Raw genomic sequence first — 54,405 nt, 5'->3', positions numbered from 1 at the left:
GTTAAGCACTTGAACGCCGAAAGTAGTTGGGGGCTTCCCCCTGTGAGGATAGGACGTTGCCAGGCACTTGACCGATCTGCAGATTGCAGATCGGTCTTTTTGTGTTTTCTAAAAAGTCTTATCAGTTGCATTTCTTTTTTTAGATGATTACTATTAAATCAAACAATAGTCAAAGATGGTCAGAGAGGTGGTGCCAATGCAAAACATCACAGATATCATCGAAGCCTATTTAAAGCAAATTTTACACGACGAAAAGACGATTGAAATCAAACGTCAAGAAATTGCACAACGTTTTGACTGTGTTCCATCACAAATCAACTATGTCATTAATACTCGTTTTACGGTCGAAAAGGGTTATTTCGTTGAAAGTAAACGGGGTGGCGGCGGATACATTCGGATTCAAAAAATCGTTGTGCTCGATAGTCACGATCTATTAGACGAAGTCAGTTCATGGATCGGTGATCATTTGACGGAACAAGCTGCAGAAGATTATTTGATTCGTTTGATGAACGAACAATTACTGACGCGGCGGGAAGCTATTTTGATTCAATCGCTGTTGCAAAAAGAGAGTTTGCCAATGGCGGTCGAAGATCAACACCGGATGCGTGCCCACTTGATGCGGACGCTTCTTCAAACCATGAAGCGACTCTAGTCGTCGGACATTGGAGGAATGCACGATGCGTTGTCAACGATGTGGCGAACGAGAAGCAATCGTCCGTGTCAAACTTCCACAAGAATCGGAAACCGATGAGAAGTTCTTATGCTCGGTTTGTGTGCGGGAGTTAGCACGTGAATATCAAGGGACGGCGTGTCCGTCTTGCGGTATGACTCGTCAACAATTGCTTCATCTTCGTAAAGTCGGTTGCCCGACTTGTTATTCATTTTTTAAAGACGAAGTCGACGGTATGGTTCGTCAGTTCCAACACGGTCATACGCAACATTATGGCTCACGGCCTGATGAGGAATCCGTTGAAAAACGATTGAACCAGCAGCTCAGTCGACTCAAAGAACAGCTCAACCGCAAAATCTTAGCAGAAGATTATGAAGAAGCAGAAGTCATAAAACAACAGATTGAGAGTGTCGAGGAGGATTTGCGTCATGTTTGAAGAGTTGCTCCAACACCCTTTAAGCGAATCGATGAATCAATCTTCTCCTTTTGACGACATCGTCGTTTCGACACGGATCCGATTGGCGCGTAATACGACACGTTACCCGTTCTCAACGATGTTGTCAGAAGCACAAGCCAATGCACTCATTGAAGAGACAGAACGCCAACTAAACGGGATGAAAGGGTTCCGGTTTGGTCGCGTCGATCAAGCAGATGTCCTGACGCGAACCGCTTTAGTAGAAAAGCATCTAATCAGTCCAGCGTTAGCGAGTCATCCGCGGACAGGACTCTTCATTAGTGAGGATGAGCAGATCAGTGTCATGGTAAACGAAGAGGATCATTTCCGAATCCAGACGTTATTACCGGGACTTCAACTTGAAGAAGCGTTTCGGATCGCAAAACAAGTCGATCGCTTGATCAGTGAACGATTTAAAATTGCTTTTGATGACACGCTCGGTTATTTAACGACGTGTCCGAGTAACGTCGGAACAGGTCTTCGTGCTTCCGTGATGTTGCACTTACCGGGACTGGTCCTGACGAATCAGATTCAAGGTTATATCAAACACTTACGACAGCTCGGATTCGCGATTCGTGGGCGTTACGGCGAGGGAAGCGATGCCTCTGGTCGCATGTTCCAACTTTCGAACCAACGGACGCTTGGGGCAAGTGAGGATATGCTGATCACGGACTATCAATTTGCCGTCGAAGCATTAATTGAAGCAGAACAGGCAGCACGAAAAGGATTATTGGAGATGTATCAAGAAGAACTAGAGGACAGACTATATCGTTCCTACGGTATCCTGACATCAGCTCGACTGATTACAGCGCGGGAAGCAACGGAACGACTATCGGATGTTCGCTTAGCAGACAGTCTGGGACTAGAGGTCAATCTTCCTCCAAATCTTTTTCATCAACTGCTCGTTTCATTACAAACAGGTTTTCTACAAAAGCATTTCGGGAAACAATTAACATCTAGAGAACGGGACATCGAACGGGCGAAACGAATCCGGACGATGTTAACCGAACAGACAAACAGGGATCACACACAAGGAGGTTTTGCATAATGATGTTTGGACGATTCACAGAACGTGCACAACGTGTATTGGCACTTGCTCAAGAAGAGGCAGTACGGTTGGGGCACCACAATATCGGAACAGAACACATTTTACTCGGACTTGTACGTGAAGGAGACGGAATCGCTGCGAAAGCCTTAACAGCACTCGGTCTCAGTTCAGATAAAATTCAGATGGAAGTCGAAGCATTAATCGGTCGCGGACAAGATGGTGCAACGACGATTCACTATACACCACGTGCGAAAAAAGTCATCGAGTTATCAATGGATGAGGCACGTAAACTAGGTCACTCTTACGTTGGAACAGAACACCTCTTGCTCGGATTGATTCGAGAAGGAGAGGGCGTTGCTGCTCGTGTCTTGAATAACTTGGGCATCAGTCTTTCAAAAGCCCGTCAGCAAGTACTCCAGTTGCTCGGGAACAGCGAAACGACAGCAAACGCGTCGCAAGCAGGTTCAGGTGTCGCAACACCAACACTTGATGGTCTTGCTCGTGATTTGACACAACAAGCGCGCGAAACACGTCTTGATCCAGTTATCGGTCGTGCGAAAGAAATTCAACGTGTCATCGAAGTCTTGAGCCGCCGGACGAAAAATAACCCGGTCTTGATCGGGGAACCAGGGGTCGGTAAAACGGCTGTCGTCGAAGGTCTCGCTCAACAAATCATCAACAATGAAGTACCGGAGACGTTACGCAATAAACGTGTTATGGTACTCGACATGGGGACACTTGTCGCTGGTACGAAATACCGTGGTGAATTCGAAGATCGTTTGAAAAAGGTCATGGATGAGATTCGTCAAGCGGGGAACATCATTCTCTTCATTGATGAGTTGCATACATTGATCGGAGCGGGTGGAGCAGAAGGTGCGATCGATGCATCGAACATCCTTAAACCATCGCTCGCACGAGGCGAGCTCCAGTGTATCGGAGCAACGACTCTTGATGAGTACCGGAAATACATCGAGAAAGACGCGGCACTCGAACGTCGTTTCCAACCGATCCAAGTCGCAGAGCCAACAACGGATGAAGCAACACAAATCCTATTTGGTCTTCGCGATCGTTATGAAGCACACCACCGTGTGACGATCACAGACGAAGCGATTCAAGAAGCCGTCACATTGTCAGATCGATACATTTCGGATCGTTTCCTTCCGGATAAAGCGATCGATTTGATCGACGAAGCGGCATCGAAAGTTCGGTTGCGTTCATACACAGCACCACCGAACTTAAAAGAAGTCGAAGCGAAACTTGAAGGCATCCGCAAGGACAAGGACGAAGCGGTCCAAAGCCAAGAGTTCGAAAAAGCAGCAAGCCTCCGTGATACGGAACAAAAATTACGCGATGAGCTTGAGCGTTTGAAAGAGGAATGGCAGAATAAACAAGGCAACGAAAAACTTGAAGTCACAAAAGATGACATCGCACAAGTTGTTGCCAACTGGACAGGTGTACCGGTCACGAAGATCGCGGAAGAAGAGACGGATCGTCTCCTTCGCCTCGAAGAAATCCTTCACGATCGTGTCATCGGACAAAATGAAGCCGTTAAATCAATTTCAAAAGCCATCCGTCGCGCACGTGCTGGACTGAAAGATCCAAAACGTCCGATCGGTTCGTTCATCTTCCTCGGTCCTACTGGGGTTGGTAAAACAGAACTCGCCCGTGCGGTTGCCGAAGCGATGTTCGGAGATGAGGATGCGATCATCCGGATCGACATGTCAGAGTACATGGAGAAACATGCAACGAGCCGTCTCGTCGGTTCACCTCCAGGATATGTCGGTTACGAAGAAGGCGGTCAATTGACTGAAAAAGTTCGCCGGAAACCATACTCGGTCATCTTACTTGATGAAATCGAGAAGGCGCACCCGGAAGTCTTCAACATTCTCTTGCAAGTACTTGATGATGGACGCTTAACAGACTCGAAAGGTCGGACGGTTGATTTCCGTAACACGATCATCGTCATGACATCGAACGTCGGTGCAAGTGCCCTTAAACGTAATAAATATGTCGGATTCGCTGTTTCTGAAGATACGGATCGCGAATACAAAGACATGAAAGATAAAGTCATGGAAGAACTCAAACGGGCGTTCCGTCCAGAGTTCTTGAACCGGATTGATGAAACGATCGTCTTCCACTCACTCGAGAAACAACACATCGAAGAGATCGTGAAGTTGATGGCGAAAACCCTTGAAAAACGTTTGGCTGAACAGGAAATTCATTTCGAATTGACACCAGCTGCCCTCTCGAAGATTGCCGATATCGGATACGATCCAGAGTACGGCGCACGTCCAATCCGTCGTGCCCTTCAACGGGAAGCGGAAGACCGGTTGTCAGAAGCATTGCTCGCAGGCGATATCCAAAAAGGAGAACGTGTTGCGCTTGATGTCGAAGAGAACGAATTCATCGTTCGCCGGAATCACGTGAGTTCTGCCGCAACGGAATAAGCACTGAGCACAGGGCCAGCTTTCGCACTTTCTGAGCGAAGCTGGTTCTTTTTTTGAAATAGAAAGGATGAATCGATTGGCTAAGTTAAAAACAAAATTCGTTTGTCAAAGCTGTGGGAGCGAATCCCCGAAATGGATGGGACGTTGTTCAGGATGCGGGGAATGGAACACGATGGTCGAAGAAGTCGTCGAAGAAAAAAAAGGACGGCGCGGTGCCGCTTTCGTTCATACGACGACAAAACAATTGAAGCCAGAGCGCCTCGCGAACATCGTCTCGCAAGAAGAGAGTCGCGTCTTTACCGGAAGTGGTGAATTCGACCGTGTCCTCGGAGGCGGTATCGTTCCAGGTTCGATGGTGCTTGTTGGAGGAGATCCGGGGATCGGGAAGTCGACGATCTTACTGCAGACGAGCGCACGGCTTGCACAACGTGGCGAAAAAGTGCTCTACATCTCAGGAGAAGAATCGCTCAAACAAACGAAATTACGCGCGGAACGGCTTGGCTTACCGACACAGGATTTGTTCGTCCTGAGTGAGACGGATATGAACATGATTGAACGTGTCGTCGATGAAGAACAGCCACGTTTTTTAATCATCGACTCGATTCAAACCGTCTACATCGATGAAATCCAGTCCGCACCCGGGAGCGTGACACAGGTACGTGAATGTACGGCGATGCTGATGAAAATTGCGAAGAGTCGCGGTATTGCGATCTTCATCGTCGGTCACGTCACGAAACAAGGTTCGATTGCTGGACCACGTTTACTGGAGCACATGGTGGATGCTGTCTTGTATTTCGAAGGCGAACGTCACCATACGTTCCGGATTCTGCGTGCCGTCAAAAACCGATTTGGTTCAACGAATGAGATCGGAATTTTTGAGATGCGGGAGTCTGGTCTTGAAGAGGTCTTGAATCCGTCAGAAATTTTCCTCGAGGAGCGGACGTCCGGTGTATCCGGTTCAACGATTGTTGCTTCGATGGAAGGGACACGGACGGTCCTCGTCGAACTGCAAGCACTGATTTCACCGACGTCATTCGGGAATCCTAGACGGATGGCGACCGGAATCGATCAGAACAAGGTTGCCTTATTGATGGCGGTCCTTGAGAAACGATCGGGTCTTCTCCTTCAGACACAAGATGCGTACCTTAAGGCAGCCGGGGGTGTGAAGCTGGATGAACCCGCGATTGACTTGGCGGTTTGCGTTGCGATTGCTTCCAGTTTCCGTGACAAGCCGACGCGTCCGACGGATGTCGTGATTGGTGAAGTCGGATTGACAGGTGAGGTTCGTCGTGTATCGCGGATTGAACAACGTGTAGCAGAAGCAGCCAAACTCGGTTTCACACGGGCAATCATTCCGAAAAACAACTTAGGGGGTTGGACGTATCCGGACGGGATTACGGTCGTCGGTGTCGAGAGTGTGGACGAAGCATTACGTGAAACCATTCCGTTTTAAGCTGGAATGACGCAAAAAATGGGGGAACTGTAATGGATATGTAAACAGTTTCCCCTCCTTCCGGCGTAGGTAGTTCAAATCAGTACATGTTACAATGAACTTAAAATAAGCAAAGGAGGTGAGAAGATTGAAAATCGTCATTCGGGTATTTTTTGCATTACTCGGACTTGCCCTCGGGATTTTGTTGCTTCCTCAGTTCTTCCAATTAATTGAGACGGCAACGAATACGACATTCCCTGCATGGTTGATGAGCGAATACGTAACTGGAACGATTGGTGCACTCATATTCTTATTAATTGGATTATTCATTACGGATTCGGTAATTCGACTTCTCCGATTTTTAGAAGAACGACTCGTCAAAGCCCCAGTAGCAGATCTCTTTTTTGGAACATTTGGTTTGTTGATTGGGTTGGTACTGGCCTTCCTCGTCAGTACATTGATTGATTTGGTAGGTATTCCTGTCCTCAGTAACGTCTTAACGATCTTCGTGACCGCGTTGTTCGGATATCTTGGCTTTACGGTCGGGTATCGTAAACGTCATGAATTGACGAAAATCTTCTTACGTAGTAACCAAAGTGAGAAAAAGGCGACGCCAGAAGTCGTCGTCCCAGTTAAATCAAACAGCAAGGTACTCGATACGAGCGTCATCATCGACGGACGAATTACGGATATCACGAAGACCGGTTTCGTCGAAGGAAAACTGATCGTCCCGCAATTCGTCATCGGTGAGTTGCAGTACATCGCCGATTCTTCCGATACGTTGAAACGAAACCGTGGACGTCGTGGACTCGATGTCTTAAAAGAGTTACAAGAGATTCCTGGAGTCGAAGTCGAAATTTATGATGGCGATTTCGAGGATGTACCGGAAGTCGATATTAAGCTGATCAAACTCGCGGAACTCGTCAAAGGGATCGTCGTCACGAACGACTATAACTTGAATAAAGTCTGTGAAGTCCGACATGTTCCTGTTCTTAACATCAATGACCTGGCGAATGCCGTCAAACAAGTCGTCATTCCAGGAGAAGAGATGACCGTTCTTGTCATCAAGGAAGGAAAAGAACAAAAACAGGGCATTGCCTATCTCGAAGATGGGACGATGGTCGTCGTTGAAGGAGGCAAACACCTCATTTCGAAAACGATTGGCGTTGTCGTCACAAGTGTCTTGCAGACATCAGCTGGACGAATGATTTTTGCGAAACCACAAGAAAAATGAGACACTATGCCTAGAGAGACATCGAGAGGCATTCGGATAGACCCCGTAACGGATTCGATTTCATGATCGAGTCCGTTTTCGGTGTGATGGAATGGACCACGATGATCAGTGAGAGAGAAAAGAGGGAATGGGATGTCTACAGCCACATATCGCGTCGTCATCCCCGCTGCCGGTGCCGGTAAGCGGATGGGCGCAGATCGTAATAAATTGATGCTTGAACTAAGAGACCGTCCAATCATCGCTTGGACACTGGATGTCTTCGAGGCAGATCCGGCATGTACGGAAATTGTCCTTGCGATCAATCCACTAGAACAAGAATGGTTTACAAGTATTATCGCGTCTTATAAGACATCGATTAGACTTGTCGCGGGTGGTGCCGAACGTCAGGAAAGTGTTCTCCGTGGTCTTGAGGCGTTAGAAGGCGAAGGGATCGTTCTGATCCATGATGGTGCCCGACCGTTCATTTCACAAGCAGCGATTCATGCGGTCGTCCAAGCGGCAGTCCTAGACAAAGCGGCGATTCTTGCCGTGCCGATTAAAGACACGGTCAAACGGATTGAAGCGAACCACATCAGCGAGACCGTCCCGCGGGAACACCTGATGGCAGCCCAGACACCACAAGCGTTTGATCTTGCGACGATTCGTACGGTTCACGAAAAAGCGGCAACGAAATACCTAGGAACCGATGATGCAAGTTTGATAGAATGGGACGGAGGAAAAGTAACGATCGTCCACGGTCACTACGAAAATATCAAGATGACGACACCGGACGATCTGTGGTTCGGTGAAGCGATTCTAATGAAACGAGGGAAATGACGATGATTCGAATTGGACAAGGTTTTGATGTACATGCCTTTGCAGAGGATCGGAAATTGATTTTAGGCGGCATCGAGATTCCGCACACGAAAGGATTGCTCGGTCACTCGGATGCAGACGTCTTGTTACATACGATTGCCGACGCGGCACTTGGTGCAATCGCAGCAGGAGATATCGGAAAACATTTTCCGGATACGGATCCGGAATTCAAGGATGCCGATTCAGCAAAATTGCTGCAGCATGTCTACGCGCTCGTTAAACAACAAGGGTATGAGCTTGGCAACCTAGATGCGACAGTCATCGCACAGGCACCAAAGCTCCGTCCGTACATCGACACGATGCGTGCGCGGATCGCGGAATTGCTCGAAGCGGACATTGAACAGATCAATGTCAAGGCAACGACGACGGAATGGTTAGGTTTTACGGGACGAGAAGAGGGAATCGCTTGTCAAGCAGTGATTCTACTGAAACGAATCGAAGAATAAGGTATACTAGATAAGCGAATTTTAGTCGAAGGAGTGATTGGCAATGGCAGAAGTACGAGTACGTTATGCCCCAAGTCCAACAGGACACTTGCATATCGGGAATGCCCGGACTGCATTATTTAACTATCTGTTTGCGCGCCACTTAGGCGGTAAGATGGTATTACGAATCGAGGATACGGACCAAAAGCGGAACATCGCAGGCGGTGTCGAGAGTCAAATGAAGAACCTCGAGTGGCTCGGTGTCGATTGGGACGAAGGTCCAGGTCGCGGTGGTGAGTACGGTCCTTATTCACAAATGGAGCGTCTCGATATCTACCAAAAGTACACGGACGAGTTACTTGAAAAAGGACTTGCTTACCGTTGCTACATGACATCGGAAGAGCTCGAAGCAGAACGCGAAGCACAAATCGCACGCGGAGAAGCACCACGTTATTCAGGAGCGCACCGTAACCTGACAGCAGAACAAGAAGAAGCGTTCCGCGCAGAAGGTCGCACGCCATCGATTCGGATTCGTGTACCGGAAGATGTCACGTATACATGGAATGATATCGTTAAAGACGACGTCTCATTCGAATCAAAAGACTTCGGTGACTGGGTCATCGTCAAAAAAGATGGCATTCCGACGTACAACTTTGCCGTCGTCATCGATGATCATTTAATGGCGATCAGCCATGTTCTTCGTGGGGATGATCATATTTCGAACACACCGAAACAGATGATGATCTATGATGCGTTCGGTTGGGAATACCCGACGTTCGGTCACATGACATTGATCGTCAACGAATCACACAAGAAACTTTCGAAGCGTGATCACTCGATCATTCAGTATATCGAGCAGTATAAAGAGCTCGGTTATCTCCCGGAAGCATTGCTCAACTTCATCACGCTTCTCGGTTGGTCACCAGTCGGTGAACAAGAAATCTTCACGAAAGAAGAGTTCATCGAAATCTTTGACGCGGATCGTCTGTCGAAGAGTCCAGCTGTCTTTGACCAAAACAAATTGGCTTGGATCAACAGCCAGTACATGAAACATCAATCGTTCGAAGAAGTATTCGAAGCCAGTCTTCCGTTCTTACAAGAAGCAGGTCGCGTCGAAGCGTCACCTTCAGAAGAAGAGCTCGCTTGGGCACGTGATCTCGTTGCGTTATACCGCGAACAGATGACGCATGGCGCGGAAATCGTCAAGCTTTCAGAGATGTTCTTTGAGGACGAAGTGGTGTATGATGAAGAGGCAAACACTGTCTTGAGTGGCGAGACGGTTCCGACTGTACTTGCAGAATTCGCGAACCAGTTACGCGCTCTCGAAGAGTGGACACCAGAAGCAATTAAAGCATCGATCAAAGCGACGCAAAAAGCGACTGGTCAAAAAGGAAAGAATTTATTCATGCCAATTCGTGTCGCGACGACAGGACAGACGCATGGTCCAGAACTCCCGAACACGATTCAATTACTAGGAAAAGACCGTGTGCTTGCACGGCTTGAAGCAGAATAACGAAAGCGTAGACGAGGAAAGTAACGATGCGTCTTCTTCTCCAGAGACAAGCTCGAATGGTGCGAGGGCTTGAAGAAGCGAATCATGAAATGCCCCTCTGAGTGCTGCCCGAAATCCGTGAGAGTAGGCGCAGACGTATCTCCGGCGTTAACGGACGTCGAGAGGGACGAGTCAATCGTCCAAACAGAGTGGGACCGCGCTTCGTTAGCGTCTCTGTGCAGCAATGCATAGAGGCGCTTTTTCTTATGGAGAGGAGAACGTATATGACACGGATACGAGAAGATATCCGCAATGTGTTTGAGCAAGATCCAGCTGCCCGCAGCACGTTAGAAGTCATTTTGACATACCCGGGCTTACATGCGATTTGGATGCATCGCCTGGCCCATCGACTCTGGAACGCAAAGTTTCGCTTACTCGGTCGATTAATTTCGCAGTTCAGTCGCTTTTTGACAGGCATCGAGATTCATCCAGGAGCGACGATTGGACGCCGATTCTTTATTGACCACGGGATGGGTGTCGTCATTGGTGAGACGACGATCATTGGGGATGATGTCACGTTGTTTCAAGGCGTGACACTCGGCGGAACGGGGAAAGAAACAGGAAAGCGTCATCCGACGATTGAAGACGGCGTACTTGTCTCTGCCGGTGCCCGTGTCCTTGGTGATATCACGATTGGGGCATACTCAAAAATCGGTGCCAGTTCCGTCGTCTTAAAACACGTTCCTCCCAATGCGACTGTCGTAGGCATTCCGGGACGTGTCGTCATTCAAGACGGCATGAAGGTCGAAGCACCACTTGATCATCGTTTCCCGGATCCGGTCAGCGAATGCCAAGAGCGGATTGAAATGGAACTAGAAGTATTAAAACAAGAAATTGAACGGATTAAAGGAGGGCGACGTCATGATTCAACTGTACAACAGCATGACCGGAAAAAAGGAACCATTTAAACCATTAGAAGAAGGAAAGGTCAAGATGTATGTCTGTGGCCCGACGGTTTACAACTACATTCATATCGGGAACGCGCGTCCAGCCATCGTTTTCGATACGGTCCGTCGCTACTTCACATACCGCGGATACGAAGTTAAATATGTCTCGAACTTCACGGACGTCGATGATAAGATCATCCGGACAGCGAACGAACTCGGAGAAGACTATCATGCGTTGACGAAACGTTTCATCGAGGCGTATCACGCGGATACGGGCGCCTTGAATGTCCAAAAAGCGGATATCCATCCACTCGTCACGGAAACGATGGACGATATCATCGCCTTCATCGAAGTCCTCGTCGAAAAAGGCAATGCCTACGCATCAAGCGGGGATGTCTACTTCCGGACGCGTAGTTTCAAGGATTATGGTCAATTGAGCCAACAGTCGATCGATGAATTGCGCGCAGGCGCACGAATCGAAGTCGGAGAGAAAAAAGAAGATCCGCTTGATTTCGTGCTCTGGAAAGCAGCAAAACCAGGAGAGCCGGCATGGACAAGTCCATGGGGCGAAGGGCGACCAGGCTGGCACATCGAGTGCTCGGCAATGGCGAAGAAATATCTCGGGGAGACGATCGACATTCATGCTGGTGGACAAGACTTGAAATTCCCGCATCATGAGAATGAGATCGCCCAGTCTGAAGCATGCAACTCACAGAAATTCGCGAACTACTGGATGCATAACGGGTTCTTGAACATCGAAAACGAGAAGATGTCGAAGTCGCTCGGTAACTTCTTGACGGTCCATGAAGCGATCCAAGCGGTTGATCCGATGGTGTTACGTTTCTTCATGTTATCGGTTCAGTATCGTCACCCGATCAACTACAGTCGTGAACTGATCGATCAAGCAGCGAATGGTCTCGCACGGATTCGGGAATCGGTCGCAAACATCGAACACCGCCTTGACATGACGGCTGATCTCGGAACAGGTGACGAGAAGTGGTTGAATCGTCTAGCGGCGATCAAGGAACATTTCATCACATCGATGGATGATGATTTTAATACAGCGAACGCTGTGACGGATTTATTCGATCTCTCGAAAGAAGCCAACTTGTACCTTGGAGAAGCACATGTGTCGAAACAGGTGCTCGAACAGTTCCTCGCACTCTTCTCGGAATTATCAGATGTCCTCGGTGTCACGTTGACAGTCGACAAAGGCTTACTCGATGAAGAAGTCGAACAGTTGATCGAAGAGCGGAACACAGCCCGTCAAAATCGTGACTTCGCACGAGCGGACGCAATCCGCGATCAGCTGCGTGATCAAGGCATCTTGCTGGAAGACACAGCGCAAGGGATGCGGTGGAAGCGCGGATGAAGAACTACAAACAACTGAATGCACTCGCGTTAGCGTACATGGGCGATGTCGTCTATGAGATTCGTGTGCGGGAGCGATTGCTCGAACAAGGTTATGTGAAGCCGGGCGAGTTGCATAAAGCAGCTGTCCGGTACGTTCGGGCTCAAGCACAAGCGACGGTCGTGACGCACTGGTTGAACACGGATGCGCTGACGGAAGAAGAAGCAGCGGTCGTTCGGCGCGGAAAGAACGCGAAATCCGGTTCTGTCCCGAAGAGCACGGACGTCCACACGTATCGCTACGCGACAGCATTTGAAGCATTGCTCGGTTATATTTATCTTTCAGAAGGAGGGGATCGCCTTGAAGAACTCATCGGACAAGCGTTCGAACTACTCGAAGCCGAAAAAACAGACGAATCCTAAGGCTACCGGTGCGAAGCCGAAAACGAAGGCACAGCGCCCAGTACAAGAGAAACGAAAAGCCGCTCCAGTCAAGGAACAGCCCGTCGTGATCGAACCACTCGAAGAAGGACAAGATTTCTTGTCAGGTCGTAATCCGGTCCTAGAGGCATTGCGGAGTGGACGAGAGATGAACAAGCTGTTCTTGCAGGAAGGACAACAAAAAGGACCGCTTGCCGTCATCCATGCGATGGCGCAGGAAGCGGGCATTCAAATCCAGCTCGTCCCGCGTTCGCGGTTAACCGGTTTAGCTGGAACGGAAAATCACCAAGGTGTCGTCGCAGCGGTTGCTGCGTATGAGTACGCCGAGATGGAAGACATCTTCGAGCTTGCACGTCAAAAGGATGAAACACCACTCTTGATCATGCTTGATGAGCTCGAAGATCCACATAACCTCGGATCAATCTTGCGGACAGCAGATGCTGTCGGAGCACACGGAATCATCATTCCGAAGCGTCGCTCAGTCGGGTTGACGCAAGTCGTTGCGAAAGCATCAACAGGCGCGATTGAACATATCCCGGTCGTTCGCGTGACGAACCTCGCTCGGACGATGGAGGATCTAAAGAAACAAGGCATCTGGTTCGTGGGAACGGATGCACGTGAAAGTGACGACTACCGGACACTCGATGGGACGATGCCGCTCGGAATCGTCATTGGAAGTGAAGGAAAAGGAATGAGCCGGCTCGTCCGTGAGAAATGTGACTTCCTCGTCCACCTCCCGATGGCAGGACATGTCACGTCGCTCAACGCATCGGTGGCGGCTTCGCTATTATTATATGAAGTCTACCGGACTAGAAAGCCGTATGCGCGATGAAATATGATCGTCTCATCGTAGATGGCTACAATATCATTGGCGCATGGCCAGAATTTAGGACGTTGCGGGAGCAAGACTTTGAATTAGCACGGGAACGGTTGATTCATGCGATGGCGGAGTACCAAGCCGTCACAGGGATCAGCGTTACGATCGTCTTTGATGCCTATCTGCAACCGGGTCGTGAGTCTCGGATGCAAAAAAGTGGAATCGAGATCGTCTATACACGGGAGAACGAAACGGCAGATGAATGGATTGAAAAGACAGCTGCTGATTGGTTACAGGATATTCGGGTCAAGCTAACAGTAGCGACGAATGATTACACGGAGCAGTGGGTCATCTTCACGCTTGGCGCACTCCGTATATCGGCGCAGGAACTCCGGCGTGAATGGAAAGCGGCAGTTGCCGTCATCAAACAACAGACGACGTCCGCGAAGACAGCGGCTCAACCGCGCTCGAAGATTGATTTACCGGAAGACGTCCTCGCACGTCTCGAAGCGATTCGTCGCCGAAAGAATTCAGATACATGATATGAACCATTCGCATGAGCGATCCACCGTTCTCCTTTATTCGGAAGAACGGTGGTTTTTTATAGAAAAGATACATTTTGGATACAACAAAAGAGGTCATGCCAATTTTCATTGTCGTGCGACAGGTAATTATTGTATAATTAAAAACAATTGAACTATTCGTCAATGATGCTTGGAGGGATACAGGATGAGTTTGGTTTCGTTCGACCAGTTTGAGTGCATGACCGATGAAGCGCTTGTAGAACAAGCGAAAGAGTTCGATAACAGCGATGCGCTCGAATTTTTGATCGAGCGGTATCGAAATTTCGTACGCGCCAAAGCCCGTTCTTATTTTTTGATTGGGGCAGACCGAGAAGATATCATTCAAGAAGGAATGATTGGTCTCTATAAAGCGGTACGAGATTACCGAACGGATAAGCTCGCCTCGTTTAAAGGATTTGCCGAATTATGCATCACGCGACAGATGATCACTGCGATTAAGACAGCAACACGTCAGAAACATATCCCATTAAACTCGTACATCTCGCTCGATAAACCGATCTATGACGATGAATCAGAGCGGACGTTACTGGATATCATCACGTCGACAGCACCTTCTGATCCACAAATCTTGATCGTCAACCGGGAAGAATACGCAGACATCGAATCAAAGATGGAGGAGATTCTGAGTGATCTCGAACGAAAAGTCCTCGCGCTCTATCTTGACGGACGGACGTATCAGGAAATCTCCGACGACCTCGATCGTCATGTCAAATCGATCGATAATGCCTTGCAACGCGTCAAGCGGAAGCTTGAACGTTACCTCGAAGCACGAAAGATGACGGTCTAACAGAGAGGTAGATTGACCGTAATCCCTTCCTATGCTACTGTATAACTAGCGCCTTACTAGCGAGACGCCGCTCATAGGCGTTTTTTTTTACGCTCTTTTTTGGGAAGGAAAGTAACACAACAGAAGAGAAGAGTGGCAAAGAAGGAGGGCTTTGAGATGGCGAAGAAAGTAGGCCTTGCTTGTGATAATTGCGGTGCCCGCGACTATACGACGATGAAAAAAGAGGACGTTACTGTCCGCTTGGAATTGAAGAAATTCTGCCGTCGTTGTAACGCGCATACGATTCATAAAGAAGCGAAATAAGGCTTCATCTGTCCCGATTTATTACATCCTGGAGGGAAAGTACGATGAAATTTTTGCGTGACGTATGGAATGAATTGAAAAAGACGAGCTGGCCAAAACGGAAAGAGCTGACGAAATACACATTGACGGTCATCGGTATGGTGATCTTCATGGGTGTCTTCATCTTCGGCGTCGATTCAGGGCTTAGCGCATTGATGAGCTGGTTGATTAAGTAAAAAGAAGAGGTGGCCTACCATGGAGAAACAATGGTTTGTCGTCCAAACGTATTCCGGATTCGAAAACAACGTCAAGGCGAACCTTGAACGTCGGATTGAATCCATGAACATGGACGAAAAAATCTTCCGTGTACTCGTTCCGATTGAAACAGTACAAGAAGAAGTAACGAACAAAAAGGGAGAAACGAAAATCAAGGAACGTGAAGTCAAGATCTTCCCGGGGTATGTCCTCGTAGAGATGGTCATGACGGATGATTCTTGGTATGTCGTCCGGAATACTCCGAACGTCACGGGCTTCCTCGGATCAGTCGGCGGCGGTTCAAAACCGACACCACTCCTTCCGGAAGAAGCAGAAAACATCCTTGGATCAATGGGTCTCGTCGATCTGAAGAGCCGTTACGACTTCTCACTCGGACAAATCGTCCGAATCAAAGAAGGAGCTTTCGAAAATCTCGAAGGTACGATCGAGGAGCTTGATACAGACGCTGAGAAAATGAAAGTCTCTGTTGATATGTTCGGTCGCGAAACGAAGGTCGAGCTTGATTTCGCACAGGTCGATAAAATCGATTAAGTTTCCTATTGCGAATGTTTTGTTTTAATGATACAATTTTTCGTGTTTGATGTTGTGCTTATTTCGATAAATAACTCGTCGAATAGAATGAGTGGGAGGACGCGCAACGTCCAATTAAACCACATTAAAGAATTAAGGAGGTGTGTCTCGTGGCGAAGAAGGTTATGAAACTCGTAAAACTTCAAATTCCTGCGGGCAAAGCAAACCCAGCTCCACCAGTTGGACCGGCACTCGGTCAAGCAGGTGTGAACATCATGGGCTTCTGTAAAGAGTTCAACGCTCGTACACAAGACCAAGCCGGCTTGATTATCCCTGTAGTCATCACGGTTTTTGAAGATCGTTCATTCACATTCATCACTAAAACTCCTCCAGCAGCAGTTCTCTTGAAGAAAGCAGCTGGAATTGAGAGTGGTTCAGGTGAACCGAACCGTAAGAAAGTAGCGACTGTCAAACGTGACAAAGTTCGTGAAATCGCTGAAACAAAAATGCCAGACCTTAACGCATCATCTGTTGAAACAGCAATGTTGATGGTTGAAGGTACTGCACGTTCTATGGGTATCGTAATCGAAGACTAATGTCTTTTTGATTACCATGAACAACGATGAGGGTCGCAGGCGGATAGTTTCTTGAAGCCTGCTACCCTTTCATTATGTGGGAGGATTTTCCGCACAACCACAAAGGAGGAACCTAAAATGGGTAAGAAGTACAAAGAAGCTGCTAAGCTTATCGATCGTACGGTTTCATACGAACTCGCAGAAGCTGTAGATTTGACTAAAAAATCTGCAACTGCGAAATTCGATGAGACTATCGAATTGGCTGTTCGTCTCGGAGTAGATCCGAAGAAAGCAGACCAACAAATCCGTGGAGCAGTCGTATTGCCACACGGTACTGGTAAAACACAAAAAGTTCTCGTCTTCGCGAAAGGTGAGAAATTAAAAGAAGCGGAAGCTGCTGGAGCAGATTACGCTGGTGATGCTGAGTACATCAACAAAATCCAACAAGGATGGTTCGACTTCGACGTTATCGTCGCGACACCAGACATGATGGGTGAAGTTGGTAAACTTGGTCGCGTTCTCGGACCAAAAGGCCTCATGCCAAACCCGAAAACAGGTACAGTTACATTTGACGTCACAAAAGCAATCAACGATATCAAAGCTGGTAAAGTTGAGTACCGTGTCGACAAATCAGGTAACATCCACGTTCCTGTCGGTAAAAAATCATTCGATAACGAGAAACTCGTTGAGAACATCAACACAGTTATCGAAACTCTCGTAAAAGTTAAGCCTGCTACTGCTAAAGGTGTATACCTTAAGAACATCGCGATCGCTTCTACAATGGGTCCTGGTGTAAAAGTATCTTCAGCTGACTTCGCGAAATAATTTCGTCTAAAACGAACTTGACAACGTTCTAAGAACGCTGTTACAGTATAAAACGTTGATATATTTCGACATACCGTAGACAGAAGGTGCTCACATGGGCATAAATCCTTCCGAGGTGTTCTTGCTCAGAGAGCCTGTTTGTTCAGGTATCCTTTTTGACGATTACGCCTCCTCTGCTTTGCAGACGGAGGCTTTTTATTTGAAATCGAGCAGCCCCTCGCACCGGTACATTTCATCTACCAGGAGGTGCAACAGAAATGGCAAACGAAAAAGTTATCGCTGTCAAAGCGGATCTCGTATCTGAGATCGCTGAGAAACTCCAAGCGAGCGCAGGAACAGTTGTCGTCGACTACCGTGGTCTCACAGTAGAAGAAGTCACTGAACTTCGTAAACAACTCCGCGAAGCGGGCGTTGAATTCAAAGTTTACAAAAACGGTCTCCTCCGCCGCGCGGCAGTTCAAAGCAACCTCGAAGGTCTTGATGAAGTCTTCACAGGTCCTAGTGCGATCGCCTTCAGCAATGAAGACGTTATCGCGCCAGCTAAGATCTTGAACGACTTCGCTAAAACGCACAAGGCTCTCGAACTTAAAGGTGGTATCATCGAAGGCAAAGTCACTTCAGTAGAAGATGTCAAAGCCCTTGCGGAACTTCCATCACGCGAAGGTCTCCTTTCGATGCTCCTCAGCGTGCTTCAAGCGCCAATCCGTGGACTCGCGGTGGCAACGAACGCAATCGCAGAGCAAAAAGAAGAACAATCTGCTTAATTTCTGCTTAGCGGGATAGGCAACCAACACAATTTTCACACCCCAACGTGGGCTAAATCAAAGGAGGAAAACCATAATGGCTTTCAACAAAGAGCAATTTATCGAAGACCTCAAGGGCATGACTGTTCTTGAACTTAACGAACTCGTAAAAACAATCGAAGAAGAATTCGGCGTATCAGCAGCAGCTCCAGTAGCAGTTGCAGGTGCTGGCGCAGGCGCAGCAGCTGAAGAGCAAACTGAATTCGACGTTATCCTTACTAACGCTGGATCTGGTAAAATCAACGTCATCAAAGCAGTTCGCGAATTGACTGGTCTCGGTCTTAAAGAAGCGAAAGCTCTCGTAGACGGAACTCCAGCACCAGTTAAAGAAGGCGTTTCGAAAGAAGACGCTGAAGCAATGAAAGCTAAGCTTGAAGAAGCTGGCGCTACTGTAGAAGTTAAGTAATTTTCTTCTTCCGTAGAAACAAGAGAAGCTCGCATTGCGAGCTTCTTTTGTTTTCATCTTTTACATGAGAGGGGAAGGAAACATGGCGGATCATTATTATACGAATGACCCTTCATCGAAACGAGATCCGAAGACGTGGGAATATGTCCTACGTGGTCAGACGCTCCGTTTTACATCGGACCATGGTGTCTTTTCGAAGAACGGAATCGATTTTGGTTCCCGTCTGTTGATCGAGGCATTCACGGAACCGGCTGTAGCGGGAGACATCTTGGATGTCGGTTGCGGATACGGACCGATGGGCATCGCGCTTTCGAAGTCGACGGGTCGTCCGGCGCACTTGATCGATGTCAATGAACGGGCGCTCGAACTAGCGGCAGACAATGCGCGCGCGAACGGTGTTTCCGTGACGACCGGTGTGAGTGACGGGTATGATGGGGTAGGCGAATCGACATTCGCAGCGATCGTGACGAATCCACCGATTCGGGCGGGAAAAACGGTCGTTCATCGTATTCTCCGGGAAGCGTATGATCACCTTGTCGTCGGCGGCGAGCTTTGGGTCGTCATTCAAAAGAAACAAGGTGGACCATCAGCGAAGAAATTGATGGAAGACGTATTCGGTATGTGTGAGACAGTTACCCGCGATAAAGGGTACTCGATATTTAAATCAATTCGGTCTTGACAAATCGAAGGATTTGTCGTTGACCGCATGTTGTGTCTATGATAGTATTATAAAATGCCATTGGAGTGATTTTTGGATAAGATGTTTGAAAGCAGCTGGCGTTCTCGACTACAGATGATTGAGTAGACAAGACGTCGCTTTTTTGCGCTTATCAATCAAAAAATGGCTTCAATGTTCGATATTACACCCGTCCTTCTCTATAAGAAGAAGTGGGTCTGAGAGGTGAATCAGTTGACTGGTCAACTTGTTCAGTACGGTCGTCACCGTCAGAGAAGAAGCTATGCACGTATCAGCGAAGTATTGGAACTTCCAAACTTAATCGAGATTCAAACGAATTCGTATGAGTGGTTCCTGCGGGAAGGTCTTCGTGAGATGTTTCATGACATTTCGCCGATTTCCGATTTCACAGGGAATCTCGTATTAGAATTCATCGACTACTCGCTCGGAGAGCCGAAGTATTCGATCGATGAATCGAAAGAGCGCGACGTGACCTATTCGGCACCACTACGCGTTAAAGTCCGTCTTCAAAATAAAGAGACGGGTGAATTGAAAGAACAAGAAGTCTTCATGGGTGACTTCCCGCTTATGACGGAGTCGGGAACATTCATCATCAATGGAGCGGAGCGCGTAATCGTTTCGCAGCTTGTTCGTTCGCCAAGTGTTTATTACAACAATAAGTTAGATAAGAACGGTAAGCGTGGATTCTCCGCGACAGTCATCCCAAACCGTGGTGCATGGCTCGAGCTCGAGACAGACGCGAAAGACATCGTTTATGTTCGCATTGATCGCACGCGTAAGATTCCAGTAACGGTTCTTTTACGTGCTCTTGGTTTCGGTACGGATCAGGAAATCATCGATCTTCTCGGTGATGATGAGTACCTCCGGAATTCACTTGAAAAAGATAATACGGAATCAACGGAAAAAGCCCTCATCGAGATTTATGAGCGTCTACGTCCGGGAGAGCCGCCGACAGTCGAAAACGCAAAAGCGTTGCTCGTGTCGCGCTTCTTTGACCCGAAACGTTATGATTTGGCAAACGTTGGTCGTTATAAAATCAATAAAAAGCTTCATCTTAAGAACCGTCTCTTCGGTCAAAAACTCGCGGAAACGCTTGTTGATCCTGAGACAGGTGAAGTCATCGCGGAAGCAGGAACGGTCCTTGATCGTCGTATGCTCGATAAAGTCCTTCCATTCCTCGAAGGATCCGTTGGTTACATCGAAGCGACGCCTACAGGCGGCGTGACGCAGGGTGAGGCTTTCAACTTACAGTCAATCAAGGTGTTCGCACCGGACGATGCTGAAGGTGAACGCATCATCAATATCATCGGTAACGGTAACATCGATCGTGACATCAAGCACATCACGCCTGCTGACATGATTGCTTCCATCAACTACTTCTTCAACTTGTTGCATGAAGTCGGTACGACAGACGATATCGACCACCTCGGTAACCGTCGTCTTCGTTCAGTCGGTGAGCTGCTCCAGAACCAATTCCGGATCGGTCTCTCACGGATGGAACGTGTCGTTAAGGAACGGATGTCGATTCAGGATCAGAATGCGATCACGCCACAGGCATTGATCAACATTCGTCCAGTTATCGCATCGATTAAAGAGTTCTTCGGTAGCTCGCAGTTGTCTCAGTTCATGGACCAAACGAACCCGCTTGCGGAATTGACGCACAAACGTCGTCTTTCAGCACTCGGACCTGGTGGTTTGACACGTGAGCGCGCTGGTTTCGAAGTTCGTGACGTACACTACTCGCACTATTCCCGTATGTGTCCGATCGAAACGCCAGAGGGACCAAACATCGGTTTGATCAACTCGTTGTCTTCGTACGCGAAGGTCAATGAGTACGGCTTCATCGAAGCGCCATATCGTCGTGTCGATCCGGAAACGGGCGTTGTCACGGATGAAATCCACTACATGACTGCTGACGAAGAGGATCTCTACGTCGTCGCACAGGCAAACATGTTGTTGACGGAAGAGAAGACGTTTAAAGATTCACACGTCCTTTCACGTTTCCGTGGACAAAACTTATCTGTCGAACCAGCACGTGTCGATTACATGGACGTTTCACCGAAGCAGGTTGTATCTGCCGCAACGGCTTGTATCCCGTTCCTTGAGAACGATGACTCGAACCGTGCCCTCATGGGAGCGAACATGCAACGTCAGGCCGTCCCACTTCTGAACCCGGAATCTCCGATTGTCGGTACAGGAATGGAGTACGTGTCTGCGAAAGACTCAGGAGCCGCTGTCGTTGCGAAGCACGCAGGGATCGCTGAGCGTGTCACGGCGCGTGAAATCCTTGTCCGTCGTACGACGGAAGTCGATGGCAACATCGTTGAAGGGGAACTCGACCGTTACAAGATTCAAAAATTCATCCGTTCTAACCAAGGAACGTGTTATAACCAAAAACCAATCATCAAAGCAGGCGACCCAGTCGATAAAGGCGAGATCCTTGCAGATGGTCCATCGATGGACGGTGGGGAACTTGCGCTTGGTCGCAACGTACTCGTCGGTTTCATGACATGGGATGGTTACAACTATGAGGATGCTGTCATCATGAGTGAGCGTCTTGTCAAAGACGACGTCTACACATCGATCCACATCGAAGAATACGAATGTGAGTCGCGTGATACGAAACTCGGACCGGAAGAAATCACACGTGATATTCCGAACGTCGGTGATGATGCCTTGAAAAACCTCGACGATCGCGGAATCATCCGCGTCGGTGCGGAAGTCAAGGACGGCGATATCCTCGTCGGTAAAGTTACGCCGAAGGGTGTAACGGAATTGACAGCGGAAGAACGTCTTCTTCATGCAATCTTCGGTGAAAAAGCACGTGAAGTCCGTGATACATCTCTCCGTGTACCACACGGTGGTGATGGAATCATCCTCGACGTCAAAATCTTCGACCGCGATAATGGGGACGAGCTCTCACCTGGTGTCAACCAGTTGATCCGTGCTTACATCGTTCAGAAGCGTAAGATTCACGAGGGTGACAAAATGGCGGGTCGTCACGGTAACAAAGGTGTTATCTCGCGTATCCTTCCAGAAGAAGACATGCCGTACATGCCAGACGGTACGCCAATTGACATCATGTTGAACCCACTTGGGGTTCCATCACGGATGAACATCGGGCAGTTGCTCGAGCTTCACCTCGGGATGGCAGCACGTCAACTCGGCATCAAAGTCGCATCACCGGTATTCGATGGTGCGCGTGAGGAAGATGTTTGGGCAACGATTGAAGAAGCAGGTATGGATCGCGACGCGAAGACTGTCCTTTATGATGGTCGTTCGGGTGAAGCGTTCGATAACCGCATCTCTGTCGGTGTCATGTATATGATTAAACTTGCTCACATGGTCGATGATAAACTTCACGCACGTTCGACAGGACCATACTCACTCGTCACACAACAACCGCTCGGTGGTAAAGCCCAGTTCGGTGGTCAGCGTTTCGGTGAGATGGAAGTATGGGCACTTGAAGCATACGGCGCAGCCTACACGCTCCAAGAGATCCTTACAATCAAGTCGGATGACACGATCGGTCGTGTTAAAGCGTACGAAGCAATCGTCAAAGGTGAGAATGTACCACAACCGGGCGTACCGGAATCGTTCCGAGTCCTCATTAAAGAGCTTCAATCCCTCGGTATGGACGTCAAGATGATGTCTGCTGATGATGAAGAGATCGAAATGCGCGACGAAGACGAGGACAATATCCCGAACGCGACTCCAGCACTCGAAGAAGTTCAAGCGCCTGTCGCACCAGTTGTTACTGAAGAGGAATAAGCGAAAGGGAGGTCCACCCCTTGGTAGATGTTAATAGATTTGAATATATGCAAATCGGCCTCGCTTCTCCCGAAAAGATCCGTTCATGGTCTTTCGGGGAAGTGAAAAAGCCGGAGACGATCAACTATCGTACACTCAAACCGGAGAAAGACGGTTTGTTCTGTGAACGTATCTTTGGTCCAACAAAAGACTGGGAATGTTACTGTGGTAAATACAAACGGATCCGCTATAAAGGAATCATTTGTGACCGCTGTGGCGTTGAAGTCACGAAGTCGAAAGTCCGTCGTGAGCGCATGGGTCACATCGAGCTCGCAGCACCGGTTTCGCACATCTGGTACTTCAAAGGAATTCCTAGCCGTATGGGACTCGTCCTCGACATGTCACCGCGTGCGTTAGAAGAGATCATCTACTTCGCGTCGTACGTCGTCACAGATCCAGGCGAATCGACACTTGAGAAGAAACAACTCCTTTCAGAGAAAGAATACCGTGCATATCGTGAGAAGTTCGGTCGTTCGTTCACTGCTGAAATGGGTGCGGAAGCAGTTCGTAAATTGCTCCGTGACGTAGAACTCGATAAAGAAGTCGCTGCATTACGTGAAGAGCTTCGTATGATTCAAGGACAACGTCGTACGCGTGCGATCAAACGTCTTGAAGTCCTCGATGCGTTCCGTAACTCAGGCAACAATCCAGAATGGATGGTGCTTGAAGTACTTCCAGTCATCCCACCGGAACTTCGTCCGATGGTTCAACTCGATGGCGGACGTTTCGCGACGTCTGACTTGAACGACTTGTACCGCCGCGTCATCAACCGTAACAACCGTCTCAAGCGTCTTCTTGACCTTGGCGCTCCGAACATCATCGTTCAGAATGAAAAACGGATGCTTCAAGAAGCAGTCGATGCTTTGATCGATAACGGTCGTCGTGGTCGTCCAGTCACTGGACCAGGTAACCGTCCACTTAAATCACTTTCACACATGTTGAAAGGGAAACAAGGACGTTTCCGTCAAAACTTGCTCGGTAAACGTGTCGACTACTCTGGTCGTTCGGTTATCGTCGTTGGTCCAAACCTGAAGATGTATCAATGTGGTCTTCCAAAAGAAATGGCCCTTGAGCTCTTCAAACCGTTCGTCATGAAAGAACTCGTCTCTCGTGGCATCGCACCGAACATCAAGAGTGCGAAACGGAAAATCGAGCGCGTTCAACCTGAAATCTGGGATGTCCTCGAAGAAGTCATCCGTGAGCATCCGGTTCTCTTGAACCGTGCACCGACACTTCACCGTCTCGGTATCCAGGCATTCGAACCAACGCTCGTCGAAGGACGCGCGATTCGCCTTCACCCACTCGTATGTACGGCATACAACGCCGATTTCGACGGTGACCAAATGGCGGTTCACGTACCACTTTCGGCAGAAGCACAAGCAGAAGCACGTCTTCTCATGCTCGCTGCACAAAACATCTTGAACCCGAAAGACGGTAAACCTGTTGTTACACCATCGCAGGATATGGTCCTCGGTAACTACTACCTCACGCTCGAGCGCGAAAACGCGATCGGCGAAGGTAAAATCTTCTCGACAGTGAACGAAGCGCTCATCGCTTACCAAAACGGTTATGCGCACTTCCATACACGTGTTGCGATTCCAGCCGGCGTTCTCAAGAACCCGACATTCACGGAAGAGCAAAACGAGAAATTATTGGTTACGACAGTCGGTAAGTTGATCTTCAATGAGATCCTCCCAACGACGTTCCCTTACTTGAACGAACCAACGATGACGAACCTTCAAGAAGCGACGCCAGACAAGTACTTCCTTGAAAAAGGAACAGATGTCGCGGCAGAACTGAAGAACCGTCCGATCATCGATCCGTTCAAAAAAGGATTCCTTGGAAATGTCATCGCGGAAGTCTTCAAACGGTTTGAGACGACAGAAACAAGCCGCATGCTCGACCGCATGAAAAACCTCGGATTCAAACACTCGACTCGTGCCGGTATCACGGTAGGGATCGCGGACATCATCGTTCTTCCGGATAAACAAGAAATTCTTGTTGAAGCGCAGGACAATGTCGACCGCGTCATGAAATCGTACCGTCGTGGTCTCATCACAGAAGACGAGCGCTATGAGCGCGTCGTTAAATCGTGGAATGATGCGAAGGATGAAATTCAGTCTCGTCTGATGAAATCCCTCAACCGTCTCAACCCGATCTTCATGATGAGTGACTCCGGTGCCCGTGGTAACGCGTCGAACTTCACGCAGCTCGCTGGTATGCGTGGACTCATGGCCGCTCCAAGTGGACGGATCATCGAGCTCCCGATCAAATCATCGTTCCGTGAGGGTCTAACGGTACAGGAATACTTCATCTCAACACACGGTGCGCGTAAAGGTCTTGCCGATACAGCCTTGAAAACGGCTGACTCGGGTTACCTGACTCGTCGTCTCGTTGACGTTGCTCAAGACGTCATCATCCGTGAAGATGATTGTGGAACGGATCGTGGTATCCGCGTCACAGCACTCCGTGAAGGAACGGAAGAAATCGAAAGCCTCTACGACCGCCTCGTCGGCCGTACGGCATTCGAAAACGTCGTTCACCCTGAAACAGGAGAAGTCCTCGTTTCAACGAACGAACTCATCGATGAAGACATCGCGCGTGTCATCACGGACGCTGGTGTCGACAACGTTGAGATCCGTACTGCCTTCACATGTAACACAAGCCATGGTGTCTGTAAGAAATGTTACGGACGCAACTTGGCAACAGGCAACGACGTCGAAGTCGGCGAAGCTGTCGGTATCATCGCGGCACAATCAATCGGTGAGCCAGGAACGCAGCTTACGATGCGTACCTTCCACACAGGTGGGGTTGCCGGAGACGATATCACACAAGGTCTTCCGCGTATCCAAGAGTTGTTCGAAGCGCGTAACCCGAAAGGTCAAGCGGTCATCTCGGAAATCGATGGTCAAGTCATCGACTTCACGGAATCGCGTGACAAACGTGAATTGACGGTCCAAGGACTCAGCGAAACACGCACATACACGATCCCATTCGGTTCGCGTCTACGTGTTCAGCTCGGGGACGAGGTCAAAGCTGGTCAAGTCTTCACGGAAGGTTCGATCGATCCGAAAGAACTCTTGAACGTTAAAGGTGTATCCGGCGTTCAGAACTACTTGCTTCAAGAAGTTCAAAAAGTATACCGGATGCAAGGGGTTGAGATCGGTGACAAACACGTCGAGGTCATGGTTCGCCAAATGATCCGTCGCGTACGTGTCATCGAGTCTGGTGAGACTTCACTCTTGCCAGGTTCGCTCGTCGATATCAGCACGTTCAAGGAAGCTTGTAAAGAAGCGCTCCGTAACGGGAAAGCTCTCGCTTCAGCGAAACCAGTTCTTCTCGGTATCACGAAAGCGTCACTTGAAACAGATTCATTCCTATCGGCTGCGTCGTTCCAAGAAACGACTCGTGTCCTTACGGATGCAGCGATTAAAGGGAAGAGCGACTACCTTCGCGGCTTGAAAGAGAACGTCATCATCGGTAAGTTGGTTCCAGCTGGTACTGGGATGTCACGTTACCGTCAGATCGATCTCGAAGTAGCTGGCGAAGCACCTGTAGAAGCCGATTCTCCGGTAGAATAAAACGCCTTGACACGCCGGTATGGCGGTGCTACTATGATATAGTGTTGCCAACCGGCTGTGTTATTTTGGAGGATATCTTCATGTCTTACAAAAAAGTAGTCGGCGCAGATTTGAAGTTTGTCGGTCAAAAGCAAACGCTCAAAGCATTGCGATCTGGCAAGGCGTCGGAAGTGATCATTGCGGATGACGCAGATGAACACGTAAAACAAGCATTGCTCGATGCGGCGAAACAAGCAAACGTTCCAGTCGTGAATGTTCCTTCTAAGCAAGAGCTTGGAAAAGCTTGTGGAATCGATGTCGCAGCAACCGCTGTTGCCATTAAGAAAGTTTGATAATGCGTTTTGTGTGGCGATGGAATGCCTGAGCCACGCAAAACGTTTCATTATGACTTTCGATGAACCACCCGGCTCGGTGGTTTTGAAATTTGTCATGAATTCAGGAAGGGAGGATCTCAAAGATGCCTACTATCAACCAATTAGTCCGTAAAGGACGTCAATCAAAAGTTGTGAAATCAGATTCGCCAGCGCTGAACAAAGGGTACAACAGCTTCATTAAAGCTCGTACTGACATCAGCTCACCACAAAAACGTGGTGTTTGTACTCGTGTAGGTACAATGACTCCGAAGAAACCGAACTCGGCTCTTCGTAAATACGCACGTGTACGTTTGACGAACACAATGGAAGTAACAGCTTACATCCCAGGTATCGGCCACAACCTTCAAGAGCACAGTGTTGTTCTTATCCGCGGCGGCCGCGTAAAAGACTTACCAGGGGTACGTTACCACATCGTTCGTGGTGCGCTTGATACAGCTGGTGTTGACGGCCGTATGCAAGGTCGTTCGAAATACGGTACTAAACGTCCTAAAGTTAAAAAATAATCTAGATATCTTAAGATATCACCTCACTATATGAAAGGAGGGACTCGGAATGCCACGTAAAGGTCAAGCAGAACGTCGTGATGTAATGGCTGATCCGATCTACAACTCTAAACTCGTTACCCGCCTTATCAACCGTCTTATGTTAGATGGTAAAAAAGGTACTGCTCAACAAATCTTATACAAAGCTTTCGAAACTATCGCTGAACGTTCAGGTCGCGATGCAATGGAAGTCTTTGAAGAAGCGATGAACAACATCATGCCAGTTCTTGAAGTTAAAGCACGCCGTGTAGGTGGAGCTAACTATCAAGTTCCTGTCGAAGTTCGCCCAGAGCGTCGTACGACACTTGCACTTCGTTACCTCGTGAACTACTCACGTCTCCGTAACGAAAAAACTATGGATGCGCGCCTTGCTAACGAAATCATGGACGCTGCAAACAACACTGGTGCTTCTGTTAAGAAGCGCGAAGATATGCACAAAATGGCGGAAGCGAACAAAGCGTTTGCTCACTACCGCTGGTAATTCCGAAAATCACCACCTCATGCATGCCATTTTTAATGGAATTATGAGGTGGCTTTCGGGTATAGTCATGACGTGTGGCAACACACGACCACTAAACTAAAATGCGAAAGGAGAATGTTTAAAGATGGCAAGAGAATTCTCCCTTAAGAACACTCGTAACATCGGGATCATGGCTCACATCGATGCTGGTAAAACAACAACGACTGAGCGTATCCTGTATTACACGGGTCGTATCCACAAGATTGGTGAAACGCACGAAGGTGCTTCACAAATGGACTGGATGGAGCAAGAGCAAGAGCGTGGGATCACGATTACATCGGCAGCAACAACTGCTCAATGGAAAGGTAACCGCGTAAACATCATCGATACACCTGGACACGTAGACTTCACAGTTGAGGTTGAACGTTCACTTCGCGTACTTGATGGTGCGGTAGCAGTACTTGACGCTCAGTCTGGTGTTGAGCCACAAACTGAGACAGTATGGCGCCAAGCTACAACTTACGGCGTACCACGTATCGTTTTCGTTAACAAAATGGATAAAATCGGTGCAGACTTCTTGTACTCGGTCGGAACGCTTCGCGAACGCCTCCAAGCGAACGCACACGCGATCCAACTTCCAATCGGTGCGGAAGATGAATTCAAAGGAATCATCGACCTCGTCGAACAGAAAACATACATGTACGGTAACGATCTCGGAACTGACATCGAAGTGACTGACGGTTTCCCAGCTGATCTTGCTGATCAAGCTGAAGAACTCCGTGGATCATTGATCGAAGCAGTTGCGGATTACGAAGAAGAATTGATGATGAAATACCTCGAGGGTGAAGAAATCACAATCGACGAGTTGAAAGCGGCTATCCGTAAAGCAACTCTGACAGTTGACTTCTATCCTGTACTCGTAGGTTCGGCATTCAAGAACAAAGGTGTTCAGCTTATGCTTGACGCAGTTCTCGATTACCTCCCATCACCAATCGACGTAAAAGCGATCTCAGGTATCGATATGGATACGGATGAAGAAATCGTACGTGAGTCTTCGGACGACGCACCATTCTCTGCACTCGCGTTCAAAGTCATGACTGACCCTTACGTCGGTAAACTTACATTCTTCCGTGTGTACTCTGGTACAGCTTCGGCAGGATCGTACGTTAAAAACTCAACAAAAGGCAAACGTGAGCGTCTTGGACGTATCCTTCAAATGCACGCAAACAGCCGTGAAGAGATCCCGATGGTATACGCGGGTGACATCGCTGCAGCTGTAGGTTTGAAAGATACGACTACTGGAGATACGCTTTGTGCAGAGAAAGACAACGTCGTTCTCGAATCAATGACATTCCCAGAACCAGTTATCTCGGTCGCTATCGAACCAAAAACGAAAGCTGACCAAGATAAAATGGGTCAAGCCCTCGCTAAGCTTGCTGAAGAGGATCCAACGTTCCGCACTGAAACAAACCCGGAGACTGGTCAAACGATCATCTCAGGTATGGGTGAGCTTCACCTCGACATCATCGTTGACCGTATGCGTCGCGAGTTCAAAGTCGAAGCAAACGTTGGTGCTCCACAAGTAGCTTACCGTGAAACGATCCGCCAAGCGGCGAAGATCGATTCGAAGTTCGCTCGTCAATCTGGTGGTCGTGGTCAGTATGGTCACGTCGTCGTAGAATTCGAGCCGAACGAAGAAGGCGCTGGCTTCGAGTTCAACAACAAAATCGTCGGTGGTGTTGTTCCACGTGAATACATCCCAGCGGTTGAGAACGGAATCGAAGAAGCACTTCAAAACGGTATCCTTGCTGGTTACCCGGTCGTTGACGTAAAAGCTTCACTCGTCTTCGGATCGTACCACGATGTCGACTCAAACGAGATGGCATTTAAAGTTGCGGCTTCAATGGCAGTCAAACAACTCAAAGATAAGAGCGGCGCTGTTATCCTTGAGCCAATGATGAAAGTTGAAATCGTCATCCCAGACGAATACATGGGAGACATCATGGGTGATGTTACATCACGTCGTGGTCGCGTAGAAGGTATGGAAGCACGCGGTAACGCTCAAGTTGTCCGTTCAATGATTCCACTTTCTGAAATGTTCGGATACGCTACTGGTCTTCGTTCACGCACACAAGGTCGCGGAACGTACTCGATGCACTTCGATCACTACGAAGAAGTACCGAAATCAGTTGCGGAAGAAATCATCAAAAAAGCGAACGGCTAATCCTTCACAGGTTGTCACGCTTTTATGATTAGTGTAAGCTAAGGAAGGTGTACGTTATCTTACGACTCACCTTCCTAGTTATAAAAAATTATTAGACACATAGAGGAGGAATTCAGAATGGGTAAGGAAAAATTCGACCGTTCTAAACCGCACGTTAACGTTGGTACAATCGGCCACGTCGACCACGGTAAAACAACTTTAACAGCAGCTATCTCAGCTGTACTTGCAAAAGCACAAGGTAAAGCTGCAACTAAGTTTGACCAAATCGATGGTGCTCCAGAAGAGCGCGAGCGCGGTATCACAATCGCAACAGCTCACATCGAGTACGAAACAGAAAAACGCCACTATGCACACGTTGACTGCCCAGGTCACGCTGACTATGTTAAAAACATGATCACTGGTGCTGCACAAATGGACGGCGCGATCCTCGTTGTTTCTGCAACAGATGGTCCAATGCCACAAACACGTGAGCACATCTTGCTTTCACGTCAAGTAGGTGTTCCTTTCATCGTAGTATTCATGAACAAAGTTGACATGGTTGACGACGAAGAGCTTCTTGAGCTCGTCGAAATGGAAATCCGTGAGCTTCTTTCTGAGTACGACTTCCCAGGTGATGACCTCCCAGTTATCCAAGGTTCTGCTCTTGGCGCGCTTAACGGCGAAGCTAAATGGGAAGAAAAAATTCTTGAACTCATGTCAGCTGTCGATGAGTACATCCCAGAACCAACTCGTGACACTGAAAAAGACTTCATGATGCCAGTTGAGGATGTCTTCTCAATCACTGGTCGTGGTACAGTTGCTACTGGCCGCGTTGAGCGTGGAGTTCTTAAAGTCAACGACGAGATCGAAATCGTTGGTCTTCACGAAGAAACTAAAAAATCAGTATGTACTGGTGTAGAGATGTTCCGTAAGCTTCTTGACTATGCTGAAGCTGGTGACAACATCGGTGCTCTTCTCCGTGGTGTATCACGTGACGACATCGAGCGTGGACAAGTTCTCGCGAAACCAAACACAATCACACCACACAAAAAGTTCAAAGCGCAAGTTTACGTTCTTTCTAAAGAAGAGGGTGGCCGTCACACACCATTCTTCGCGAACTACCGCCCGCAGTTCTACTTCCGTACAACTGACGTAACTGGTATGGTTCAACTTCCAGAAGGTACTGAAATGGTTATGCCTGGGGACAACATCGAAATGACTGTTGAACTCATCGCACCAATCGCTCTTGAAAAAGAAACTCGTTTCTCAATCCGTGAAGGTGGCCGTACAGTAGGCGCTGGATCAGTTACAGAAATCGTTGAGTAATTTTTAAGACAAAGGTCTTCCGTCTCCCGTGGCGGAAGACCTTTTTTCATTTCTTTGAAAACAGTCTTGCAACATGGTCTGACATCTTATATACTGAGGAAAGTGTTTGTGCGAGTGGTGAGAGACTTGAATACATATTCTATTTTATTAGTGCTTGCATTCTTGCTGGTGATTCAGTATGATAGAATATGTTGGTCACAAACACAACGCGATGAAGCGGGAGGTTATGACACACCAGGCGGCATTGCCATGGCTAGTGTGGAAATTTCCGCGGAGAATGTCTATTTACGAAATAGGCGAAAAGGAGGGAAATAACATGGCAAATGAAAAAATTCGGATCCGTTTGAAAGCATACGATCACCGCGTGCTTGATCAATCGGCTGAGAAGATTGTCGACACAGCAAAACGTTCAGGTGCTACTGTATCTGGTCCGATCCCACTCCCAACGGAGAAAGCGGTCTACACAGTACTTCGTGCCGTTCACAAGTACAAAGATGCTCGTGAGCAGTTCGAAATGCGTACACACAAACGTTTGATCGACATCGTTAACCCAACACCGAAAACTGTTGATGCGCTTATGCGTCTCGAACTTCCATCGGGCGTTGACATCGAAATCAAACTTTAATTTTTCTTCTATAGATAGTTGATACTAGCCAGAAGATCAAAATCATTCAATATTAGGAGGTGTATCTCATGGCTAAAGGAATCTTAGGAACTAAACTCGGTATGACACAAATCTTCAACGAGTCAGGCGAAGTCGTCCCTGTTACTGTCGTTTCAGTCGAAGGTAACGTTGTTCTTCAATTGAAAACAACGGAAGTTGACGGTTACGAAGCAGTTCAACTCGGCTTTGGTGATATCAAAGAAGGTCGTCAAAACAAACCGCAAAAAGGTCACGCTGCGAAAGCAAACGCGACACCTAAGCGCTTCATTAAAGAAATCCGTACATCAGTAGCAGATTTCGAAATCGGTCAAGAGATTAAAGCAGATACTTTCGCTGCAGGCGAAATGGTTGATGTAACAGGTACGTCGAAAGGTAAAGGTTTCGCTGGTGCAATCAAGCGTCACAACCAATCACGTGGTCCAATGGCTCACGGTTCGCGTTACCACCGTCGCCCAGGTTCAATGGGTCCTGTTGCTCCTAACCGTGTATTCAAAGGGAAATTGCTCCCTGGACGCATGGGTGGAGAGCAAATCACTGTTCAAAACCTTGAAATCGTAAAAGTTGATGCAGAACGCGGCTTACTCCTCGTCAAGGGTGCTATCCCAGGCGCACGTAAGAGCCAAGTTGTCATCAAAACTGCGGTTAAAGGCAACTAATCCGTTTGCAAGGAAAGGAGGAATAACGAATGCCTAAAGTAGCTTTGCTTAACCAAACAGGTACACAAGTTGGAGACATCGAGCTCGCAGATGCCGTTTTCGGAATCGAGCCAAATGAAGCAGTCGTATACGATGCAATCGTCATGCAACAAGCTTCACGTCGCCAAGGTACACATGATACAAAAGGTCGCTCGGAAGTTCGCGGTGGCGGCCGTAAACCATGGAAACAAAAAGGTACTGGTCGTGCACGCCAAGGTTCGATCCGTTCGCCACAATGGGTTGGCGGTGGAACAGTCTTCGGTCCAACACCACGTTCGTACGCTTACAAACTTCCTAAAAAGGTTCGTCGTCTCGCACTTCGTTCAGCACTTTCTTCGAAAGTCGCTAACAACGAGTTCATCGTTCTTGAAGGATTGACAATCGATGCTCCTAAAACTAAGGACATGATCGCAGTATTCGCTGCTCTTTCAATTGAACGTAAAGTTCTCGTCGTTACTGCTGATTACAACGAGTCAGTCGTTCTTTCAACACGCAACATCCCAGGTGTCACAGTCGTTGACGCTGCAGGTGTAAACGTCCTTGATCTTGTCGCTCATGACAAAGTCATCATTACGAAGGACGCTGTTGCGAGAGTAGAGGAGGTGCTTGCATAATGGCACACACACACGACATTATCAAACGTCCTGTCATTACTGAACGTTCAGTAAACCAAATGGCTGAGAAAAAGTACACATTCGAAGTAGACGTGAAGGCATCTAAGACTCAAATCAAAGATGCAGTTGAAGCGATCTTCGGAGTGAAAGTTGACAAAGTCAACACATTGATCTCAAAACCAAAAGCAAAACGCGTAGGTCGTCACGCTGGTTACACAGCACGCCGCAAAAAAGCGGTCGTCACGCTTACTGCAGATAGCAAAGAACTCGATTACCTCGGTTAATCGGAACTCTGTAGAAAAGGAGGGAACTCTCGATGGGAATTAAAAAGTTTAAACCGACCACTAACGGTCGTCGTAATATGACTGCACTCGACTTTGCTGAGATTACGGCTTCACGTCCTGAAAAATCGTTAACTGAAAAGCTTTCGAAAAAGGGCGGACGTAACAACCAAGGTCGCTTGACAGTACGTCACCAAGGTGGCGGACACAAACGTAAATATCGTATCATCGACTTCAAACGGAACAAGGATGGCATCGCTGGTCGTGTCGCTACAATTGAGTACGATCCAAACCGCTCTGCTAACATCGCATTGATCCACTACATCGATGGTGAAAAACGCTACATCCTCGCACCGAAAGGCTTGAAAGTAGACATGCAAGTCATGGCTGGACCAGAAGCTGACATTAAAGTCGGTAATGCTCTTCCACTTTCAAACATCCCAGTCGGTACGTTGATCCACAACATCGAACTTAAGCCAGGTAAAGGTGGTCAGCTCGTTCGCGCAGCTGGTACTTCTGCTCAGCTTCTCGGTAAAGATGGTAAATACGCGATCGTTCGTCTTCAATCAGGCGAAACTCGTATGATCCTTGCTACTTGCCGTGCAACAGTCGGCGCTGTCGGTAATGAAGAGCACGAGCTCGTCAATATCGGTAAAGCTGGTCGTTCACGCTGGCTCGGAAAACGTCCTACAGTTCGTGGTTCTGTCATGAACCCAGTCGATCACCCACACGGTGGTGGTGAAGGACGTGCTCCAATCGGTCGTTCGGGCCCACTTACTCCTTGGGGTAAACCGGCACTCGGATACAAAACTCGTAAGAAAAACAAAGCGAGCGATAAATATATCGTCCGTCGTTCTAAAAAATAATTACATGATTTCTGGACGGTTCGTAGGAACCGTTCCTGAATCATGCCAAAGGGAGGTACAACTATGGGTCGCAGCTTGAAAAAAGGTCCATTCGCAGATCACCATCTGCTCGCTAAGGTTGATAAAGCCAACGAAGCTGGTGACAAACATGTCATCAAAACTTGGTCACGCCGCTCGACAATCTTCCCAGAGTTCATCGGTCACACGATCGCTGTCTACGATGGTCGTAAACACGTACCGGTTTACGTGACAGAAGATATGGTCGGTCACAAACTTGGTGAATTCGCTCCAACACGTTCTTACAAAGGACATGCTGGAAACGATAAGAAAACGAAACGTTAATCTGAGGGGAGGTACTCATTATGCAATCAAAAGCATCGGCTAATATGGTTCGCATTGCTCCTCGTAAGGCACGTCTCGTAGTAGACTTAATCCGCGGGAAGCAAATCGGCGAAGCACTTTCGATTCTTGCTTACACGAACAAGGCAGCAACGCCAATCGTTGAGAAAGTATTGAAATCGGCAATCGCGAACGCTGAGCACAACTTCGACATGAACATCGAAAACCTCGTAGTCACTGAGGCTTACGTAAACGAAGGTCCAACGCTCAAACGTTTCCGCCCACGTGCAATGGGTCGCGCAAGCCGCATCAACAAACGTACGAGCCACGTTCACATCGTGGTATCTGAAAAATAAGGAGGGATTACCGTGGGTCAGAAGATTAACCCAACTGGTCTTCGCGTAGGTATCATCAAAGACTGGGAATCACGTTGGTTCGCAGATAAAGACTATGCTGATCTCCTTCATGAAGACTACGTAGTTCGTGAATATATCGAAAAACGTCTTAAAGACGCTAGTGTCTCTAAAGTAGAAATCGAGCGCGCAGCTAACCGCTTGAACATCTCACTTCACACTGCTAAGCCTGGTATGGTTATCGGTAAAGGCGGTTCTGAAATCGAAACACTTCGTAAAGACATCACTAACCTTGCAAAAGGCAAACGCGTTCACGTTAACGTCGTTGAAGTGAAAAACCCGGATGCAGTTGCTAAGCTCGTCGCTGAGAACATCGCTCGCCAACTTGAAGGTCGCGTATCGTTCCGTCGTGCTATGAAGCAATCAATCCAACGCTCAATGCGTTCTGGTATCAAAGGAATCAAGACTGAAGTTTCTGGTCGTCTTGGTGGCGCTGATATCGCTCGTTCTGAGAAGTATTCGGAAGGAACAGTTCCACTTCATACACTCCGTGCAGACATCGATTACGGTACTGCAGAAGCTGATACAACTTACGGCAAAATTGGCGTAAAAGTATGGCTCCACCACGGTGAAGTGCTTCCTACGAAAAAAGCAGCAGCAAACGAAGAATAATCCACATCCGTCTAGGGAAGGAGGCAACACAACATGTTGTTACCAAAACGTGTAAAATATCGTCGTGTTCACCGCGGCAACATGCGTGGTAAAGCGAAACGTGGTACTACAGTACACTTCGGCGAGTTCGGTATCCAAGCTCAAGAAGCTAGCTGGATCACTAGCCGTCAAATCGAATCAGCGCGTATCGCGATGACTCGTTATATGAAACGTGGTGGTAAAGTGTGGATCAAGATCTTCCCACACAAGCCATACACTAAAAAACCTCTTGAAGTCCGAATGGGTTCAGGTAAAGGTGCTCCGGAGGGCTGGGTAGCAGTCGTCAAACCGGGTAAAGTAATGTTCGAAATCGCAGGAGTATCGGAAGAGATCGCACGCGAAGCTCTCCGTCTTGCATCACACAAACTTCCAGTAAAATGTAAGTTCGTAAAACGTGAAGAAAATGGTGGTGATACGAATGAAAGCAACTGATCTCCGTCAGCAAACAACTGAAGAGCTTAACGGTAAAGTCGGTTCGTGGAAAGAAGAGTTGTTCAACCTTCGTTTCCAACTCGCGACTGGTCAGCTTGAGAACCCTGCTCGTATCCGTGAAGTGCGCAAGTCGATTGCACGCGCGAAAACCGTTCTTCGTGAACGCGAACTCGGCATCAACAACGCATAATTCACTCGGATTCTGAGAGGAGGAACACTCAATGGAACGCACTAACAACCGCAAAGTGTTAACTGGACGCGTCGTTTCTGACAAAATGGACAAAACGATCGTAGTTACAGTTGAAACAAAAGTAAAGCACAAGCTTTACGGCAAACGCGTAAACTACTCTAAAAAGTACAAAGCGCATGATGAAAACAACACAGCTAAAATCGGTGATGTTGTACGCATTCAAGAAACACGTCCATTATCTAAGGACAAACGTTTCCGTCTCGTAGAAGTCATTGAAGAAGCAGTAATCATCTAAACTCTAATTAGTTCGGGTGAATAAACATCCGGAGGGAGGTACAATCGTATGATTCAACAAGAATCTCGCTTAAAAGTAGCAGACAACTCAGGAGCTCGTGAAGTCTTGACGATCAAAGTCCTCGGTGGTTCTGGTCGTAAAACTGCTAACATCGGTGACGTTATTGTTTGTACAGTAAAACAAGCAACACCAGGTGGCGTTGTCAAAAAAGGTGAAGTTGTACGCGCAGTAGTCGTTCGTACTAAACGTGGCGTTCGTCGTAAAGACGGTTCGTACATCCGTTTTGACGAAAACGCAGCAGTCATCATCAAAGATGACAAAAGCCCACGTGGCACACGTATCTTCGGACCAGTCGCACGCGAACTTCGTGAAAAAGACTTCATGAAGATCGTCTCGTTGGCACCGGAAGTACTTTAATTCCAAAGAATTCCTACAAGGAGGTGCTCTAACGATGCATGTCAAAAAAGGTGATAAAGTTCAGGTTATGACTGGTAAAGACAAAGGCAAACAAGGCGTTGTCCTTACAGCTATGCCTAAAAAAGATCGCGTAATCGTCGAAGGCGTTAACATGATCAAAAAACACTCAAAACCTTCTCAACTCAACCCGCAAGGCGGAATTGTCGAGAAAGAAGCACCGATTCACGTATCGAACGTTATGCTCATCGACCCTAAGACAGGTAACCCAACACGCGTTGGTTTCACTGTGGTTGACGGCAAGAAAGTACGTATCGCTAAAAAATCGGGCGAAGCTTTAGATAAATAAGAAGATTTAAAGAAAGGAGGTCCACTTTCTGATGAACCGTTTAAAAGCTAAATACCAAGACGAAATCGTCAAAGTAATGATGGAGAAATTCAATTACAGTTCTGTAATGCAAGCGCCGAAAGTCGATAAAATCGTAATCAACATGGGTGTTGGTGACGCTGTTACGAACTCTAAGGCACTTGACATGGCAGTCGAAGAGCTTCAGCTCCTCACTGGTCAGAAACCACTCATCACGAAAGCTAAGAAATCAATCGCTGGTTTCAAACTTCGTGAAGGTATGCCAATCGGTGCGAAGGTTACACTTCGTGGCGAGCGCATGTACGAATTCCTCGACAAGTTGATCAACGTGTCACTTCCACGTGTACGTGACTTCCGTGGCGTATCGAAAAAATCTTTCGATGGCCGTGGTAACTACACGCTAGGCGTGAAGGAACAATTGATCTTCCCAGAGATCGACTACGATCGCGTATCGAAAGTCCGTGGTATGGACATCGTTATCGTAACTACTGCTAACACGGATGAAGAGTCACGTGAGCTTCTCACTGCACTCGGCATGCCATTCCAAAAATAAGGGAGGTCGACAACATGGCTAAGAAATCAATGATCGCACGTGAAGTAAAACGTCAAGCACTCGTTGAGCGCTACGCTGAAAAACGCGCAGAATTGAAAGCACAAGGCGACTACATCGGCTTGAGCAAACTCCCACGTAACTCTTCAGCGGTTCGTTTACACAACCGTTGTAGTATCACTGGCCGTCCACACGGTTACATTGGTAAATTCGGTATCAGCCGTATTAAGTTCCGTGATCTTGCTCATAAAGGTCAAATCCCTGGTGTTAAAAAAGCAAGCTGGTAATTCATTAAAGTTGTGAAAGGAGGTACATCGCATGGTTATGACAGATCCGATTGCAGATATGCTTACACGCATTCGTAATGCAAACATGGTTCGCCATGAGAAGTTGGAAATGCCAGCTTCTACAATCAAACGTGAAGTCGCTGAAATCCTCAAACGTGAAGGTTTCATCCGCGATGTTGAATATCTCGAGGACAGCAAACAAGGTACGCTCCGCGTATTCCTTAAATACGGCGCAAGCAACGAGCGCGTTATCACTGGACTCAAACGTATCTCGAAACCAGGTCTTCGCGTTTACGCGAAAGCTGATGAAATCCCGAAAGTACTCGGTGGTCTCGGAATTGCTATCGTTTCAACATCTAAAGGTGTAATGACTGACAAAGAAGCTCGCCAACAAAAAGTCGGCGGCGAAGTGATCGCATACATCTGGTAATACACGCATAAAAAGAACGGAGGTGTCTTAAATGTCACGTATTGGTAAAAAGCCAGTCGTCATCCCAGCAGGCGTTACAGTAACAGTTGAAAACAACACGGTTACGGTAAAAGGTCCTAAAGGGGAACTCTCACGCGAGTTCAGCCCAGCTATGGCGATCAACGTAGAAGGTAATGAATTGACTGTCACTCGTCCGAACGACGAGAAAGCAAGCCGTACGATCCACGGAACGACTCGTGCGCTTATCGCGAACATGGTCGAAGGTGTTAGCAACGGTTTCGCTAAGACACTTGATATCCAAGGTGTTGGTTACCGTGCACAAAAGCAAGGTAACAAAATCGTACTCAACCTCGGTTACTCACACCCAATCGAGTACACTCCGGAACAAGGCATCGAAGTCGAAGTTCCTACGAATACGCAACTCATCGTTCGCGGAATCAGCAAAGAACGTGTTGGTCACGTCGCTGCATTGATCCGTTCGTACCGTCAACCTGAGCCGTACAAAGGTAAAGGTATTCGTTACAGTGATGAAGTCGTTCGTCGTAAAGAAGGTAAAACAGGTAAGTAATTCGCGAATGCGAATTGACCGGAAAGGAGTGGCATAAATGATCTCAAAGGCAGATAAAAACGCTACGCGTAAAAAACGTCATGGTCGTGTCCGTCGTACAATCATCGGGACTGCAACACGTCCACGTATGAACGTATTCCGTTCGAACAAGAACATTTACGTACAAGTCATTGACGATGCAACACATGCAACACTCGCATCTGCATCATCACTCGACCTTGAAAAAGGCAACACGACTGACGCTGCGGCAGCAGTTGGTAAGCTCGCAGCTGAGCGGGCTCTTGAAAAAGGTATCGAAACAGTCGTTTTCGACCGTGGAGGATATCTCTATCATGGACGTATCAAAGCTGTAGCTGAAGCAGCTCGTGAAGCTGGTCTCAAATTCTAATAGAAAAGGAGGGAACCTCTACATGCGCCAGTTAGAAATTAACATGGATCAACTCGAAGAACGCGTTGTTACCGTAAACCGCGTCGCGAAAGTAGTAAAAGGTGGCCGTCGCTTCCGTTTTGCTGCCCTCGTCGTCGTTGGTGACAAGAATGGTCACGTAGGTTTCGGTACGGGTAAAGCTCAGGAAGTGCCTGAAGCGATCCGTAAAGCAATCGAAGATGCTAAGAAAAACATGGTTAACGTTCCAATCGTTAACACAACAATTCCACACGAAGTCAACGGTGTATTCGGTGCAGGTCACGTCTTCTTGAAGCCTGCTTCTGAAGGTACTGGAGTCATCGCTGGTGGTCCAGTTCGTGCGGTTCTCGAATTAGCGGGAATCAACGACATTCTTTCAAAATCACTTGGATCAAGCACTCCAATCAACATGGTTCGTGCGACTGTCGAAGGTCTCACATCACTCAAACGTGCTGAAGAAGTTGCGAAACTCCGCGGTAAAACCGTCGAAGAACTTCGCGGTTAAGAAAGGGAGGGAAAACAGATGGCGAAACTCGCAGTTACCCTCACACGCAGCATGATCGGTCGTCCGGAGAACCAACGCGTTACTACTCGTACGCTTGGTCTCCGTAAGATGCACCAGACTGTTGTCGTACCTGACAACGCTGCTATGCGTGGGATGATTAACCACGTGTCACACTTAGTGACAGTAAAAGAAATTCAAGAGTAATAGTTCGATATAATTTTATGAGGAGGTGCCCCACTATGAAACTCCATGAATTGAAACCAGCTGCTGGTTCACGTTCAGAACGCAACCGTGTAGGTCGCGGTATGTCTTCTGGTAACGGTAAGACTTCTGGCCGTGGTCACAAAGGTCAAAAAGCTCGTTCAGGCGGTGGTGTTCGTCCAGGTTTCGAAGGTGGACAAAACCCACTTTACCGTCGTTTACCAAAACGCGGCTTCAACAACCCAACTCGTAAAGAGTTCGCGGTCATTAACCTTGACACACTCAACCGTTTTGAAGAAGGAACTGAAGTCACTCCAGAACTTCTTGTCGAGACTCGTGCAGTCAAAGGCATGAAAGACGGCGTGAAAATTCTTTCTAACGGTAAGATCGAAAAGAAACTAACAGTCAAAGCTCATAAGTTCTCCGACGCTGCGAAGCAAGCAATCGAAGCTGCCGGCGGTACGGTTGAGGTGATCTAATGTTTCAAGCGATCTCCAATATGTGGCGCGTAGCTGACATTCGTCGGCGCATTCTCTTTACCTTGGCATTGGTTATCGTGTTCCGGATTGGAGCACATATCCCGGTGCCGATGGTAAACACGGAAGTGTTCAAGATTGACCAGAATGGTATTCTTGGTTTCTTGAACTCGTTCGGCGGGAATGCTTTGCAGAATTTCTCACTCTTTGCGATGGGAATCATGCCGTATATCACGGCCTCGATCGTTGTCCAACTCTTACAGATGGACGTTGTTCCAAAGTTTGCCGAATGGGCAAAACAAGGAGAGGCGGGCCGTAAGAAGTTAGCAACGGTAACGCGCTATGGAACGATCGTACTCGGCTTAGTCCAAGCGTTTGGAATCGCGCTTGGATTTAACCGTATCTACCCAGGTCTTGTCGACGAACAGTTCGGCACCTGGACATACGTTATGATTGCACTCGTATTGACAGCGGGAACAGCATTCTTGATGTTCATCGGTGAACTCATCACGGAGAAGGGCATTGGTAACGGGATATCAATGATCATCTTCGCCGGGATCGTCGCGGGCTTCCCGAATGCATTCCGCCAGATTTACGAAACGAAGCTCCAAAATGCAGGGGATGCTTTGTTTGTAAACGTGCTTTATATCGTACTCTTGCTTTTAATCATCATCGCGGTCATCGTCGGAGTCATCTATGTTCAGCAAGCTGCACGTAAGATTCCGATTCAGTACGCTAAGCGTACGGTGAACCGGACACCAGTTGGCGGTCAATCGGCACACTTACCGATCAAATTGAACGCTGCCGGTGTTATTCCAGTCATCTTCGCGGTGTCGTTCATGGTGACGCCACCAACGATTGCGAGTTTCTTTGCGAGTCCGGAAACGGCAACGAAGATCCGTGACATTTTCGACTACACGAGTCCAATCGGTATGTCGATCTATGTGGCACTGATCATCGCGTTCTCGTACTTCTACACATTCGTTCAGGTTAACCCGGAACAAATGGCAGAGAACCTTCAAAAACAAGGCGGATACATTCCTGGTATTCGTCCTGGTAAGCAAACGGAGCAGTACATCACGAAGATTCTATACCGTCTGACATTCTTCGGTTCACTTTTCCTCGCTGTCATCGCGGTGACGCCGACATTCTTTATTAAGTTTGCTGGCTTACCGAACTCGGTGCAGATTGGTGGAACGAGCTTGTTGATCGTCATCGGTGTAGGACTAGAGACGATGAAACAGATTGAAAGTCAATTGGTTAAACGACACTACAAAGGCTTTATCCGATAAGGCGGGAGGAAGGGGACCATCCCTTTCCTTTCTGTTGTGTCTATAGAGCTATAGAAGTGGAGGCTACCGACATGAATCTAGTATTGATGGGTTTGCCGGGTGCTGGTAAAGGAACGCAGGCTGCGAAAATCATCGAAGACTATGCGATCCCCCACATCTCGACAGGCGACATGTTCCGCGCGGCGATCAAAGATTCAACGCCACTCGGACAAGAAGCGAAATCATACATGGATAAAGGGGAACTCGTTCCGGACGAAGTCACAATCGGCATCGTACGTGAGCGTCTCGCCAAAGAAGACTGTGCAAATGGTTTTCTCCTTGACGGTTTCCCACGCACAGTGAAACAAGCAGATGCTCTTGAAGCATTACTTGAAGATCTGGGCAAACAAATTGATCACGTCATCCACATCGGTGTAGACCCGGAGAAACTTGTCCCTCGTTTGACAGGTCGCCGGATTTGCCCAACTTGCGGAGCAACGTATCATGTTCTCTACAACCCACCAAAAGTGGAGGGGATCTGTGATATCGACGGATCAGCACTTGTACAACGTGAAGATGACCAAGAGGAGACAGTACGTCGTCGCTTGGAAGTCAACGTCGCTCAAGCGCAACCTTTGATTGACTTTTACGCAGAAAAAGGGTATCTTCGTAATTTGGACGGTGATCGTCCAATCAACGATGTATATTCCGATGTTCAGGCACTCCTTGGTGATCAGTAATGATCATCACGAAAGCGCCGCGTGAAATCGACATCATGCGTAAAGCAGGACAAATCGTCGCCCGGACGCATAAGGAGCTTCAAGCTCACATTCGCCCAGGTATCACGACGGGGCAACTCGACGCGATCGCTGAACGCTATATTCGAAGTCAAGGGGCAACACCATCGTTTAAAGGGTATAATGGTTTCACGGGTAGCATCTGTGCTTCCGTGAACGAAGAGCTTGTCCATGGTATTCCGGGAGATCGTGTACTTCAGGACGGTGACATCATCTCGATTGACATCGGAGCAGAGTACAATGGGTATCACGGAGATTCAGCCTGGACATATCCGGTAGGTACAATCTCTGAAGAGACGAAGCGGTTACTTGACGTAACTGAAGAATCTCTGTATAAAGGATTGGAGCGCGCCAAAGCTGGCGTGCACCTGACAGATATTTCGCATGCGATTCAGTCACATGTTGAAGCAGCGAATTTTTCTGTAGTCCGCGAATATGTGGGCCACGGCGTGGGACAAAATTTGCATGAAGATCCGCAAATTCCACATTATGGACCACCGGGGAAAGGGCCGCGCCTGAAAACCGGCATGACACTGGCAATTGAGCCAATGGTCAACGTCGGGAAACGCTATGTTCGCACACTATCCGACAATTGGACGGTAGTGACGGTGGACGGTAGCATGTGCGCCCACTTTGAGCACACCATCGCCATCACAGACGACGGCTACGAGATCTTAACGGTCGATGCAGAGTGAGCTGTGCGCGTTATTGGTGTCACCTTTCTATAAGCCAGTATCCACTCGTGTTTGTGACCGATGATCTCTCAATGGCTCTTGTAGAAAGCCCCTAGCGCTACAAATCGTCTGGGCTCCCAATCAACTTTATAGAGAAAGGGGTATAATTGATGGCGAAACAAGATGTAATCGAAGTGGAAGGTACGGTTATCGAGCCGCTTCCAAACGCGATGTTTAAGGTGGAGTTAGAAAACGGCCACACGGTCCTCGCGCACGTCTCAGGAAAAATTCGGATGCACTTCATTCGGATCTTGCCAGGAGATAAAGTAACGGTTGAGTTGTCACCATACGACTTGACTCGCGGACGGATCACATACCGTTTCAAATAAAAACTCCGATTTTTTCAGGAGGAGGTATTCACAATGAAAGTAAGACCTTCGGTTAAACCGATCTGTGAAAAATGTAAAGTTATCCGCCGTAAAGGCAAAGTAATGGTTATTTGCGAAAACCCTAAGCATAAACAAAAACAAGGGTAATTAAACAAGGAGGTGCACACATGGCACGTATTGCTGGTGTAGATATTCCACGTGAGAAACGCATCGTCATCTCACTCACTTACATCTATGGTGTTGGTAAAACGACTGCTCAAAAAGTCTTGAAAGAAACTGGTATCTCTGAAGATACTCGTACTCGCGACTTGACTGAGGAACAATTGAACCAACTTCGTGATGGTTTAGACAAAATCAAAGTTGAGGGTGACCTTCGTCGTGAAATCTCACTCAACATCAAACGTTTGATCGAAATCGGTTGCTACCGTGGTGTTCGTCACCGTCGTGGTCTTCCAGTTCGTGGTCAAAACACTAAAAACAACTCGCGTACTCGTAAAGGCCCACGCCGTACAGTAGCGAACAAGAAGAAGTAAGGGAGGGTAAACTAAGATGGCAAAACGCAAACAGAACGTTCGTAGTAAACGTAAAGTCAAAAAGAATATTGAATCTGGTATCGTGCATATCCGTTCAACATTCAACAACACGATCGTTACAATCACTGATATGCAAGGGAATGCAATCTCTTGGGCAACTGCAGGTAACATGGGCTTCAAAGGCTCACGTAAATCGACTCCTTTCGCTGCACAAATGGCATCTGAAACAGCTGCTAAAACAGCAATGGATAACGGTATGCGTACTGTAGAAGTTAACGTTAAAGGTCCTGGTGCAGGTCGTGAAGCAGCTATCCGTGCTCTTCAAGCGATCGGTCTCGAAGTTACTGCAATCCGTGACGTTACTCCAGTACCACACAACGGTTGCCGCCCTCCAAAACGTCGTCGCGTGTAACCCGTCTTGTACTGCAGAGCGGGGATTCGAGTAGACTTTTGTTGATCGTTTGACCAAGCAAGGCAGTAGAAACGTGCACAAGGCGGTTGGCGATTGAACGCGATGGCCAACATGACGATATTCAAGGAGGGGTTCAGATGATCGAAATCGAAAAACCGAAGATTGAAACGATCGAGTTAAGCGAGAATGCTACGTTTGGTAAATTCGTAGTTGAGCCGCTTGAGCGTGGATTCGGTACAACGCTTGGTAACTCATTGCGTCGTATCCTATTGTCTTCACTTCCGGGTGCTGCAGTCACTGCAGTCCAAATCGATGGCGTTCTTCATGAGTTCTCGACGATTGATGGCGTTGTAGAAGACGTTACCCAAATCATCTTGAACCTTAAGAAACTCGCCCTCAAAGTGTACTCGGAAGAAGAGAAAACGCTTGAGATCGATATTCAAGGCGCTGGTGTTGTCACTGCTGCGAACATTACGCATGACAGCGACGTCGAAATCCTCAACCCAGAACTTCACATCGCAACGCTTGCAGAAGGTGCATCACTTCATATGCGTCTGACAGCACGCCGTGGTCGTGGGTATGTTCAGGCTGAAGATAACAAACGGGACGATATGCCAATCGGTGTCATCCCAATCGACTCGATTTACACGCCAATTCAACGTGTAAATTATCAAGTTGAAAAAACACGTGTCGGTCAAGATGCGAGCTTCGATAAGTTGACGCTTGATGTTTGGACGGACGGTTCAATCCGCCCTGAAGAAGCAGTGTCACTCGGTGCGAAAATCATGACAGAACACTTAAACATCTTTGTTGGTCTTACGGACGAAGCGCTCCATGCTGAAATCATGGTCGAAAAGGAAGAAGATCAAAAAGAAAAAGTACTCGAAATGACGATCGAAGAACTCGATCTCTCAGTTCGTTCGTACAACTGTTTGAAACGCGCTGGTATCAACACGGTTCAAGAACTCGCGAACAAGAGCGAAGACGAGATGATGAAAGTCCGTAACCTCGGACGTAAATCACTCGAGGAAGTTCAAGCGAAACTCGACGAACTCGGACTAGGCTTGCGCAAAGAAGACTAATACTATTAATTGCACGAAGGAGGGAATCCATCCATGGCATACTCGAAATTAGGCCGTACAAGCTCACAACGTAAGGCACTTTTGCGTGACCTTGCGACTGATCTCATCATCAATGAGCGTATCCAAACTACAGAACAAAAAGCGAAGGAACTTCGTCCAGTCGTAGAGAAACTCATCACTTTAGGTAAACGCGGTGATCTCCACGCTCGTCGTCAAGTTGCATCGTTCGTTCGCCGTGAAGCTGCTGGTCAAAACGCAGAGGGCAAAGCACAAGACGCGATCCAAAAATTATTCGCTGATGTGGCTCCACGTTTTGCTGAGCGTCAAGGTGGTTACACACGCATCATGAAAATGGGACCACGTCGTGGTGACGGCGCAGAAATGGTCATCATCGAACTCGTTTAATCCTCATTAAATGATTCGCCATAAAAGGGCAGTGCGTATCCCGCTTCTGCCCTTTTGCTACAAAATGAAAGTATTGATTTGATGAAGGAGGAGAGATCATGGACAAGCTGATTGAACTGGAACAGGTCACCTATCGGTATCCGGAACAGGAGCAAGCAGCCCTACAAGAGGTCTCTCTGACGATTCGTTCAGGTGAATGGGTCGCCATCGTTGGTCACAATGGCTCTGGAAAATCAACGCTGACGAAATTGTTTAATGGACTGTTGTTACCGGAGACAGGGACCGTTACGGTTGCTGAGCGCTTTTCAAGTGCGAATCCGGAACAACTGTGGGAGATGCGTCGAGCGATCGGCATCGTCTTCCAAAATCCAGATAATCAATTCGTTGGCACGACCGTGCGCGACGACGTGGCATTTGCTCTAGAAAACTGGGGTGTGCCACGCGAGGAAATGGTTCGTCGTATTGACGACAGTCTAGCGCGCGTTGGCCTTACGGATTTTGTTGATCGGGAACCCCATCAACTATCCGGCGGACAGAAGCAGCGTGTCGCAATCGCTTCGGCGCTTGCGATGCGCCCTGATGTTCTCGTGCTTGATGAAGCCACATCGATGCTTGATCCATTAGCACGACAAGAGGTCATGTCGACCGTTCAGGAACTCCATACGACTCACCCAATGGCGGTCATCGCGATTACACACGAATTAGACGAAGTATTACGGGCTAGTCGTGTCATCGTCATGGATGCCGGGAAAATCGTATTAGAAGGATCCCCTCAGGAAGTCTTTCGTCATGCATCGTTCTTAGAAGACATCGGACTCGATGTTCCATTCGTTGTTCGGGTACAAGAACGTTTACGGGCGCAAGGTCTCTCGCTCGAGGAGACGATACTAGATGAAAGAGAATTGGTGAACCGTTTATGCCAATCTTAATCCAGGAATTAAATTATACGTATCAACTCAATAGTCCGTTCGAACGAGTCGCGCTGCGTGATGTGAATCTTGAGATTCCGTCAGGGGCGCTTGTTGCGTTTGTAGGGCACACCGGATCCGGGAAATCGACGCTCGTGCAGCACATCAATGGGTTGCTCAAGCCGACAGCGGGGAAGGTACAAGTCGATGACATCATCGTCGAACCGAAGAAAAAACAGGACCTCAAGCCATTAAGACGTCGCGTCGGGCTTGTTTTTCAATATCCGGAATATCAATTGTTCGAAGAGACGGTCTTAAAGGATGTCATGTTCGGTCCGATGAACTTTGGTCATGACGCCGCGACCGCTGAGCAATTAGCGAAAGAGGCATTACGGACTGTCGGACTCGATGAAGTCTTTTGGAGTCGTTCGCCGTTTGACCTGTCTGGTGGGCAAATGAGGCGTGTTGCAATTGCCGGCGTACTCGCTAGTCAACCAGACGTGTTGATCGTCGATGAGCCGACGGCAGGACTCGATCCGCAAGGACGCAAACATATGCTGAGTCTATTTGCCCGGCTCCATGCAGAGACCGGTATGACGTTGCTCCTGATCACGCACGACATGGATCAGGTGCTTGAGTATGCCGAGCGCGTCATCGTCATGGAAAACGCTCAGGTGGCGTTTGACGGGCTACCGCTTGACCTGTTTAAAGAAGAGACATTGCTCGAGCAATTCCACCTCGATCTTCCGCACGTCTTATCGCTTGCTTGGCAAGTTGCTGATCGGCGTGGATTGCAACGACCGGACATCCGGACGGAGACCGAGTTGATCGAGTGGTTGATGACGAAAGGGGTGAGCGAATGATCGTCGGACAACATATTCCCGGTCAGTCGTACTTGCACCGGTCGTCGGCACTCGCGAAGATCATCTTTGCTTTCTGCTTCATTCCGCTCGTCTTTCTCGCGAACAACGCAGCAACGAATATTTTTTTACTTGTCTTTACGTTCTTAGCACTCATGAGTAGTCGCTTACCGCTTCGTTATGTTCTAAAAGGACTGCGACCGATTTTATTCCTGATCGTCTTTACGTTCGTCATCCAGCTATTCTTCACGCGCGAAGGGGCTGTACTCTTTGAGTTCGGCTGGCTTCGGATCTACGAAGAAGGACTGCGACTCGCGATCATCGTCTCATTACGTTTCTTCTATCTCGTCTCGATCACGACACTCGTCACGCTGACGACTTCACCGATCGAATTGACAGATGCGATTGAATTGTTGTTGAAGCCGTTTAAGGTCGTTCGTGTTCCGACGCATGAGATTGCTTTAATGTTATCAATCTCGCTTCGCTTCTTACCAACCTTAGCGGAAGAGACAGAGAAAATCATGAAGGCACAGCAAGCACGCGGTGTCGATTTGTCAGCAGGACCGATCAAGGAGCGCTTACGGGCGATCATTCCGTTATTGATTCCGTTGTTCATCTCCGCGTTTAAGCGGGCAGAGGATCTTGCGACAGCGATGGAAGCACGGGGGTACCGTGGAGGAGAGGGACGGACACGTCTACGGGAATCCAAGTGGACGATGCGGGATACAGGTCTGATGATCTTGCTCGTCCTCCTGACGATCAGTTTAGTAGGATTGCGAGGGATCGGGTAATGCGTCGTTTAAAATGTACGATTCAATATGACGGAACCGGCTACGCCGGGTATCAGGTGCAACCAAACGGATTGACGATTCAAGAAGTGATTGAAACGACGCTTGCGCGGATGCACAAACATCCCGTCAAGATCATCGGCTCGGGACGGACGGATGCGAGGGTGCATGCCTACGGGCAAGTCATTCATTTTGATACGGAACTAGCGATTCCACCGGAGAACGTCGTCAAGGCACTGAATACGCTTTTACCAGCGGATATTCGTGTCCGAAGCTGCAAGGAGGTCGAACCGACCTTTGAAGCGCGTTACGATGTCGTAGGTAAGGAATACCGCTATTTCGTCCGCCGCGAAGAAAATGCGTTTCGTCGGAATCTATCGGTTCATATTCCGTATCCGCTCGATCTCGAGCGCATCCGTCAAGGGATGGCACATCTCGTCGGCACGCACGATTTCAGTTCGTTCTGTGTCGCGAAGACGGAAACGGATAACCGGGTCCGGACGATTTACGAGGCAGAGTTGATGACGGTCGGTGACGAACTCGTCTTTCGGTTCCAGGGCAGTGGATTTCTCTATAATCAAATCCGGATTATGGTCGGGACGTTACTTGACGTCGGACGCGGTCGTTTTGCACCAGAGGACATCAAAAAAATGTTGCTGGCAAAGGACCGGAACGTCGCAGGCGTGACGGCGCCTCCCCATGGACTCTATCTATGGGAAGTTTTCTATCCGGAGTGAAAAAAGGCAATTGACATTGGCTATTAAAAAACATACAATGTTTATTGGCATTTCATTTATTATGAAACCACAATCTTAGCCCCGTACACCTAAGATTATGATAGATTCACCTAGTGAATAAATGAAAAATCAAAAACAGAACTTTTAATTCCTTAGGAGGTATTTTACATGCGCACAACTTTCATGGCGAAAGCTACTGATGTAGAACGCAAATGGCTCCTTATCGACGCTGAAGGTAAAACACTCGGTCGCCTTGCGAGCGAAGTTTCATCACTTCTCCGTGGTAAGCACAAGCCTACGTTCACACCACACGTTGACTGTGGGGATAACGTTATCCTCATCAACGTTGAGAAAATCGTTTTAACTGGTAACAAACTCGACAAAAAAGTCTACTACCGTCACTCTGGTCATCCAGGCGGCTTAAAGCAGACTGTTGCACGCGATATGCTTGCTAACAAACCTGAGCGCATGCTTGAACTCGCGATCAAAGGGATGCTTCCAAAAGGTAGCCTCGGTCGTCAAATGTTCAACAAACTCCACGTCTACGCTGGAGCTGCACACAAGCACGAAGCACAACAACCAGAAGTTTACGAACTTCGCGGTTAATACGAATTTAGGAGGAACTACACGATGGCAGATGTACGTTACTACGGCACTGGTCGCCGGAAACACGCGGCAGCGCGCGTTTTCCTCGTTGCTGGAGACGGTAAAGTCACAGTTAACGGTCGCGATATCAGCGAATACTTCGGTTATGAGACATTGATCATGACTGCAAAAGAACCACTCGTAATCACAGAAACAGAAGGCAAGTACGATGTAATCGTAACGGTCAAAGGCGGCGGCTTCACTGGTCAAGCAGGCGCTATCCGTCACGGTATCTCACGTGCTCTTCTTCAAGCGGATCCAGAATTCCGCGGCGCACTCAAAGCGAAAGGCTTCTTGACTCGTGATGCTCGTATGAAAGAGCGTAAAAAATACGGTCTTAAAGCAGCTCGTCGTGCACCACAATTCTCGAAACGTTAATTCTTTTCGAATCCCTCTCACCCTTGTGGTGGGAGGTTTTTTTGTGCATTGAAAAACCGCTCTCCTGACGAAGTGTCAGAACAGCGATTCAAGTCAAGACGACGGAGTGGAGCGTAATCGGTGCAATATCGTCAGAAGAAGATAGAGGATGACGATCGTCAGCGGGATGCTCCAAACAAAGAGAGATTGTATGAATTGGATAGGTGTATGTGTCGTCGCTTGACCGACATGTCCCGTAAAAGAGGTTTCTTCACTCAAGACGGTTGCATTGTCCGGTAACTCCGTCTCGGTAGCGACAGTCGGTTGCAGCGTCAGATACAGGACGAAGCTAAGATGTAAGAGACAGGTGACGCCAAGTGTCCAAATGATGCGTTTTTTCATAGGATGCTCCTTTTGATATAAGTTAAAATCATTCTGCATTCCATAAGTATAGCGGATTTTGTTTTCGGGAACAGGAGACAAAGGGAGTGAGCATAGATGGCATTATCGATCAACTGGTTACTCGAGCGAGCGAATCGGAAGTTGAATGCTTCGGGACTTTCGCGAGAAGTCGCCAAACGGACGCAAGAAGTCATCCGGGAGATGCATGCGCAAGGGATTTATGTCGGCGTCGCACAAGGGTACCGATCGATCGCAGAACAGAATCGGTTGTACGCACAGGGACGGACACTACCAGGACCAATCGTAACGAATGCACGCGGGGGACAATCGAATCATAACCGCGGCATTGCCGTCGACCTCTTTCAATATTCCAAAGACGGTACACAAGCGCTGTTTCGAAACGACCAAAGCTTTCAAAAGATTGTTGCTGCGATGAAACGACGTGGCTTTTCTTGGGGTGGGGACTGGACGAGCTTTAAGGACTATCCACACTTTGAATTACTAGGAGTGTCTGAAGAAACGCTGAATCGCTCTCGTGCGATCGTTCCGTATCCAGGTCGTCCGTTGTATCAAGGTGCAGCCAATATGAATCCGCGGGATATCGAACGGATTCAGCGTGCAGTCAAAGCAACCGTGACTCGGCGCTTTGATGCAGAGACGGCTCAGAAGGTGCGCGCCTATCAAACACGTCAAGGACTTGATGTCGATGGTGTCGTGGGTCCTCGTACATGGAACCGAATGTTCTAAAACGAGTGAATGATCGAGAGAAATGATGAAAACCGACACTGGACATGGAAAAGTCATCCTTTCCGGTGTCGAAATGTGCAAGCGCTCTCTTATTTTTGTTATACTAATAAGGATTAAATCGAACGTTTTCAGGGGGAAGGCACTATGTTGAATGAACAAGAAATTCGCGAGGTAGTCGGAACGCTCGTCGATCCGACGATTGACCGCCCGCTTGCAGATACGAACGGCATTCGTGACGTCCGGATTAAAGGTGATTATGTCAGTCTGAAAATCGCTTTAGCTCAATCTGGTTCTGGGGAGCAACTCGTGCTCCAACAGCAAATCGTCAAGGAACTAAAAGAAAAAGGATTCAAGACAGTGGGACTTCGTTTTGAGGCACTCGGTGATCACGGGATTCAAGCAGCTACGACACCGTCGATTCTCAAACCAGAATCTGGTACGACGTTCATCGCGATCGCTTCTGGTAAAGGGGGCGTCGGGAAATCAACGGTTTCTGTTAACTTAGCAGTCGCCCTCGCGCGAGCAGGGAAGAAAGTCGGGTTGATTGATGCCGATATCTACGGCTTTAGTGTTCCAGACATGATGGGAATCGAAACACGTCCGACTGTCGTCAACGACCGAATCGTTCCACCAGAACGCTTTGGCGTTAAGGTGATCTCAATGGGCTTCTTCGTCGAAGATAATGCACCAGTCATCTGGCGGGGACCAATGCTCGGGAAGATGCTCAACAACTTCTTCGCAGACGTCGAATGGGGCGATCTCGATTACTTGTTGCTTGATCTTCCGCCGGGGACAGGGGATGTCGCACTCGACATTCATTCGATGCTCCCAAGTTGTCAGGAAGTCATCGTCACGACACCTCACGCAACAGCCGCTTTCGTTGCAGCACGAGCAGGAGCAATGGCGATCAAGACGAACCATCGTCTACTCGGAATCGTCGAGAACATGGCGTACTTTGAAAGCAAAGTGACAGGCGAAAAAGAATATGTCTTCGGTAGTGGTGGCGGAGAGAGGTTGTCAGAAGCGTTAAAAACCGATATTCTAGCTAAGATTCCACTTGGACAACCATATGCGAACGATGCGGACTTCGCCCCATCGATCTATCGCGATGAACATCCATTTGAGACGTACTATAATGAACTCGCCACGCGTGTCATCGAAAAAGTAGAGGGATAAGAATGAAGATTAAAGGATTTTTGAAGCTGTTTTGGATGACGCTCCTAATCGGAACGCTCGCCGGCTTCGTGTTTAACTTGGTAGCGGAACCTGGATATATCCGAAATCAATCGATTAGCGGATATGTGACGGCTCTCTCCTACAGTAGTACGTGGACAGCCATCAGTTTGATGGGATTCTTCTCGTACTTGATCTTACATCGCGTCGGACTCGATTTATTCCGCGGCGCAAAGCTTTGGAATCGTGTCCAGGTCGTCTTGATCGCATTTGCACTATTTGATGGTGTCTACCTACGCGGATTAGCATACGGCTTTGATAAGACGAGCCTTTATATTGGTGAAATGGTCGTCTTGCTGTTAATAGCGTTCTTAGTCGCGCGGACGAAAGCACGGGAAACGAACTTTACAGCGTTCATTCCGACATTGTTCCTCATGACAGTCATCACGTTGATCGAATGGGTACCTGCTTTGCAGGCAACACAAGATAAGCGGATGTTATGGGCGGCGCTTGCGACACTTTTAATCTGTAATGCGTATCAGATTCTAATGCTGCATCGCTTGCAAGAAAAGCCCGCTTCTCAAGGACAATCTCAAAAACAGGCGTAACGAAAAAGACCCGCGAACGGGTAGTGTTTTACCGGTTCAAGCGGGTCTATCTTTTTTCTAAAGTTTTTTTAGAAAAACAGTTGACGAAAAAAACAAGAGTTGATATATTAATACATGTCGCTGAGGCACACGCCAAACGCGAGCGTCACAGACGAAAAAAACTTCAAAAAAGTAATTGACATCACATATTACTTTACTGTAAGATTTAAAAGTCGTCAAATGACATATTGGACTTTGAAAACTGAACGATGAGGCAAAAATCGTATTCTACGGAATACAAAAACGAATGAAGCGCAAGCTTCGTCAATCGTGACTTCGGT

The 54,405-nt window shown here is 48.0% G+C and carries 70 protein-coding genes and 2 other annotated features; of the genes, 69 read left to right on the top strand and 1 reads right to left on the bottom strand.

The features are described 5' to 3' along the window. Positions 1-196: 196 nt before the first annotated feature. The 66 genes from KNQ14_RS16110 to rpsI all read left to right on the top strand — a co-directional run bounded on the left by KNQ14_RS16110 (position 197) and on the right by rpsI (position 51,176). Positions 197-652, top strand: a complete 456-nt coding sequence (locus KNQ14_RS16110) for a CtsR family transcriptional regulator (RefSeq protein WP_023466578.1) — start codon at positions 197-199, stop codon at positions 650-652. A 25-nt stretch (positions 653-677) separates the two neighbouring features. Continuing rightward, positions 678-1,106 carry a hypothetical protein gene (locus tag KNQ14_RS16105; protein WP_023466580.1) on the top strand — a complete coding sequence of 143 codons (429 nt, stop codon included), beginning with the start codon at positions 678-680 and terminating at the stop codon, positions 1,104-1,106. Continuing rightward, positions 1,099-2,172, top strand: coding sequence for an ATP--guanido phosphotransferase (locus KNQ14_RS16100; RefSeq protein ID WP_023466586.1), 1,074 nt, complete (start codon positions 1,099-1,101; stop codon positions 2,170-2,172). The genes KNQ14_RS16105 and KNQ14_RS16100 overlap by 8 nt, the downstream gene beginning before the upstream one ends. Beyond that, positions 2,172-4,619: an ATP-dependent protease ATP-binding subunit ClpC gene (gene clpC / locus KNQ14_RS16095; RefSeq protein ID WP_023466588.1), complete on the top strand. Its 2,448-nt coding sequence runs from the start codon at positions 2,172-2,174 to the stop codon at positions 4,617-4,619. Before KNQ14_RS16100 ends, clpC begins: the two co-directional genes overlap by 1 nt. Before the next feature lie 76 nt (positions 4,620-4,695). Continuing rightward, positions 4,696-6,072 carry a DNA repair protein RadA gene (gene radA / locus KNQ14_RS16090; protein WP_251138433.1) on the top strand — a complete coding sequence of 459 codons (1,377 nt, stop codon included), beginning with the start codon at positions 4,696-4,698 and terminating at the stop codon, positions 6,070-6,072. Positions 6,073-6,199: 127 nt separating this feature from the next. After that, on the top strand, positions 6,200-7,285 hold the full coding sequence (locus tag KNQ14_RS16085) for a PIN/TRAM domain-containing protein (RefSeq protein WP_023466590.1): 1,086 nt from the start codon (positions 6,200-6,202) through the stop codon (positions 7,283-7,285). 132 nt (positions 7,286-7,417) lie between these two features. Further along, a complete protein-coding gene (gene ispD / locus KNQ14_RS16080) occupies positions 7,418-8,101 on the top strand; it encodes a 2-C-methyl-D-erythritol 4-phosphate cytidylyltransferase (protein WP_023466592.1) in 684 nt (227 codons plus the stop codon). A 2-nt stretch (positions 8,102-8,103) separates the two neighbouring features. After that, positions 8,104-8,586, top strand: coding sequence for a 2-C-methyl-D-erythritol 2,4-cyclodiphosphate synthase (gene ispF / locus KNQ14_RS16075; RefSeq protein WP_029343079.1), 483 nt, complete (start codon positions 8,104-8,106; stop codon positions 8,584-8,586). 43 nt (positions 8,587-8,629) lie between these two features. Continuing rightward, complete coding sequence (gltX, locus tag KNQ14_RS16070; RefSeq protein ID WP_023466595.1) at positions 8,630-10,078, top strand: glutamate--tRNA ligase; 1,449 nt, start codon at positions 8,630-8,632, stop codon at positions 10,076-10,078. After that, positions 10,078-10,296, top strand: a binding site (T-box leader). (Overlaps the previous gene by 1 nt.) 9 nt (positions 10,297-10,305) lie before the next feature. Further along, on the top strand, positions 10,306-11,025 hold the full coding sequence (gene epsC / locus KNQ14_RS16065; protein ID WP_255343794.1) for a serine O-acetyltransferase EpsC: 720 nt from the start codon (positions 10,306-10,308) through the stop codon (positions 11,023-11,025). Continuing rightward, a complete protein-coding gene (gene cysS, locus KNQ14_RS16060; RefSeq protein ID WP_055966755.1) occupies positions 10,979-12,376 on the top strand; it encodes a cysteine--tRNA ligase in 1,398 nt (465 codons plus the stop codon). Before epsC ends, cysS begins: the two co-directional genes overlap by 47 nt. Further along, complete coding sequence (locus KNQ14_RS16055) at positions 12,373-12,777, top strand: Mini-ribonuclease 3 (RefSeq protein WP_023466600.1); 405 nt, start codon at positions 12,373-12,375, stop codon at positions 12,775-12,777. The genes cysS and KNQ14_RS16055 overlap by 4 nt, the downstream gene beginning before the upstream one ends. Positions 12,778-12,862: 85 nt before the next feature. Beyond that, positions 12,863-13,627, top strand: coding sequence for a 23S rRNA (guanosine(2251)-2'-O)-methyltransferase RlmB (gene rlmB, locus KNQ14_RS16050; protein ID WP_035399377.1), 765 nt, complete (start codon positions 12,863-12,865; stop codon positions 13,625-13,627). Next, positions 13,624-14,154: an NYN domain-containing protein gene (locus KNQ14_RS16045; RefSeq protein WP_035399363.1), complete on the top strand. Its 531-nt coding sequence runs from the start codon at positions 13,624-13,626 to the stop codon at positions 14,152-14,154. Before rlmB ends, KNQ14_RS16045 begins: the two co-directional genes overlap by 4 nt. A gap of 187 nt (positions 14,155-14,341) precedes the next feature. After that, a complete protein-coding gene (gene sigH, locus KNQ14_RS16040; protein WP_023469884.1) occupies positions 14,342-14,983 on the top strand; it encodes an RNA polymerase sporulation sigma factor SigH in 642 nt (213 codons plus the stop codon). Positions 14,984-15,139: 156 nt separating this feature from the next. Beyond that, on the top strand, positions 15,140-15,286 hold the full coding sequence (rpmG, locus tag KNQ14_RS16035) for a 50S ribosomal protein L33 (RefSeq protein ID WP_023466603.1): 147 nt from the start codon (positions 15,140-15,142) through the stop codon (positions 15,284-15,286). Positions 15,287-15,330: 44 nt separating this feature from the next. Then, complete coding sequence (gene secE, locus KNQ14_RS16030; RefSeq protein ID WP_023466605.1) at positions 15,331-15,501, top strand: preprotein translocase subunit SecE; 171 nt, start codon at positions 15,331-15,333, stop codon at positions 15,499-15,501. A 19-nt stretch (positions 15,502-15,520) separates the two neighbouring features. Continuing rightward, positions 15,521-16,072, top strand: a complete 552-nt coding sequence (gene nusG / locus KNQ14_RS16025) for a transcription termination/antitermination protein NusG (RefSeq protein ID WP_023466607.1) — start codon at positions 15,521-15,523, stop codon at positions 16,070-16,072. A gap of 149 nt (positions 16,073-16,221) precedes the next feature. After that, positions 16,222-16,647, top strand: a complete 426-nt coding sequence (rplK, locus tag KNQ14_RS16020; RefSeq protein ID WP_023466609.1) for a 50S ribosomal protein L11 — start codon at positions 16,222-16,224, stop codon at positions 16,645-16,647. Between the two features lie 117 nt (positions 16,648-16,764). Next, entirely contained in the window at positions 16,765-17,451 is a 687-nt protein-coding gene (gene rplA, locus KNQ14_RS16015; protein ID WP_023466610.1) for a 50S ribosomal protein L1, read from the top strand. Between the two features lie 55 nt (positions 17,452-17,506). Beyond that, positions 17,507-17,658: a sequence feature (ribosomal protein L10 leader region), on the top strand. Between the two features lie 50 nt (positions 17,659-17,708). After that, positions 17,709-18,215, top strand: a complete 507-nt coding sequence (rplJ, locus tag KNQ14_RS16010; protein WP_023466611.1) for a 50S ribosomal protein L10 — start codon at positions 17,709-17,711, stop codon at positions 18,213-18,215. A gap of 76 nt (positions 18,216-18,291) precedes the next feature. Further along, positions 18,292-18,660 carry a 50S ribosomal protein L7/L12 gene (gene rplL, locus KNQ14_RS16005; protein WP_023466613.1) on the top strand — a complete coding sequence of 123 codons (369 nt, stop codon included), beginning with the start codon at positions 18,292-18,294 and terminating at the stop codon, positions 18,658-18,660. An 82-nt stretch (positions 18,661-18,742) separates the two neighbouring features. Next, the gene (locus tag KNQ14_RS16000) at positions 18,743-19,339 is read left to right on the top strand and encodes a class I SAM-dependent methyltransferase (protein ID WP_023466614.1); all 597 of its coding nucleotides are present in this window, start codon (positions 18,743-18,745) and stop codon (positions 19,337-19,339) included. A 231-nt stretch (positions 19,340-19,570) separates the two neighbouring features. Then, positions 19,571-23,128, top strand: coding sequence for a DNA-directed RNA polymerase subunit beta (gene rpoB / locus KNQ14_RS15995; protein ID WP_064300988.1), 3,558 nt, complete (start codon positions 19,571-19,573; stop codon positions 23,126-23,128). A gap of 20 nt (positions 23,129-23,148) precedes the next feature. Then, positions 23,149-26,748, top strand: coding sequence for a DNA-directed RNA polymerase subunit beta' (gene rpoC / locus KNQ14_RS15990; protein WP_305798072.1), 3,600 nt, complete (start codon positions 23,149-23,151; stop codon positions 26,746-26,748). An 80-nt stretch (positions 26,749-26,828) separates the two neighbouring features. After that, entirely contained in the window at positions 26,829-27,080 is a 252-nt protein-coding gene (locus KNQ14_RS15985) for a ribosomal L7Ae/L30e/S12e/Gadd45 family protein (RefSeq protein WP_023466620.1), read from the top strand. Positions 27,081-27,205: 125 nt separating this feature from the next. After that, a complete protein-coding gene (rpsL, locus tag KNQ14_RS15980) occupies positions 27,206-27,625 on the top strand; it encodes a 30S ribosomal protein S12 (protein WP_023466621.1) in 420 nt (139 codons plus the stop codon). Positions 27,626-27,674: 49 nt separating this feature from the next. Beyond that, entirely contained in the window at positions 27,675-28,145 is a 471-nt protein-coding gene (rpsG, locus tag KNQ14_RS15975) for a 30S ribosomal protein S7 (RefSeq protein ID WP_023466623.1), read from the top strand. 124 nt (positions 28,146-28,269) lie between these two features. Then, positions 28,270-30,348 (top strand): elongation factor G, encoded by a 2,079-nt coding sequence (fusA, locus tag KNQ14_RS15970; RefSeq protein ID WP_195866121.1) that lies wholly within the window; start codon positions 28,270-28,272, stop codon positions 30,346-30,348. A 117-nt stretch (positions 30,349-30,465) separates the two neighbouring features. Next, on the top strand, positions 30,466-31,653 hold the full coding sequence (gene tuf / locus KNQ14_RS15965) for an elongation factor Tu (protein ID WP_058266098.1): 1,188 nt from the start codon (positions 30,466-30,468) through the stop codon (positions 31,651-31,653). Positions 31,654-31,969: 316 nt separating this feature from the next. Further along, positions 31,970-32,278, top strand: a complete 309-nt coding sequence (gene rpsJ / locus KNQ14_RS15960) for a 30S ribosomal protein S10 (protein ID WP_029343090.1) — start codon at positions 31,970-31,972, stop codon at positions 32,276-32,278. Positions 32,279-32,346: 68 nt separating this feature from the next. After that, positions 32,347-32,973, top strand: a complete 627-nt coding sequence (gene rplC, locus KNQ14_RS15955; RefSeq protein WP_023466629.1) for a 50S ribosomal protein L3 — start codon at positions 32,347-32,349, stop codon at positions 32,971-32,973. Positions 32,974-33,002: 29 nt separating this feature from the next. Further along, the gene (gene rplD / locus KNQ14_RS15950; protein ID WP_023466630.1) at positions 33,003-33,626 is read left to right on the top strand and encodes a 50S ribosomal protein L4; all 624 of its coding nucleotides are present in this window, start codon (positions 33,003-33,005) and stop codon (positions 33,624-33,626) included. Further along, positions 33,626-33,910 (top strand): 50S ribosomal protein L23, encoded by a 285-nt coding sequence (gene rplW / locus KNQ14_RS15945; RefSeq protein ID WP_023466631.1) that lies wholly within the window; start codon positions 33,626-33,628, stop codon positions 33,908-33,910. The genes rplD and rplW overlap by 1 nt, the downstream gene beginning before the upstream one ends. A 32-nt stretch (positions 33,911-33,942) precedes the next feature. After that, complete coding sequence (gene rplB, locus KNQ14_RS15940) at positions 33,943-34,773, top strand: 50S ribosomal protein L2 (RefSeq protein WP_023466632.1); 831 nt, start codon at positions 33,943-33,945, stop codon at positions 34,771-34,773. A gap of 63 nt (positions 34,774-34,836) precedes the next feature. Then, a complete protein-coding gene (rpsS, locus tag KNQ14_RS15935) occupies positions 34,837-35,115 on the top strand; it encodes a 30S ribosomal protein S19 (RefSeq protein WP_012369013.1) in 279 nt (92 codons plus the stop codon). A gap of 20 nt (positions 35,116-35,135) precedes the next feature. After that, complete coding sequence (gene rplV / locus KNQ14_RS15930) at positions 35,136-35,468, top strand: 50S ribosomal protein L22 (RefSeq protein ID WP_012369014.1); 333 nt, start codon at positions 35,136-35,138, stop codon at positions 35,466-35,468. Between the two features lie 12 nt (positions 35,469-35,480). Continuing rightward, positions 35,481-36,137, top strand: a complete 657-nt coding sequence (gene rpsC, locus KNQ14_RS15925; RefSeq protein WP_023466633.1) for a 30S ribosomal protein S3 — start codon at positions 35,481-35,483, stop codon at positions 36,135-36,137. A gap of 33 nt (positions 36,138-36,170) precedes the next feature. Next, positions 36,171-36,608 carry a 50S ribosomal protein L16 gene (rplP, locus tag KNQ14_RS15920; protein WP_012369016.1) on the top strand — a complete coding sequence of 146 codons (438 nt, stop codon included), beginning with the start codon at positions 36,171-36,173 and terminating at the stop codon, positions 36,606-36,608. Further along, positions 36,595-36,798, top strand: a complete 204-nt coding sequence (rpmC, locus tag KNQ14_RS15915; protein ID WP_012369017.1) for a 50S ribosomal protein L29 — start codon at positions 36,595-36,597, stop codon at positions 36,796-36,798. Before rplP ends, rpmC begins: the two co-directional genes overlap by 14 nt. Positions 36,799-36,829: 31 nt before the next feature. Continuing rightward, positions 36,830-37,093, top strand: coding sequence for a 30S ribosomal protein S17 (rpsQ, locus tag KNQ14_RS15910; protein ID WP_023466634.1), 264 nt, complete (start codon positions 36,830-36,832; stop codon positions 37,091-37,093). Between the two features lie 48 nt (positions 37,094-37,141). Then, complete coding sequence (rplN, locus tag KNQ14_RS15905; protein WP_012369019.1) at positions 37,142-37,510, top strand: 50S ribosomal protein L14; 369 nt, start codon at positions 37,142-37,144, stop codon at positions 37,508-37,510. Positions 37,511-37,544: 34 nt separating this feature from the next. After that, entirely contained in the window at positions 37,545-37,856 is a 312-nt protein-coding gene (gene rplX / locus KNQ14_RS15900; protein ID WP_012369020.1) for a 50S ribosomal protein L24, read from the top strand. Positions 37,857-37,887: 31 nt separating this feature from the next. Further along, positions 37,888-38,427: a 50S ribosomal protein L5 gene (gene rplE / locus KNQ14_RS15895; protein WP_023466635.1), complete on the top strand. Its 540-nt coding sequence runs from the start codon at positions 37,888-37,890 to the stop codon at positions 38,425-38,427. Positions 38,428-38,441: 14 nt separating this feature from the next. Further along, positions 38,442-38,711 (top strand): 30S ribosomal protein S14, encoded by a 270-nt coding sequence (rpsN, locus tag KNQ14_RS15890; protein WP_023466636.1) that lies wholly within the window; start codon positions 38,442-38,444, stop codon positions 38,709-38,711. A gap of 31 nt (positions 38,712-38,742) precedes the next feature. After that, positions 38,743-39,141, top strand: coding sequence for a 30S ribosomal protein S8 (gene rpsH, locus KNQ14_RS15885; protein ID WP_012369023.1), 399 nt, complete (start codon positions 38,743-38,745; stop codon positions 39,139-39,141). A gap of 31 nt (positions 39,142-39,172) precedes the next feature. Continuing rightward, positions 39,173-39,709: a 50S ribosomal protein L6 gene (gene rplF / locus KNQ14_RS15880; RefSeq protein WP_023466637.1), complete on the top strand. Its 537-nt coding sequence runs from the start codon at positions 39,173-39,175 to the stop codon at positions 39,707-39,709. Between the two features lie 37 nt (positions 39,710-39,746). Beyond that, complete coding sequence (rplR, locus tag KNQ14_RS15875) at positions 39,747-40,097, top strand: 50S ribosomal protein L18 (RefSeq protein ID WP_023466638.1); 351 nt, start codon at positions 39,747-39,749, stop codon at positions 40,095-40,097. 22 nt (positions 40,098-40,119) lie between these two features. Further along, positions 40,120-40,620 carry a 30S ribosomal protein S5 gene (gene rpsE, locus KNQ14_RS15870; protein WP_023466639.1) on the top strand — a complete coding sequence of 167 codons (501 nt, stop codon included), beginning with the start codon at positions 40,120-40,122 and terminating at the stop codon, positions 40,618-40,620. A gap of 18 nt (positions 40,621-40,638) precedes the next feature. Continuing rightward, entirely contained in the window at positions 40,639-40,824 is a 186-nt protein-coding gene (gene rpmD, locus KNQ14_RS15865; protein ID WP_023466640.1) for a 50S ribosomal protein L30, read from the top strand. A gap of 35 nt (positions 40,825-40,859) precedes the next feature. After that, on the top strand, positions 40,860-41,300 hold the full coding sequence (gene rplO, locus KNQ14_RS15860; RefSeq protein WP_035399353.1) for a 50S ribosomal protein L15: 441 nt from the start codon (positions 40,860-40,862) through the stop codon (positions 41,298-41,300). Beyond that, positions 41,300-42,589 carry a preprotein translocase subunit SecY gene (gene secY, locus KNQ14_RS15855; protein ID WP_023466642.1) on the top strand — a complete coding sequence of 430 codons (1,290 nt, stop codon included), beginning with the start codon at positions 41,300-41,302 and terminating at the stop codon, positions 42,587-42,589. The genes rplO and secY overlap by 1 nt, the downstream gene beginning before the upstream one ends. Positions 42,590-42,660: 71 nt before the next feature. Continuing rightward, complete coding sequence (locus tag KNQ14_RS15850; RefSeq protein ID WP_023466643.1) at positions 42,661-43,308, top strand: adenylate kinase; 648 nt, start codon at positions 42,661-42,663, stop codon at positions 43,306-43,308. After that, positions 43,308-44,060: a type I methionyl aminopeptidase gene (map, locus tag KNQ14_RS15845; protein ID WP_023466644.1), complete on the top strand. Its 753-nt coding sequence runs from the start codon at positions 43,308-43,310 to the stop codon at positions 44,058-44,060. Before KNQ14_RS15850 ends, map begins: the two co-directional genes overlap by 1 nt. A 149-nt stretch (positions 44,061-44,209) precedes the next feature. Next, a complete protein-coding gene (infA, locus tag KNQ14_RS15840) occupies positions 44,210-44,428 on the top strand; it encodes a translation initiation factor IF-1 (RefSeq protein WP_012369032.1) in 219 nt (72 codons plus the stop codon). Between the two features lie 33 nt (positions 44,429-44,461). After that, the gene (rpmJ, locus tag KNQ14_RS15835) at positions 44,462-44,575 is read left to right on the top strand and encodes a 50S ribosomal protein L36 (RefSeq protein ID WP_003156543.1); all 114 of its coding nucleotides are present in this window, start codon (positions 44,462-44,464) and stop codon (positions 44,573-44,575) included. Positions 44,576-44,595: 20 nt separating this feature from the next. Next, positions 44,596-44,961, top strand: coding sequence for a 30S ribosomal protein S13 (gene rpsM, locus KNQ14_RS15830; protein WP_023466646.1), 366 nt, complete (start codon positions 44,596-44,598; stop codon positions 44,959-44,961). Positions 44,962-44,977: 16 nt separating this feature from the next. After that, positions 44,978-45,373, top strand: a complete 396-nt coding sequence (gene rpsK / locus KNQ14_RS15825) for a 30S ribosomal protein S11 (protein WP_023466647.1) — start codon at positions 44,978-44,980, stop codon at positions 45,371-45,373. Positions 45,374-45,510: 137 nt separating this feature from the next. After that, on the top strand, positions 45,511-46,455 hold the full coding sequence (locus tag KNQ14_RS15820; RefSeq protein WP_023466648.1) for a DNA-directed RNA polymerase subunit alpha: 945 nt from the start codon (positions 45,511-45,513) through the stop codon (positions 46,453-46,455). Between the two features lie 33 nt (positions 46,456-46,488). Beyond that, entirely contained in the window at positions 46,489-46,860 is a 372-nt protein-coding gene (gene rplQ / locus KNQ14_RS15815) for a 50S ribosomal protein L17 (RefSeq protein WP_023466649.1), read from the top strand. Between the two features lie 98 nt (positions 46,861-46,958). Continuing rightward, entirely contained in the window at positions 46,959-47,789 is an 831-nt protein-coding gene (locus KNQ14_RS15810) for an energy-coupling factor ABC transporter ATP-binding protein (protein ID WP_214861791.1), read from the top strand. Then, the gene (locus KNQ14_RS15805) at positions 47,777-48,631 is read left to right on the top strand and encodes an energy-coupling factor transporter ATPase (protein ID WP_055966768.1); all 855 of its coding nucleotides are present in this window, start codon (positions 47,777-47,779) and stop codon (positions 48,629-48,631) included. The genes KNQ14_RS15810 and KNQ14_RS15805 overlap by 13 nt, the downstream gene beginning before the upstream one ends. Beyond that, a complete protein-coding gene (locus tag KNQ14_RS15800) occupies positions 48,628-49,419 on the top strand; it encodes an energy-coupling factor transporter transmembrane component T family protein (protein WP_035399348.1) in 792 nt (263 codons plus the stop codon). Before KNQ14_RS15805 ends, KNQ14_RS15800 begins: the two co-directional genes overlap by 4 nt. Continuing rightward, positions 49,419-50,153 carry a tRNA pseudouridine(38-40) synthase TruA gene (gene truA, locus KNQ14_RS15795; protein WP_214861789.1) on the top strand — a complete coding sequence of 245 codons (735 nt, stop codon included), beginning with the start codon at positions 49,419-49,421 and terminating at the stop codon, positions 50,151-50,153. Before KNQ14_RS15800 ends, truA begins: the two co-directional genes overlap by 1 nt. A 168-nt stretch (positions 50,154-50,321) precedes the next feature. Further along, positions 50,322-50,759 (top strand): 50S ribosomal protein L13, encoded by a 438-nt coding sequence (gene rplM, locus KNQ14_RS15790; protein WP_023466654.1) that lies wholly within the window; start codon positions 50,322-50,324, stop codon positions 50,757-50,759. A gap of 24 nt (positions 50,760-50,783) precedes the next feature. Then, on the top strand, positions 50,784-51,176 hold the full coding sequence (gene rpsI, locus KNQ14_RS15785; RefSeq protein WP_023466655.1) for a 30S ribosomal protein S9: 393 nt from the start codon (positions 50,784-50,786) through the stop codon (positions 51,174-51,176). Positions 51,177-51,269: 93 nt separating this feature from the next. Here rpsI and KNQ14_RS15780 read toward each other — a convergent pair whose 3' ends face one another. Beyond that, positions 51,270-51,557: a hypothetical protein gene (locus KNQ14_RS15780; RefSeq protein WP_174315880.1), complete on the bottom strand. Its 288-nt coding sequence runs from the start codon at positions 51,555-51,557 to the stop codon at positions 51,270-51,272. A 96-nt stretch (positions 51,558-51,653) separates the two neighbouring features. Between KNQ14_RS15780 and KNQ14_RS15775 the strand changes: the two genes are divergently transcribed. From KNQ14_RS15775 to KNQ14_RS15765, 3 genes are all read left to right on the top strand, one after another. Continuing rightward, positions 51,654-52,304, top strand: coding sequence for a M15 family metallopeptidase (locus KNQ14_RS15775; protein ID WP_214861787.1), 651 nt, complete (start codon positions 51,654-51,656; stop codon positions 52,302-52,304). Positions 52,305-52,448: 144 nt separating this feature from the next. After that, the gene (locus KNQ14_RS15770) at positions 52,449-53,480 is read left to right on the top strand and encodes an Mrp/NBP35 family ATP-binding protein (RefSeq protein WP_023466657.1); all 1,032 of its coding nucleotides are present in this window, start codon (positions 52,449-52,451) and stop codon (positions 53,478-53,480) included. Positions 53,481-53,482: 2 nt separating this feature from the next. Next, on the top strand, positions 53,483-54,085 hold the full coding sequence (locus KNQ14_RS15765) for a KinB-signaling pathway activation protein (protein ID WP_058266102.1): 603 nt from the start codon (positions 53,483-53,485) through the stop codon (positions 54,083-54,085). Positions 54,086-54,405 lie beyond the last annotated feature (320 nt).

It is taken from the genome of Exiguobacterium sp. s161, assembly GCF_018619045.1.
In the GTDB taxonomy this organism is placed as follows: domain Bacteria; phylum Bacillota; class Bacilli; order Exiguobacteriales; family Exiguobacteriaceae; genus Exiguobacterium_A; species Exiguobacterium_A indicum.
Note: the sequence above shows the minus strand (reverse complement) of the source record. Positions and strands in the feature narration are given on the sequence as shown.

Excerpts from the sequence above, each read along its gene's own strand:
- KNQ14_RS16110 (WP_023466578.1), top strand. The coding sequence starts at position 197 with ATGCAAAACATCACAGATATCATCGAAGCCTATTTAAAGCAAATTTTA.
- KNQ14_RS16105 (WP_023466580.1), top strand. The coding sequence starts at position 678 with ATGCGTTGTCAACGATGTGGCGAACGAGAAGCAATCGTCCGTGTCAAA.
- KNQ14_RS16100 (WP_023466586.1), top strand. The coding sequence starts at position 1,099 with ATGTTTGAAGAGTTGCTCCAACACCCTTTAAGCGAATCGATGAATCAA.
- clpC (WP_023466588.1), top strand. The coding sequence starts at position 2,172 with ATGATGTTTGGACGATTCACAGAACGTGCACAACGTGTATTGGCACTT.
- ispD (WP_023466592.1), top strand. The coding sequence starts at position 7,418 with ATGTCTACAGCCACATATCGCGTCGTCATCCCCGCTGCCGGTGCCGGT.
- ispF (WP_029343079.1), top strand. The coding sequence starts at position 8,104 with ATGATTCGAATTGGACAAGGTTTTGATGTACATGCCTTTGCAGAGGAT.
- gltX (WP_023466595.1), top strand. The coding sequence starts at position 8,630 with ATGGCAGAAGTACGAGTACGTTATGCCCCAAGTCCAACAGGACACTTG.
- cysS (WP_055966755.1), top strand. The coding sequence starts at position 10,979 with ATGATTCAACTGTACAACAGCATGACCGGAAAAAAGGAACCATTTAAA.
- KNQ14_RS16055 (WP_023466600.1), top strand. The coding sequence starts at position 12,373 with ATGAAGAACTACAAACAACTGAATGCACTCGCGTTAGCGTACATGGGC.
- KNQ14_RS16045 (WP_035399363.1), top strand. The coding sequence starts at position 13,624 with ATGAAATATGATCGTCTCATCGTAGATGGCTACAATATCATTGGCGCA.
- sigH (WP_023469884.1), top strand. The coding sequence starts at position 14,342 with ATGAGTTTGGTTTCGTTCGACCAGTTTGAGTGCATGACCGATGAAGCG.
- rpmG (WP_023466603.1), top strand. The coding sequence starts at position 15,140 with ATGGCGAAGAAAGTAGGCCTTGCTTGTGATAATTGCGGTGCCCGCGAC.
- secE (WP_023466605.1), top strand. The coding sequence starts at position 15,331 with ATGAAATTTTTGCGTGACGTATGGAATGAATTGAAAAAGACGAGCTGG.
- nusG (WP_023466607.1), top strand. The coding sequence starts at position 15,521 with ATGGAGAAACAATGGTTTGTCGTCCAAACGTATTCCGGATTCGAAAAC.
- rplA (WP_023466610.1), top strand. The coding sequence starts at position 16,765 with ATGGGTAAGAAGTACAAAGAAGCTGCTAAGCTTATCGATCGTACGGTT.
- rplJ (WP_023466611.1), top strand. The coding sequence starts at position 17,709 with ATGGCAAACGAAAAAGTTATCGCTGTCAAAGCGGATCTCGTATCTGAG.
- rplL (WP_023466613.1), top strand. The coding sequence starts at position 18,292 with ATGGCTTTCAACAAAGAGCAATTTATCGAAGACCTCAAGGGCATGACT.
- KNQ14_RS16000 (WP_023466614.1), top strand. The coding sequence starts at position 18,743 with ATGGCGGATCATTATTATACGAATGACCCTTCATCGAAACGAGATCCG.
- KNQ14_RS15985 (WP_023466620.1), top strand. The coding sequence starts at position 26,829 with ATGTCTTACAAAAAAGTAGTCGGCGCAGATTTGAAGTTTGTCGGTCAA.
- rpsL (WP_023466621.1), top strand. The coding sequence starts at position 27,206 with ATGCCTACTATCAACCAATTAGTCCGTAAAGGACGTCAATCAAAAGTT.
- rpsG (WP_023466623.1), top strand. The coding sequence starts at position 27,675 with ATGCCACGTAAAGGTCAAGCAGAACGTCGTGATGTAATGGCTGATCCG.
- fusA (WP_195866121.1), top strand. The coding sequence starts at position 28,270 with ATGGCAAGAGAATTCTCCCTTAAGAACACTCGTAACATCGGGATCATG.
- tuf (WP_058266098.1), top strand. The coding sequence starts at position 30,466 with ATGGGTAAGGAAAAATTCGACCGTTCTAAACCGCACGTTAACGTTGGT.
- rpsJ (WP_029343090.1), top strand. The coding sequence starts at position 31,970 with ATGGCAAATGAAAAAATTCGGATCCGTTTGAAAGCATACGATCACCGC.
- rplC (WP_023466629.1), top strand. The coding sequence starts at position 32,347 with ATGGCTAAAGGAATCTTAGGAACTAAACTCGGTATGACACAAATCTTC.
- rplD (WP_023466630.1), top strand. The coding sequence starts at position 33,003 with ATGCCTAAAGTAGCTTTGCTTAACCAAACAGGTACACAAGTTGGAGAC.
- rplW (WP_023466631.1), top strand. The coding sequence starts at position 33,626 with ATGGCACACACACACGACATTATCAAACGTCCTGTCATTACTGAACGT.
- rplB (WP_023466632.1), top strand. The coding sequence starts at position 33,943 with ATGGGAATTAAAAAGTTTAAACCGACCACTAACGGTCGTCGTAATATG.
- rpsS (WP_012369013.1), top strand. The coding sequence starts at position 34,837 with ATGGGTCGCAGCTTGAAAAAAGGTCCATTCGCAGATCACCATCTGCTC.
- rplV (WP_012369014.1), top strand. The coding sequence starts at position 35,136 with ATGCAATCAAAAGCATCGGCTAATATGGTTCGCATTGCTCCTCGTAAG.
- rplP (WP_012369016.1), top strand. The coding sequence starts at position 36,171 with ATGTTGTTACCAAAACGTGTAAAATATCGTCGTGTTCACCGCGGCAAC.
- rpmC (WP_012369017.1), top strand. The coding sequence starts at position 36,595 with ATGAAAGCAACTGATCTCCGTCAGCAAACAACTGAAGAGCTTAACGGT.
- rpsQ (WP_023466634.1), top strand. The coding sequence starts at position 36,830 with ATGGAACGCACTAACAACCGCAAAGTGTTAACTGGACGCGTCGTTTCT.
- rplN (WP_012369019.1), top strand. The coding sequence starts at position 37,142 with ATGATTCAACAAGAATCTCGCTTAAAAGTAGCAGACAACTCAGGAGCT.
- rplX (WP_012369020.1), top strand. The coding sequence starts at position 37,545 with ATGCATGTCAAAAAAGGTGATAAAGTTCAGGTTATGACTGGTAAAGAC.
- rplE (WP_023466635.1), top strand. The coding sequence starts at position 37,888 with ATGAACCGTTTAAAAGCTAAATACCAAGACGAAATCGTCAAAGTAATG.
- rpsN (WP_023466636.1), top strand. The coding sequence starts at position 38,442 with ATGGCTAAGAAATCAATGATCGCACGTGAAGTAAAACGTCAAGCACTC.
- rpsH (WP_012369023.1), top strand. The coding sequence starts at position 38,743 with ATGGTTATGACAGATCCGATTGCAGATATGCTTACACGCATTCGTAAT.
- rplF (WP_023466637.1), top strand. The coding sequence starts at position 39,173 with ATGTCACGTATTGGTAAAAAGCCAGTCGTCATCCCAGCAGGCGTTACA.
- rplR (WP_023466638.1), top strand. The coding sequence starts at position 39,747 with ATGATCTCAAAGGCAGATAAAAACGCTACGCGTAAAAAACGTCATGGT.
- rpsE (WP_023466639.1), top strand. The coding sequence starts at position 40,120 with ATGCGCCAGTTAGAAATTAACATGGATCAACTCGAAGAACGCGTTGTT.
- rpmD (WP_023466640.1), top strand. The coding sequence starts at position 40,639 with ATGGCGAAACTCGCAGTTACCCTCACACGCAGCATGATCGGTCGTCCG.
- rplO (WP_035399353.1), top strand. The coding sequence starts at position 40,860 with ATGAAACTCCATGAATTGAAACCAGCTGCTGGTTCACGTTCAGAACGC.
- secY (WP_023466642.1), top strand. The coding sequence starts at position 41,300 with ATGTTTCAAGCGATCTCCAATATGTGGCGCGTAGCTGACATTCGTCGG.
- KNQ14_RS15850 (WP_023466643.1), top strand. The coding sequence starts at position 42,661 with ATGAATCTAGTATTGATGGGTTTGCCGGGTGCTGGTAAAGGAACGCAG.
- map (WP_023466644.1), top strand. The coding sequence starts at position 43,308 with ATGATCATCACGAAAGCGCCGCGTGAAATCGACATCATGCGTAAAGCA.
- infA (WP_012369032.1), top strand. The coding sequence starts at position 44,210 with ATGGCGAAACAAGATGTAATCGAAGTGGAAGGTACGGTTATCGAGCCG.
- rpmJ (WP_003156543.1), top strand. The coding sequence starts at position 44,462 with ATGAAAGTAAGACCTTCGGTTAAACCGATCTGTGAAAAATGTAAAGTT.
- rpsM (WP_023466646.1), top strand. The coding sequence starts at position 44,596 with ATGGCACGTATTGCTGGTGTAGATATTCCACGTGAGAAACGCATCGTC.
- rpsK (WP_023466647.1), top strand. The coding sequence starts at position 44,978 with ATGGCAAAACGCAAACAGAACGTTCGTAGTAAACGTAAAGTCAAAAAG.
- KNQ14_RS15820 (WP_023466648.1), top strand. The coding sequence starts at position 45,511 with ATGATCGAAATCGAAAAACCGAAGATTGAAACGATCGAGTTAAGCGAG.
- rplQ (WP_023466649.1), top strand. The coding sequence starts at position 46,489 with ATGGCATACTCGAAATTAGGCCGTACAAGCTCACAACGTAAGGCACTT.
- KNQ14_RS15810 (WP_214861791.1), top strand. The coding sequence starts at position 46,959 with ATGGACAAGCTGATTGAACTGGAACAGGTCACCTATCGGTATCCGGAA.
- KNQ14_RS15805 (WP_055966768.1), top strand. The coding sequence starts at position 47,777 with ATGCCAATCTTAATCCAGGAATTAAATTATACGTATCAACTCAATAGT.
- KNQ14_RS15800 (WP_035399348.1), top strand. The coding sequence starts at position 48,628 with ATGATCGTCGGACAACATATTCCCGGTCAGTCGTACTTGCACCGGTCG.
- truA (WP_214861789.1), top strand. The coding sequence starts at position 49,419 with ATGCGTCGTTTAAAATGTACGATTCAATATGACGGAACCGGCTACGCC.
- rplM (WP_023466654.1), top strand. The coding sequence starts at position 50,322 with ATGCGCACAACTTTCATGGCGAAAGCTACTGATGTAGAACGCAAATGG.
- rpsI (WP_023466655.1), top strand. The coding sequence starts at position 50,784 with ATGGCAGATGTACGTTACTACGGCACTGGTCGCCGGAAACACGCGGCA.
- KNQ14_RS15780 (WP_174315880.1), bottom strand. The coding sequence starts at position 51,557 with ATGAAAAAACGCATCATTTGGACACTTGGCGTCACCTGTCTCTTACAT.
- KNQ14_RS15775 (WP_214861787.1), top strand. The coding sequence starts at position 51,654 with ATGGCATTATCGATCAACTGGTTACTCGAGCGAGCGAATCGGAAGTTG.
- KNQ14_RS15770 (WP_023466657.1), top strand. The coding sequence starts at position 52,449 with ATGTTGAATGAACAAGAAATTCGCGAGGTAGTCGGAACGCTCGTCGAT.
- KNQ14_RS15765 (WP_058266102.1), top strand. The coding sequence starts at position 53,483 with ATGAAGATTAAAGGATTTTTGAAGCTGTTTTGGATGACGCTCCTAATC.